The sequence below is a fragment of the Novosphingobium flavum genome, from assembly GCF_014230315.1.
GTDB lineage: Bacteria > Pseudomonadota > Alphaproteobacteria > Sphingomonadales > Sphingomonadaceae > Novosphingobium > Novosphingobium flavum.
This window is the reverse complement of record NZ_JACLAW010000018.1, coordinates 1-56,831: the sequence shown is the minus strand read 5'-3', so window position 1 is coordinate 56,831 and position 56,831 is coordinate 1. Positions and strand designations below refer to the sequence as shown.

The window sequence follows — 56,831 nt, the reverse complement described above, 5'->3', positions numbered from 1 at the left end:
TAGATCGTCGGCCGCCCGGCGGGATCGCGCTCGGCCGTGATCAGCCCCGAAGGCTTGTGAAACAGGAAGACCCGCGCCGCCTCGGGCGCGCTCACCGGAACGTCGTCCACCGTCACCCCGCGCAGCGAGGTGAGCACGGTGGCCGGGGTTTCCAGCACCGCGCCATCCAGCTTGACGCGGCCCTCGGCGATCATCCGCTCGATCTCCCGGCGGCTGGCGATGCCGGCCCGGGCAAGCAGCTTGGCAATGCGCTCACCGGCGCGCGGATTTTCGGGGGAGTCGGTCATATGCCCCGGGCCTTAGCCGGGTGGGGGGCAAGCGTCAAAAAGCGCTCTGGCCTTGATGGCCAAGTCGGCTACCTTGGCGGCACAGACGAAGGGAGAATTCATGGCCACCACCGCCGCTCCGGCACCCGCACCGGCGCCCCGGCCCAAGGGGCTCAAGCTGCTGCGCATCGCGCTGCAGTCGCGCAAGTCGGCGACCATGCTGGCCTTCGGCTTCTCCTCGGGCCTGCCCTATGCGCTGCTGATCGGCACTCTGAATGCGTGGCTGGGCGAAGTGGGGGTCAAGCTGGCGACGATCGGCGTGCTGTCGTGGATCGGCCTGTCCTATTCGTTCAAGTTCCTCTGGTCGCCCCTGGTGGACCGGCTGCCGCTGCCGGGGCTGGAGCGGCTCGGGCGGCGCAAGAGCTGGATCTTGCTGTGCCAGGTGGTGATGGTCCTCGGCTTTGCGGGCCTTGCCGTTACCGATCCCGCCACGGCCATCGGCACCTTTGCCCTGTTCGCCTTCCTGGCCGCGCTGGCCTCGGCCACGCAGGACGTCGCGGTCGATGCCTGGCGGATCGACGTGGCCGACGAGACCACTCCGGTCGAACTGCTCAGCGCGATCTACCAGTTCGGATACCGCATAGCCTCGATCGTCGGCGGGGCGCTGGCGCTGGTGCTGGCGGCGCGGATGAGCTGGTCCTCGGTCTATCTGGTGATGGGCGCCGTGATCGTGGTGATCGCGCTGATCACCCTGCGCGCGCCCGATACGCCGCGCCCGGAAAGCGCCAAGCTGCACCAGCAACTGGCCGAGCCCGGCGCGCTGTCCCCGGCGGCGCGGACGACCGCGCTGGCCGTGGTCGGCCTCGCCTGGGCCTGGGCGATCGGCACGATCGCAACCTTCATGGTCGGGATGCTGGCACCGGCCAGCCCCGATGCGCCGCTGCCCTCGGTTGCCGATTTCACCAAGCATTACGGGCCGTGGATCATCCTCGCCACGGTGGGCGTGCCCTTGGTGACCGCAGCGCTGACCAACTGGATGCGCGCTCACGGCAAGGTGGTGCTGACCGCGCCGGACGAGCATCATTCCGCGGGAAGGACCGTGGCCAATCACCTTTACGTCGCGCTGGTCTCGCCGCTGGCCGAACTGTCGGCGCGGCTGGGCTGGGGCGTGCTGATCGTGATCGGGATGATCCTCAGCTACACGCTCTGCTACAATATCTGGTCGAGCTTCGCCTTTCCGTTTTACCTCGATTTCCTGAAATACTCGAAGGACGAAGTGGCCTTCGCCTCCAAGGTGTTCGGCATTTTCATGACCATGCTGGGGATCAGCCTCGGCGGGTTCCTGTTCGCGCGGGCAGGCCGCATGCCGACGATCCTGATCGGCGCCGTGCTGCCGATCCTCGGCAATTTCGTCTATGCCGACCTTGCCGAGGGCGCCCCGCATATCGACGCGGTGGGCAGCCTGATCGGCCTCAAGGCCCTGTTCGGCGTGTTCGGGTTCGACGAGCGGATGATCCGCCTGCTGCTGGCGATCAGCTTCGAGAACGTCTCGACCGGCGTCGCGGGCGCGGCCTTCGTCGCCTATCTCTCGGGCATCGTCTCCAAGAGCTATACGGCCGTGCAATATGCCCTGCTGTCCTCGCTGACCTTCCTGATCGGATCATTGGGGCGCGGGATCGCGGGCGAGGCGTTCGATAGCTACGGCTATGCCACGGTGTTCCGCTGGACCGCCGCGGCCGGGCTGGTCGCGGTGGTCTTCGTCCTGCTCGAATGGATGCGGGTCAGTCGGGAAGTTCGGCGTTCAGCCTGAGCACTTCGCCCGCGAGATAGAGCGAACCGGCGATCAGCACGTCGCCCTGCGGCGGCAGGGCGGCGAGCGCCTCGGGCACCGTGGCAAAGGATCGCACCTGCAGGTCGCTGAACGGGGCGAAGTCTGCCGGGCGGTGCGCCTCGTGGCCGGGAGCGGGGACGACTGAAAGGCTAGCGAGCTTGCCGGCGAGCGGGCGCAGGATCGCGCCGGGGTCCTTGTTGGCCAGCATCCCGATGACGAGATGCAGCGGGGCATGGTCCGCGAAATGGCGGCCCAGCGCGAGGCCCGCGTCCGGGTTGTGCCCGCCGTCGAGCCAGACGTCGCGGCCCGGCACCAGCGCAGTCAACGGGCCTTCACCCAACAATTGCAGGCGCGCGGGCCAGCGCGCCTTGCGGATGCCCTCGGCCATGGCCTCGGGCGACACCACGACGCGCGACTGGTGCCGCAACATGGCGACGGCCAGCGCCGCATTATCCGCCTGATGCGCGCCGGGCAGGCTGGGCAGCGGCAGGGTGAGCTCGCCGGAACGGTCGCGGTAATGCAGCGCGCCGCCGCGCCGCTCGGCCCACCAGTCGCGCTCGCGCCGGATCAGCTGTGCGCCATGCGCCGCCGCCACCCGCGCCACCTCGTCGGTCGCCGATTGCGGATAGGACTGGGTGACCAGCGGCGCACCGGGCCGCGCGATGCTGGCCTTCTCGAAGGCGATGCGGGTCAGCGGGTCTTCCGGCACCCCTTCTTCGGGGCGAAGCAGGAAGGCCTCGTGATCGATGCCCAGCGTGGCCACGCCGCAGGCGGCGGGTTCAGGAATGACATTGGTGGCATCGAGCCGCCCGCCGAGGCCGACCTCGATCACGCAGGCATCGGCCGGATGGCGGGAGAAGGCGAGGAACAGAGCCGCTGTCGTGACCTCGAAGAACGAAGGTTCAAGGTCCGATCCGGCGTCGAGCACTTCCTTGAGCAGGCTTGCCAGTTCGCCGTCCGAAACCAGTTCGCCCGCGATCCGGATCCGCTCGTTGTAGCGGACCAGATGCGGCTTGGTTGCAGTGTGGATGCAGAGCCCTTGCGCCTCGAGCATGGCGCGCAGGAAAGTGCAGGTCGAGCCCTTGCCGTTGGTCCCGGCGACATGGAACACCGGGGGCAGATGGTCCTGCGGATTGCCGAGGCGCGCCAGCAGTTCGCGGATCGTCTCAAGCCCGAAGCGCCCTTCGGGCAGCGACAGGGCGGCCAGGCGGTCCAGCTCGCGCTGGACCGCCGGATCGTCGGAAGTCGCGAAATCGCGCACTTTTGCGGGTCCGGTCAGGCCGCCTTGGCGGGGTAAAGATAGTCCAGGACCTGGGCCAAAGTGGCCTTCAGGTCGCGGCGGTGGACGACCATGTCGACCATGCCATGCGCGTGAAGATACTCCGCGCGCTGGAAGCCCTCCGGCAGCTTTTCGCGGATCGTGTCCTGGATCACGCGCTGCCCGGCAAAGCCGATCAGACAGCCCGGCTCGGCGATCTGGACGTCGCCCAGCATGGCGTAGCTTGCGGTGACGCCGCCGGTGGTCGGGTCGGTCAGCACCACGATATAGGGCAGCCCGGCGCGGTTCAGGCGGCGGATTGCCACCGTGGCCTTGGGCATCTGCATCAGGCTGAGGATGCCCTCCTGCATCCGCGCGCCGCCGGCGGCGGTGCAGATCACATAGGGCACCTTGTCCTTGATCGCGGCCTCGGCTCCGGCAACGAAGGCGGCGCCCACGGCCATGCCCATCGAGCCGCCCATGAAGGCGAAGTCCTGCACGCCGAGCACGACCTTGTGGCCGGAAATCGCGCCACGCGCATTGGTCAGCGCATCGGGGTGCGGATTGGCGGCGCGGGCCGCCTTCATCCGGTCCGGGTACTTCTTCGAATCGCGGAACTTGAGCGGGTCTTCCTTGACCCTCGGCGTCGGCAGGACCTTGTAGCCGGGATCGAGCAGCTGGCCGAAGCGTGCATCGGTCCTGACCCGGCCGTGATGCTCGCAGCGCGGGCAGACGAACAGGTTGTCCTCATACTCCTTCGTGAACAGCATTTCGCTGCACGAAGGGCACTTGATCCAGAGATTGTCGGGCGTGTCGCGCTTCTTGAGGCTCGACAGCGACGAACGAACGCGGGTGATCCAGCTCATGCGGGGGCCTTACGGGATTCGCGGATGGCTTGCGAGAGGGCTGCGGTGAGTTCCTTCACCGGGCCAGCAGCTTCGGTGCCATGCTGCGCGACGAGATCGACAAGGGCTGAGCCGACAACCACGCCATCGGCATGGGCGGCAATGGCGGCGGCCTGCTCGGGCGTGCGCACGCCAAAACCGACGGCGACGGGCAGGTCGGTCCCGGCCTTGAGGCGGGCGACGGCCTGCTCGATCGAGGCGAGCGCAGCCTGCTGTTTGCCGGTGATCCCGGCAACCGAGACATAGTAGAGGAAACCGCCCGAGCCGGCGAGAACGGCGGGCAGGCGCGCGTCGTCAGTTGTCGGCGTGGCGAGGCGGATCAGGTCCACACCGGCAGCGCGCAGGGCCGGGCCAAGCTCGCCGTCTTCTTCGGAGGGGATATCGACGCAGATCACCCCGTCGACCCCGGCCCTGGCGCACTCTGCTGCGAACCATTCGGGGCCGCGCACGGTCATCGGGTTGGCATAGCCCATCAGGACCAACGGCACTTCCGCATGGCGCGCGCGGAATGCAGCGGCAATGGCGAAGATGTCGGCCGTCTTCGTACCCGCGCCGAGCGAGCGCAGGTTGGCGGCCTGGATCGCCGGGCCATCGGCCATCGGATCGGTGAAGGGCATGCCCAGCTCAATCACGTCGGCCCCGCCTTCGACGAGGGCGTCGAGAATCGCGGCCGTGGCGCCGGGCTCAGGATCACCGCCGGTGACGAAGGTGACGAGGGCTGGGCGGCCCTTGGCGAAGGCCTTGGCGATGCGGCTCACAGCTCGAACCCCAGGTGCTGTGCGACGGTGAAGATGTCCTTGTCACCCCGGCCCGAGACGTTGACGACGATGATCTTGTCCTCGTCCAGCTCGCTTGTGGCCAACGGGAGGGCGGCGAGCGCGTGGGCGCTTTCCAGCGCGGGGATGATCCCTTCGAGCTGGCAACAGAGCTGGAAGGCCTCGAGCGCCTCGCTATCTGTCACCGGAACATAGCGGACACGCTTGATCTCGTGCAGCCAGGAGTGTTCGGGGCCGATCCCCGGATAGTCCAGCCCGGCGCTGATCGAGTGGGCCTCGGTGATCTGGCCGTCCTCGTCCTGCAACAGGTAGGTCTTGTTGCCGTGGAGGATGCCGGGCTTCCCGCCGGTCAGGCTGGCCGCGTGCTGGCCGCTGTCGATCCCGTAGCCGGCTGCCTCGACCCCGATCATCGCCACTTCGGCATCGTCGAGGAAGGGGTGGAACAGGCCGATGGCATTCGAGCCGCCGCCGACCGCGGCGATCAGCAGGTCGGGCAGGCGCCCTTCGGCCTTGAGGATCTGGGCGCGGGTCTCGGTGCCGATCACCGACTGGAAATCGCGCACCAGCTCCGGATAGGGGTGCGGGCCGGCGGCCGTGCCAATGATGTAGAACGTGTCGTGGACATTGGCGACCCAGTCGCGCAGCGCGTCGTTCATCGCGTCCTTCAGCGTCCTGGCGCCCGATTCCACCGGGACGACCTCGGCCCCCAGCAGCTTCATCCGGAACACGTTGGGCTTCTGCCGCTCCACGTCGAGCGCGCCCATGTAGATCACGCAAGGCAGGCCGAAGCGCGCGCAGACCGTGGCCGTGGCAACCCCATGCTGGCCCGCGCCGGTTTCGGCGATAATCCGGGTCTTGCCCATGCGGATCGCGAGCAGGATCTGGCCGATGCAGTTGTTGATCTTGTGCGCGCCGGTGTGGTTCAGTTCCTCGCGCTTGAAGTAGATCTTCGGGCCTTTCCCGGCCGGGGCGAGGGCGCGGAAATGCTCGGTCAGCCGCGGCGCGAAGTAGAGCGGGCTCGGGCGGCCGACATAATGCTCCATCAGGTCGTCGAACTCGGCCTTGAACGCCGGGTCGGCCTTGGCCGCACGGTATTCCTTCTCGAGATCGAGGATCAGCGGCATCAGCGTTTCCGCGACATAGCGGCCGCCGAACTGACCGAAGTGGCCGCGCTCGTCAGGCTGGGTGCGGAAGCTGTTGGGGCTCGTTGCAGTCATGCCCCGGCGCTTGGCAGATGGCTCGCGGATTGTCCAGATTCGCGCGGCGTTCAGGCTCTGTGCAGAATTGTAACACGCATGTTGCATTTATATCACATTGATGTGGTTACCGCGTTAAACACCTGATTCCGTTCATCGACCTGACAGTTTTCGCGGCCTAACCCGCCCCTGTTCCCGGGCGGCCCCCCCGCCCCAATGAGGAACGCGTTTACAGGAGTGTATCATGCGCAAGTTTGTCCTTCCGCTGCTCGCCGTCGCCGCTTTCGGCGCCGCTGCGACCCCCGCTCTCGCCAATGAGACCCGCGCCGAAGCGCGCGCTGGCGTGATCTGGGGCGGCGGTGACAGCGAAGCCATCACCGGCATTGCCGGTGGTTACGACTTCGACCTCGGCCCCGCTCTGTTCAGCGGCGTGGAAGTGTCGGCCGACAAGATCCTGACGTCGAACACTAAGGTGGGTTGGGGCTTCACCGGCCGGCTCGGCACCCATCTGGCCACCACCAAGGTCTATGCTGCCGGCGGTTACACCACCGAGTTCTGCGACGTGTGCGACGGCCATTGGCACGCCGGCGTCGGTGCGGAACTCCCGCTCGGCCCGATGCTCTACGGCAAGGCCGAATACCGCCACTACTTCGCTGACCGCAACGCTGACGCGGACGCGGTGATGGCGGGCGTCGGCGTCAAGTTCTGATCGCCGATCACGAACAGGGAAAGGGGCGGTCCGGCAACGGGCCGCCCTTTTTCTATGCGCGCGCGGCGGCGCAGAAGGCGGCGATCAGGGCCTCGTCCTTCACCCCGGGCGCGCTTTCAACGCCCGACGAGGTGTCGACCAGCGGGGCGCGGGTAAGCGCCGCCGCCTCGGCCACGTTGCTGGGATTGAGGCCGCCGGCGAGGCCCCACGGCGCGCGGTCCTTCCAGGCGGAAAGCAGCGACCAGTCGAACGACAGGCCCATTCCGCCGGGCAGCGCGCCCTTCGGGGTCTTGGCATCGAACAGCACGAGGTCGACCGCGCCGCGATAACGCTCGGCACGTTCGACATCGCCAGGCGCGGCGACGGGTATCGCCTTCCACACCGGCAGGACAAAGCGGGCCCGCAGTTCGGCCGCCCGCTCGGGGCTTTCGTCGCCGTGAAGCTGCAGCGCGTCGAGCCGGGCGGCGGCGACGGCCTGTTCCAGCACGAGGTCATCGGCATCGACGAACAGGCCGACCCGGGCGATGCGGCCCTCCGCCCGGTCGGCCAGCGCGGCAACCTGCTCCAGAGAGACGTGGCGCGGGGAGCGGGGAAAGAACACGAAGCCGCAATAGTCCGCCCGCGCGGCGATGATCGCGCTGAGCGATTCGGCAGTGGATATGCCGCAGATCTTGATCCTGGGGCCGGACATGCGATCTGCCCTTAGAGTGATTTCGAGCCGGATGGAAACATCCGGCGACTCGGAAATTGCGATCGACACAGAATATCCAGGGTCATTCCGGTTCAATTTGAATCGGAATGACGCTGGCCGATTTGTCGGCTCGGTCGAGAGCGGAACCTTATTGCGGGAGCAGCTCGAACTGGACCGAGACCGTCATGTTGAGCTGTAACTCGCCTGACTGTACGGGCGCGGACGGGGCGGCGGCCTCCATTGCGGCCATGCGGTACATCACTGGCTGGGGCGGGGGCGCCCAGCCGCCGTTCTCGCTGATCGAGAGGATGCGCGCGACGCGCAGGCCCGCCGCCTTGGCGTAGAGTTCGGCGCGGGCGCGGGCCTTGGCCATGGCCGAAACGCGGGCTTCGTCGAGCGCGGCGTCCGGCTGCTCCACCTCGAAGGCGGGGCCGTTGACCTGGTTGGCGCCGGCGCTGACGAGCGTGTCGATCACCTTGCCATAGTCGGCCAGATTGCGCTGACGGACCGAAACCTGGTTATTGGTCTGGTAGCCGGTGATGCGCGGCTGGGGCGGGTCGATCGTGCCGTCGGGCAGGCTGCGCTGCGGCTGGTAGATGGGGCTGAGCGAAAGGTTGCTGGTCTGGATGTCACGGTCGGCGATCCCGGCGCGCTTGAGCGCGGCGATGACCCGGGTCATGGCGGCGGAATTGGCGGTGAGGGCCTCGGATGCGGTCTTGCCCTGGCTGACCACCCCGGCGTTGAAAGTGGCGAGGTCCGGCGCGCGGGCGGCGCGGCCCTCGGCAGAGACCGAGAGCAGGGTCCCGTTCGCGCCGAGCACCGGAGTGACCTGCTGGGCCGAAGCGGAGGCAGGCAGGGCAAGCGCGGCCAAGGCGGCGGCAAGCGGCGCCGCGAGGGGAAGGCATTTGCGGTTCATCGTATCCAGCTCCCGTTCTGTCGGCCCCCTGAATGCGCGCCGGGCCCTTGCGCCGCGCTGAACCGCACAGCCCGTGAACCGTTCAGGTCAGCGCCCGTTCCAGCACGACCATTGCGAAGTCGGCCGGCGCGGCCGGCACATAGGGGAAGGGCCGGGTCTCGCCGGTGCGGCGATAGCCGCGGCGTTCGTACCAGGCGATGAGTTCGGCGCGGCGGTCGATCACGGTCATTTCCATGACGTTTGAGCCGAAGCAGCGCACGGCCTCGCCCTCCGCCGCTGCGATCAGGGCGCGGCCGAGACCGCCGGCCTGTCGCTGCGGCGCGACAGAGAGCATGCCGAGATAGGCCTTCCCCGGCGCGGCGCGGGTGATGGTGACGGTGCCGATGACCGCGCCGTCCTGTTCGGCGACGAGCATTGCCTGGGCCGGGTTGGCGAGGACGGCGGCGAGTTCGACATCGGACGTGCGTTCGCCCGAGAGGAGATCGGCCTCGTGAGTCCAGCCGGCGCGGGCGCGCTCGCCCCGGTAAGTGCCTTCGACCAGATCGCGCAGCGCGGGCAGGTCCCGCACCGCGGCCCGGCGAAACAGCACTTGGCTCAAAGCGTGCCTTCGATGGCGCGGGCGGCGGCGACCGGGTCTTCGGCGCGGCTGATCGGGCGGCCGATCACCAGCACGCTGGCCCCGGCATCGCGCGCGGCGCGCGGGGTCATGGTGCGCTTCTGGTCACCCCCCCCAATTCCATTGGGCGAGGCTTCGGCGGGGCGCAGGCCGGGGACGACGAAGTAGCCGTTCTTCCAGCGCTTGTGGACCTGGGCCACTTCGTGGCCCGAGCAGACGATCCCGTCGAGCCCGGCTTCGGCGGCAAGGTCGGTCAGCCGGAGGACCTGATCATGAGCCGAGCTGCCGATACCGGTGGCCGACAGGTCACTGCCGTCGAGACTGGTCAGCACGGTAACCGCAACGACCTTACAGTTCTCGCCCGCCGCCGCCTTGGCATCTTCCATCATCGCCCGGCCGCCCGCGGCGTGGATCGTGACGATTGCCGGTTCGAGGACGTGGATCGACTGCATGGCTCCCGCCACGGTGTTGGGAATGTCGTGCAGCTTGAGGTCGAGGAAGATCGGCAGGCCGACCTTCGCCACTTCATGCACCCCGTGGTGGCCGTGAGCGCAGAAGAATTCGAGGCCGAGCTTGAGGCCGCCGACATGACCCTTCACCTTCTGGGCGAGGGCCACCGCAGCATCGAGGCGGGGAAGATCGAGAGCGAGATAGATCGGATTCATCGGGTCTTTTCGTTCAGTCGCTGGCAGGCTCTGACGCCGGGGCGGCATCGAGCTGGGTCGAGGTCAGTGCCGCGGAAGGCTGGCGGGACGCGGCTTCAAGCGCGTTGATCCGCCGCTGCATCCGCCAGCGGCCGGTTGCGCGCAGAACCCACATCGGCACGAGGCCGAGCAGGAACGAGATGATCACCAGTGCGGGAAGGCGGGTTTCCCAGACGAGATCCTCCCAGATCTTCACCGTCACCGTCGTCCAGTTGTTCAGCGAGAACAGCAGGAGGGCGATGAGCAACACCACCCACACGATCGTGCGGATCACAGCCATGCCTTTCCTCCTTGTGCCCCTGATGGGTCAAACGTGCGACCGGTCGCAATGCTAGGGCGGATTGCCGAGGAAGGAAACCCCGCCCGATTGGACAGGCTCAGCCGAAGGTGTTCTTGGCTTCGCGCAGGGCGGCAAAAGTGTGGACGGCATCGCCGCCGCCCCAGCGGGCGCGAATCGCCGGATCGTCGGCTCGCAGGAACGGGTTGGTCTTGATTTCCCGCGCCACGGTGGTCGGCACGGTCCACTTGCCGCGTTCGCGGCGCTGGAACACGTCGGCGGCATAGGAGGCCAGGGCGGTGTTGTCGGGATCGGCGTGCAGCGCGAACTTGGCGTTCGAGGCGGTATATTCGTGCGCGCAATAGAGCATTGTGTCGAGCGGAAGGGCCTTGATCCGGCACAGGCTGGCCCAGAACTGTTCGGCCGTGCCCTCGAACATCCGGCCGCAGCCGAGTGCGAAAATGCTGTCGCCCACGAAGGCCATGGCCGCCTCGGGCACATGATAGGCGATGTGGCCCATGGTATGGCCGCCGACGTCGATCACATCGGCTTCCCATGCCCCGAGCGCGACCGCGTCGCCGTGGCGCACGACGCGGTCGATCGCGGCGATCTTGTCAGCTTCGGCGGCCGGAGCGATCACCGTGCAGCCGGTGGCGGCCTTGATCGCCTCGTTGCCGCCGGCGTGATCATGGTGCCAGTGGGTGTTCCAGATCTGGGTGATCTGCCAGCCTTTGTGTGCTGCCTCGCGCAGGTAGGCCTCGGCGTCGGGCGTATCGATGCAGGCGGTCTCGCCGCTGACGGGATCGTGCAGCAGGTAACCGTAATTGTCTGACAGGCAAGGGAACTGGTGGACTTCGAGCATCGGTGTGCCTTCCTCTCGGGCACGTTCTAGGCCCGGTGCCGGAAAAGGAAAAGCCCGCCCGGTCGGTTGACCGGGCGGGCCTTGTCCTGCGGCCTTGGCCGAAAGGTGAAGCTTACTGCTTCGCCTTCAGTGCGGCGCCGAGGATGTCGCCCAGCGAAGCGCCGGCATCCGACGAACCGTACTGTTCCACGGCTTCCTTCTCTTCGGCCAGCTGACGAGCCTTGATCGAGAAGTTCGGCTTCTTCGAACGATCGAAGCCGGTGACCATGGCGTCGATCTTCTGGCCGACCTGGAAGCGGTCCGGACGCTGCTCGTCGCGGTCGCGGCCGAGGTCCGAACGCTTGATGAAGCCGGTCGCGCCGTCTTCGCCGGCCTGGACTTCGAGACCGCCATCGCGGACTTCGAGGACCGTGACGGTGACGGTTTCGCCGCGGCGCAGCGAGCCGGCCGAGCTGGCCGAGGTGCCGCCGGCAGCCGGGGCGCCCTTTTCAAGCTGCTTCATGCCGAGGCTGATGCGCTCCTTGTCGACGTCGACGTCGAGCACGACGGCCGAGACCTGCTCGCCCTTGCGGTGCAGGGCCAGCGCGTCCTCGCCCGAGATGCCCCAGGCGATGTCCGACATGTGGACCATGCCGTCGACGTCGCCGTCGAGGCCGATGAACAGGCCGAACTCGGTGGCGTTCTTGACTTCGCCTTCCACGACCGAACCGACCGGGTGCTTCTCGGCGAAGGCTTCCCAGGGGTTCTGCTGGGCCTGCTTGAGGCCGAGGCTGATGCGGCGCTTGTCGCTGTCGACTTCGAGCACCATCACGTCGACTTCCTGCGAGGTCGAGACGATCTTGCCCGGGTGGACGTTCTTCTTGGTCCAGCTCATTTCGCTGACGTGGACCAGGCCTTCGATGCCCGGTTCGAGTTCAACGAAGGCGCCGTATTCGGTGATGTTGGTCACGGTGCCGCGCAGCTTGGCGCCAACCGGGTACTTGGCGGCAACGCCATCCCACGGATCGCTTTCCAGCTGCTTCATGCCGAGGCTGATGCGCTGCGTGTCCTGGTTGATGCGGACGATCTGGACGCGAACGGTGTCGCCGATCGAGATCACTTCCGACGGGTGGTTGACGCGCTTGTAGCTCATGTCGGTGACATGGAGCAGGCCGTCGATGCCGCCGAGGTCCACGAACGCACCGTAGTCGGTGATGTTCTTGACGACGCCGTCGATGATCTGGCCTTCGGCGAGGTTCTGGATCAGGCCCGAGCGCTGTTCGGCGCGGGTTTCTTCCAGCACCGCGCGGCGTGAGACGACGATGTTGCCGCGGCGGCGGTCCATCTTGAGGATCTGGAACGGCTGCGGGATATCCATCAGCGGGGTCACGTCGCGGACCGGGCGGATATCGACCTGCGAGCCGGGGAGGAAGGCCACGGCGCCGTCGAGGTCGACGGTGAAGCCGCCCTTCACGCGGCCGAAGATCACGCCTTCGACGCGCTTGCCTTCGCCGAATTCGTTCTCGAGCTTGTCCCAGGCGGCTTCGCGGCGGGCGCGGTCGCGGCTGAGCATGGCTTCGCCGTCAGCGTTCTCGACGCGGTCGACGTAGACTTCGACTTCGTCGCCGACCGAGAGGCCGTGCGGCTGGCCGGCCATGGCGAATTCGCGCAGGGCAACGCGGCCCTCGCTCTTCAGGCCCACGTCGATGACGGCCTTGTCGTTTTCAATGGCGGTGACAGTGCCCTTGACGACGCGGCCTTCAAAGCCGCCGCTGGCGGCGCCGCCGAGCGATTCGTCAAGGAGAGCCGCGAAATCGTCGCGGGTCGGGTTAGCCGTAGTGGCCATGTGTGTTTCCTTACCGATGTTTCCGGCCAAGCGGTTTTGTCCGCCGGTCTTTCCTCCGCCTTGGCACCATGCCGTGGCGGGCCAAAAAGGGCCGAACCGCCGAGGGAGCCGGATGCTGCCCACGGCATCCCTCGAGCCAAAGAATCGGCTTTCGGGACCGGGGGCGCTTAGGCTCGCGAACGGGCAAATGCAAGGAAAATGGCGGGCTTTCGGCAAGTTCGCCGGGTGCGGATCGTCAACGGGCGGTGAAGATCCAGCCGTCGCCCTGCCGGGCCAGTTCGCCGTGGCTCACAGGATAGCCGAGCTGGCGCAGCCGCGCGGCGATGGTGGCGGTGTCAGGCAGGGAACCGGGCACGTGTTCGGCCCAGAACAGCGTGGGGCAGCCACTGGCCATCCGGCGCGAGGCTGGCGGCTCCAGAGCGAAACCGTGGCGTGCGGCGACGAAGTCGTAGGCAAAGGGCACGACGGCGCGGTTTTCGGCCGGGGGGAGGTCGAGCACGGCCCGATTCCAGTCTAGCGCGGCATGGACCGCCGTGGCGGGGCAGGCGCGGACATCGCTGTCGATGGCGGCGGCGCTGGTGTCCCAGCCGGGCAGGGCGAGGGTGCGCTGGAGCTGGCCCTGCAGCGAAACGAGGGCGGCAATCACCAGTGCACAGTCAAGCGCCGCGTGGACGAGGCGGCCAAGCGATTCGGCCAACGTGGCGACGCCGAGTGCGAGGATCATCAGGACCACCGGATGCAGGCAGATCAGGTAGCGCGCGATCACGAATGGGCGTTCGAGGTGGATGGCGACCAGCGCAGCGATGGCAAGCGCAAGGCCCGCGCCCAAGGTCAGCGCAAGCGAGAGCCCGGGCGACAGGCGGCGAGAGGCGAGATCACGCCAGCCGGTGAGCACGAGGCCGGCAAGGCCCGCCACGGTCAACACCGGGTTGGCCTTGACCCCGGCGATCAGTTCCATCTCGATCGTCCAGCGTGCCACGGTGAAGCCGCCGGGGATCCAGAAGCTGCGGGTGTTGCCGGAGATCGTGCCAAATTGCGCCGCCATGCACAGGGCGAAGGGCAGGGCGGCAACGAGGCCGACGAGAGCGAGGCGCGCCGTGCCGGGCCAGTCTCGCGCAAGGATAAGGCGCAGTCCGAAGGAGGCAGCCACTGCAGCGAGAATCACCGTGGCGGCAAGGTGAACCGTAAAGGACAGGGCCAGCGTAGCGGCGAGGGCGACCGTGGCCCTGCGGCTCATGCGCTCGTGCGGGACGGCAAAGGCTGCGAGCGCGGCAACGGTGACCGCCCCCAGTGCATAGGCGAGGAAGTTGGAGCGCAACTCGGCCATCCGCACGATCACTGGCGAGGCTCCGGCCAGCCCCACCGCATAGGCGAAGAGGACCGGCTTCAGCGCGGGGCGGCGCCGGCCGATCCGCCACAGGGCCAGCGCCGCGAGTGCGGCAAAGGCCAGGTTGACGAGGCGGCGCGGCGGGATCGTCTCGCCCAGCCAGGTCGCTGCCCGGGCGAGGAGGTAGTAAAGCGGCGGGTGATTGTCGCGCATCGCCGAGGCCCAGAACGCGCCGAACGGCTGGGCGGGGCGAGAGACGTAGAAGGTATAGTATTCGTCGTACCACGCGCTGCGACCAAGCGCGGCGCGGATCGAGATCACGGCGAAGACCAGCGCCAGAACGGCAAGCAGCGCGCCGCGAAAACTGGCGGAAAAGGTGGCCGTTTCGGTGCGGGGCGCCTGCATCGCCCGGCTTCTAGCCCGCCCCTTGCGCGATTTCGGTTAACGCCGGCGCCGCTCGATCAGGCGGATCGCGGCTGCGATCGAGGCTTCGGGGGATAGTTCGGAATTGTTGAGGACCATGGCGTCGCTCGCCGCGACGAGGGGCGCTGCGGCGCGGGTGCGGTCGCGTTCGTCGCGCAGCGCAAGATCGGCCTCGATCGCGTCGAGGGTGACGGGCAGACCGCGCGAGCGCATCTCGAGGAAGCGGCGGCCGGCGCGGGCGGCGACCGAGGCGGTGATGAACAGCTTGGCCTGAGCCTCGGGCGCGATGACCGTGCCGATGTCGCGCCCGTCAAGCACGGCGCCGCCGGGCTGGGTGGCGAAGGCACGCTGGCGGTCAAAGAGCACGCGGCGCACTTCGGGGTGGATCGAGACGCGGCTGGCGAGGCCGCCGGTTTCTTCCGAGCGCAGGGCGGGATCGGCGAGGAGGTCGTCGGCAAAGGCGCAGGCGGCCAGCGCGTCGCCCGGATTGTCCGGGTCTCCGCCGTTCAACTGGCACTGGCGGCCGACCGCGCGATAGAGCAGCCCGGTGTCGAGGTGAGGCAGGCCGTAATGCGCGGCGAGGCCCTTGGCGATGGTGCCCTTGCCCGAGGCGGTGGGGCCGTCGACAGCGATGATCAGGCTGCTGCCGGTCATGCCCCGGCTCCAGAGCAATGGTCCTCGGCAATATCCTCGTTCCACAGGGCCGGGCGCTCGGCGAAGAGGCGCTGCATCAGGGCGAGGCAGCGCGGGTCTTCCGCGACGATGACCTCTATCCCGCGGTCGCGCAGGAACTGCTCGTTGCCGCCGAAGCTGGTGGCGTCGGCGATCACCACGCGCGGGATGCCGAACTGGACGATCGTGCCCGCGCACATCATGCAGGGGCTGAGCGAGGTGTAGAGCGTGACGTCGGCGTAGCTTTTCTGCCGGCCGGCTGCCTGAAGCGCGTCCATCTCGCCGTGGAGGATCGGATTGCCCTGCTGGACCCGGCGGTTGTGCCCTTCTGCGAGGATCGCGCTGCCGCGGGTCAGGACCGAACCGATCGGCAGGCCGCCCTCTTCATAGGACTTGAGCGCGAGATCGTAGCAACGCGAAAGGGCCTGCCGGTCGAGGTCGGAAAGCAGGCTCATGCGGCGGCGGTGCTCGCCGTTTCAAGCAGGCTCTCGAACACCGGGAACGAGGTGGCGATCGGGCGGGTATCGTCGATCGCGACGCCGCTGCGGCTGGCAAGGCCGGCGACAGCCATCGACATGGCAATGCGGTGGTCGAGGTGAGTCGCGACTTCGGCGCCCTCCGGCGTGCCGGCGAGCGGATCGCCGCCCGTGCCGTCGATGATCAGGCCGTCCTCGGTCTCGGTGACGCGGGCACCGGCCAGTTCAAGTGCCACGCGCATGACCGTGATACGGTCGGATTCCTTGACCCGCAGTTCCTCGAGCCCGGTGGTGACCGTGCGGCCCTCGGCCAGCGCGGCGGCGACGAACAGGACCGGGAATTCGTCCACCATGGACGGCACCACAGCCGGGTCCACCGCAATGCCCTTGAGCGCCGAGTGACGGACGCGCAGGTCGGCCACCGGCTCGCCGCCGACCTCACGGCGGTCGAGCTCCTCGATCTGGCCGCCCATCTGGCGCAGCACACCGAACAGGGCGGCGCGGGTGGGGTTGAGGCCGACGTTCTCGATAATGAGCTCGGAGCCCGGCACGATCAGCGCGGCGACCACGAAGAAGGCCGCCGACGAGGGATCGCCCGGCACGACGATGGTCTGTGGGCGGAACTCGGCCTCGCCCCGCAGGCGAATCACGCGGGTGCCATCCGCTTCGATCTCGACTTCAAGTTCGGCGCCGAAGCCCTTGAGCATGCGTTCCGAATGGTCGCGCGTCGGGATCGGTTCGATCACCGTGGTGATGCCGGGGGTGTTGAGCCCGGCGAGAAGGACCGCGCTCTTCACCTGGGCCGAGGCGACCGGCAGGCGGTAGGAAATCGGCACGGCCGGGAAGGCGCCGCGCATGGTGAGGGGCAGTCGGCCGCCAGGCGACGGGGTGAACTCAGCCCCCATCAAGGAGAGCGGATCGATCACGCGGCCCATCGGCCGCTTCGAGAGCGAGGCATCGCCGACAAAGGTCGCGGTGATGGCGTGGCTGGCGACGAGGCCCATCAGCAGGCGGGTGGAAGTGCCGGAATTGCCCATGTCGAGCGCCTGCTGCGGCTGGAGCAGGCCGCCCACGCCGACGCCGTGGATCGACCATTCGCCGCTGTCCGAGCGGGTGATGGTCGCTCCCATGGCGCGCATCGCGGCGGCGGTGGAGAGCACGTCCTCGCCCTCCAGCAGGCCCGTGACCTTTGTTTCGCCCACGGCCAGCGCGCCGAGCATGATCGAGCGGTGGCTGATCGACTTGTCGCCCGGCACGCGAATCTTGCCGCTGAGCGCGCCCATCGGCCGAAAGCGGCGGGGGCGGGCGGCGGCGGGGTCGGAATGGCTCACGAAGGGGGCTCTTTGCAGCTGAAGGGCAGGGAAATCGCGCGGCTTTTGACAGCGGGCGCGGCCTATGGCAAGGCGCCCGCCCTGTTGAGAGGCTTGCGCTTGATTTCGGCGCCGGGGTTACCCATCAACGCAGACGAATTTTCACGGGCCGCTTCCACCTGCGGTCCAGTACTGAGGAATTGCAATGGTCAAGCCTGAGTGGGGCGCCAAGCACGGCTGCCCGAAGTGCGGCACCCGTTTCTACGATCTGGGCAAGGACGATCCCGTCACCTGCATCGAGTGCGGCTATGCCTGGCAGCCCGAGCCGGTGCTCAAGTCGAAGCAGCCGATTCCCTATGAGGAAATCCAGAAGAAGCCCGAGGTTGCGGACGTCGATCTGGCGGACGAGGATCTGGACATCGACGAGGATGGCGACAGCCCGGACAACGACGTCGACCTTGGCGGCGACGACGATCTGGGTGTCGGCATCGACGAGGATGGCGACACCGACGAAAATTGAAAAATAGGTATTGCCAAGCCGGAAGTGTCCTCCTAGAGGGGCGCTCCCGGCGGCAAGCCGGGGCCGAAACATCCCCCAGATGGTTCGGTTGATGAATGGAAATGGGGCCTTAGCTCAGCTGGGAGAGCGCCTGCATGGCATGCAGGAGGTCAGCGGTTCGATCCCGCTAGGCTCCACCATTCACCGGGTTTTCGCCAAAGAGCGATACGCTGGCTGACGAGGTTTCGTCCGCCGGCGTTTTTCGCTTGATGGCATTGAGTGATCGCTGGCTGACGAGGTTTCGTCTGCCGGCGTTTTTGGCGTTTTGGTCCGCACGGGCCGGATTTGGAGCAGGCGACACATGTTCGACACCTTGTCCGATCGCCTCGGCGGCGTGTTCGACAAGCTCCGTGGGCGCGGTGCGCTCAAGGAGCAGGACGTCGTCGACGCGATGCGCGAGGTGCGGATCGCGCTGCTCGAGGCCGACGTGGCCCTGCCCGTGGTGCGCCGCTTCATCGACGAAGTGACGGAAAAGGCGGTCGGCCAGTCGGTCCTGCGTTCGGTCACGCCGGGCCAGCAGGTCGTCAAGATCGTCAACGACGCGCTGGTCGATATGCTGGGCGGGGAAGAGACCGTCGGGCTTGACCTGGTTGCCGCGCCGCCGGTCGTGATCATGATGGTCGGCCTGCAGGGTTCGGGCAAGACCACGACGACCGCCAAGCTCGCCAAGTTGCTCCGCGAAAAGCACGGCAAAAAGGCGATGATGGCGTCGCTCGACGTCAACCGTCCGGCCGCACAAGACCAGCTCAAGGTGCTGGGCGAGCAGGTCGGCGTCGCCACCCTGCCGATCATCGTGGGCCAGCAGCCGGTCGAAATCGCGACTCGCGCGCTGAATGCCGCGAAGCTTCAGGCGGTCGACGTCCTGCTGCTCGATACCGCGGGCCGTCTCCACGTCGACCAGCAGCTGATGGACGAGATGAAGGCCGTGGCCGCCATCTCGAACCCCAAGGAAACCCTGCTGGTCGTCGATTCGCTGACCGGCCAGGACGCGGTCAACGTCGCCCAGTCGTTCGGCAGTCAGGTTGACCTGACCGGCGTGATCCTCACCCGGATGGACGGCGATGCCCGCGGCGGCGCGGCGCTTTCCATGCGTGCGGTCACCGGCAAGCCGATCAAGTTCGCCGGCACCGGCGAAAAGATGGACGCGATCGAGCCGTTCCATCCCGGGCGCGTCGCCGGCCGCATCCTCGGCATGGGCGACATCGTCTCGATCGTCGAGAAGGCCGCCGCGACGATTCAGGCGGAGGACGCCGAAAAGCTGGCCCAGCGCATGGCCAAGGGTCAGTTCGACATGAACGACCTGCGCATGCAGCTCAGGCAGATGCAGAACATGGGCGGGCTTGGCGCTCTGGCCGGGATGATGCCCGGCATGAAGAAGGCCAAGGCCGCGATGCAGCAATCGGGCATGGATGACCGGGTGCTGCTGCGGATGGATGCGATCATCGGTTCGATGACGCCCAAGGAACGCTCACGGCCCGAATTGCTCAACGCCAAGCGCAAGATTCGCATCGCCAATGGCTCCGGCACCCAGGTGCAGGACGTCAACAAGCTCCTGAAGATGCATCAGGAGATGGAACGGGCGATGAAGCAGATCAAGAAGATGGGCGGGCTCAAGGGCCTGGCCGCCATGTTTGGCAAGGGCGGCCTCGACGGCGCCATGCCGGGTCTTGGCGCCCAGGGGCTGGGCGGCGGTGCCGGCGGGGCGGGACTCCCCGGGATGCCGGGCATGGGCAATATGCCCTTCAATCTTGGCGACCTGCTCAAGCGTAAGTGATTTTTAGTTCAGTTTCAGAATTCTAGGAAAGGTAGTTCACATGTCGGTTTCCCTGCGTCTGTCGCGTGGCGGTTCGAAGAAGCGCCCCTATTACAAGATCGTCGTCGCCAACTCGCGCGCTCCGCGTGACGGCAAGTACCTGGAGCAGGTCGGCACCTACAACCCGCTCCTCGCCAAGGACGATGCCAACCGCGTGCGTCTGGTCGAAGACCGCGTGCGTTACTGGATCGGCGTTGGCGCCCAGCCTACCGACCGCGTTGCCCGCATGCTCGACAAGGCCGGGATCAAGGAACGCGCCGCTACCGTGAACCCGAGCAAGGGTGAGCCGGGCAAGAAGGCCAAGGACCGCGCCGAGGAGAAGGCCGAGAAGATCCGTGAGGCCGAAGAGGCCGCGCGCGAAGCCGCCGAGGCCGCTGCCGCTCCGGCTCCGGCCGCTGAGGAAGCTCCGGCTGCTGAAGAAGCTGCTGCCGAAGAGCAGGCCGAGGGCTGAGCGCCTTGGCTGCTTCCGGGTCGGACAAGCCTGTCACCCTCGCCGCCATTGCCGGCGCGCACGGGGTGACGGGCGAGGTCCGTCTCAAGCTGTTCGGTGAAGGCGTGGAGGCCCTGAAGGCCTTCCGCGCCTTCAACGATTCGCGGCTGACTGTTCTGAAGCTGCGTGAAGACGGCAAGGGCGGCGCCGTGGTCCGCTTCGCCGAGGTGACGGATCGTAATGCCGCCGAAGCCTTGCGCGGGACCCTGCTGACCGTGCCGCGCTCCTCGCTGCCGCCGCTGGCCGAGGGCGAATACTATCACGCCGACCTGATCGGGTTGGAGTGCATCAGCACTGCGGGCCATCTGCTCGGCACCTGCATCGCGGTCGAAAACTACGGCGCGGGCGACGTGCTGGAAATCCGGCGGCCGGACGTGGATGGCAAGCCGGGCAAAACCTTCATGGTGCCGATGCGGTCCGAGGCTGTGCCCGAGTGGGGCGAGACGATCCTGGTCGAAGCGGCCTACGCGGATCAATGACCTTCCATGCCACAGTCCTGACCCTCTATCCCGAGATGTTTCCCGGGCCGCTGGGCCTGTCCCTTGCAGGGCGGGCGCGGGAGGAGGGGAAGTGGGATCTGGACGCCGTTCAGATCCGCGACTTCGCGATCGACAAGCATCGGACGGTCGATGACACGCCGGCCGGCGGCGGGGCGGGGATGGTGCTCAGGGTCGACGTGCTGGCCAAGGCCATCGACCATGCCCTTGCGCTCAATCCCGAGGCGCCGGTGATTGCCATGACGCCGCGCGGCAAGCCGCTTTCCCAGGAGCGCGTTCGCGCGCTGGCCGAGGGGCCGGGGGTGATCGTGCTGTGCGGGCGGTTCGAGGGGTTTGACGAGCGGATTTTCGACGGGCGGGCCGTGGAAGAGGTGTCGGTGGGCGACATCGTGCTTTCCGGCGGCGAACCGGCGGCGATCATGCTGCTTGATGCTTGCATTCGCTTGCTTCCCGGCGTAATGGGCGCGGCTTCCAGTGGGACCGAGGAGTCGTTCGAGAACGGCTTGCTCGAATATCCCCACTATACCCGACCCGCTGAGTGGGAAGGGCGCACGATCCCTGAAGTGCTGCGATCGGGGGATCATGCGAAGATCGCGGAATGGCGCAAGCGCCAGTCCGAGGTCGATACACGGTTACGCAGGCCGGATCTTTGGGAACGCCATGAGGGCGTTCGGGTCCAGTCTGCCTCTGGCGCGCAGCGCGAAACGAAGGACTGAGGACCAGTGAACCTGATCCAGCAGATCGAGGCCGAGGAAATTGCCAAGGCCGGCAAGGACATTCCGGAATTCCGCCCGGGCGACACCATCCGCGTCGGCGTGAAGGTGATCGAAGGCGAGCGCACCCGCGTGCAGGCCTACGAAGGCGTGTGCATCGCGCGCTCGAACCGTGGCTTCAACTCCAACTTCACCGTGCGCAAGATCTCGTTCGGCGAAGGCGTGGAGCGCGTGTTCCCGCTCTACTCGCCCAACATCGACAGCATTACCGTGGTTCGCCGCGGTGTGGTGCGTCGTGCGAAGCTCTACTACCTGCGCGGCCGCACCGGCAAACGCGCTCGTATTGCCGAACGTCGCGACACCCGCGCCGAGGGCTGAGCAGGGAAGGGACAAAGTCCCCCGCCAGATACGGACCAAACACCGTAAAGGGCGCCCTGGCACAGGCCGGGGCGCCCTTTTCCTTATCCATCACGATCTGATTGAAGCGCCCGCCCGGCATCACGGGCCATGGCGCACAGGAGCAAGACAATGGGTTACCGCGTAGTAGTCGTCGGTGCGACCGGCAATGTCGGCCGCGAGATGCTCAACATCCTCGCCGAGCGCAGCTTCCCGATCGACGAGATCGCTGCCGTCGCTTCCCCCCGGTCCACGGGCACCGAGATCGAGTTCGGCGAAACCGGCAAGATGCTCAAGGTCCAGAACATCGAGCATTTCGACTTCACCGGCTGGGACATGGCCCTGTTCGCCGCCGGTTCGGGCCCGACCCAGACCTATGCTCCCAAGGCCGCTTCGCAGGGCTGCGTGGTGATCGACAACTCGTCGCTCTACCGCATGGACCCGGACGTGCCGCTGATCGTGCCGGAAGTGAACCCGGAGGCGATCGACGGCTACAAGGCGAAGAACATCATCGCCAACCCCAACTGCTCGACCGCGCAGATGGTCGTGGCGCTCAAGCCGCTCCACGACAAGGCGAAGATCAAGCGCGTGGTCGTGGCGACTTACCAGTCGGTTTCCGGCGCGGGCAAGGAAGGCATGGACGAGCTGTTCGAGCAGAGCCGCGCGATCTTCGTCGGCGATCAGGTCGAGCCCAAGAAGTTCACCAAGCAGATCGCCTTCAACGTGATCCCGCACATCGACGTCTTCCTGGATGATGGCTACACCAAGGAAGAGTGGAAGATGGTCGCCGAGACCAAGAAGATCCTCGACCCGAAGATCAAGCTGACCGCCACTTGCGTACGCGTGCCAGTTTTCGTCGGTCACTCCGAAGCGCTCAACATCGAGTTCGAGAACGAGATCACCGCGACCGAGGCGCAGGACATCCTGCGCGAGGCGCCGGGCGTGATGCTCGTCGACAAGCGCGAGAACGGCGGATACGTCACCCCGGTCGAATGCGTGGGCGACTATGCGACCTATGTTTCGCGCGTGCGCGAAGACATCACGGTCGAGAACGGCATCGCGCTGTGGTGCGTCTCGGACAACCTGCGCAAGGGCGCGGCGCTGAACGCGGTGCAGATCGCCGAACTGCTCGGGCGCCGGCACCTCAAGAAGGGCTGATCGCCTTTAACGGCGCAGGGCCGGAACAGCGGCCCGTGAAAAAGAACCCGGCCTGCGATGCAGCAGGCCGGGTTCTTTTGCTTAGGGGTGGTCGTTATTGCTGCGTGGTCACCCGGGTGGTGGTCCTGGTCACGGTCGTGGCCGGGGCTGCGCGCGTCGTGCGGCGGGTGATCGTGCGCTTGCGAACCGGCGCCTTGCGCACGGTGGCGGCGCGCGCGGTTGTGACCGTGCGAACCGGGGCCGCCTGAGCGGTCGTCACGGTGGTTTCCACCTGTGTCGGCGGCTTGGGTGCGGTAGCCGCGGCAGCGGCGGCCTGAGCGGCGGCGGCCTGCTGGGCCGAGACCTGCGCGGCCTGGCTCGCGGCATCGGCGCGGGCATTGGCCTCGGCCGCCTGCTGCTGGGCCGCGGCGGCCTGCTGCTGCGCGGCGTCGACCTGATCGCGCGCCGCAGCCCGGTTGGCGAGCGCGGCATCGTCCTTCTGGCGCTGGGCGGCGCCCATCGCGGTGTCGGCCATGGCCTGGGCGTGGATCGCCATCTGGATCGCCTCGTCCTGATGGCCGGCGTTGGAGGCTTCGCGGGCGCGCAGCAATTCGGCCTGGGCCGAGGCGAGGCCTGCCGGGACGGCCGAGCCGGCGCCGACGTTGCGGGCACTCTCGACCTTGGCCTGGGCGGCGGCGATCGCCTCGCGCGCGCGGTCCTTCTTGCTGGCGGCCATGGCCGGCGAGGAGAGGACGAGCGCGAGCGCGCCGGCGGAGAACATGATCTTCGAAATCGGATTGCGGTTCATGAGATACTCCATTGATCTCTCCCGTTTACCGGAGCCAAACGAGGCTCCGGAGGGACCGTTCCAGCCTGCGCGGCGGGGCGGGTTGGGAACGGGCCGAGCGCAATTCAATCTCAAGTCATGCGATAGAGATTCTATCTTGCGGCCGCCGCCGCCGCCCGATAAGCCGCCCGCAGACCAATAACAGGACGCGTCCGCGCGACTGCAGGAGACCTATGCTCGCACATCTCGATTTCCTGCACGGCGTGGCGGGCCTGCTGGTGGGTTTCCTCGTCGGCCTGACCGGCGTGGGCGGCGGATCGCTGATGACGCCGATTCTCGTACTGCTGTTCGGCGTAAGCCCCGGCACGGCCGTGGGCACCGACCTGTTGTTCGCCGCGACGACCAAGGTCGCCGGATCGGCCGTGCACGGCTGGAACGCCACGGTGGACTGGAAGATCGTGCGCCGGCTGGCCTCGGGCTCGGTCCCGGCGGCGATCGTGACCCTGATCGGCGTGTCCTACTTCGGCAAGCTGGGCAAGGAGACCGGCCACATCATCCTGCTCGTGCTGGGCTGCATGTTGCTGGTGACGGCCGTGGCCACCCTGTTCCAGAAGCAGCTGGCGGTCTTCGCCAAGACGCACGAGCGGCTCGATGAGAGCGAATCGCTCTGGCCGACCATTGCCCTGGGCGTGGTGCTGGGCGTGGCGGTGACCATTTCCTCGGTCGGCGCCGGGGCGATCGGGGTGACGGCCCTGCTCATGCTCTATCCGGGCCTGCGCGTTTCGCGGATCGTGGGCAGCGACATCGCCCATGCCGTGCCGCTGACGCTGGTGGCGGGCATGGGCCACTGGCTGATCGGCGGGGTGGATACGACCCTGCTGCTCAACCTGCTGATGGGCTCGATCCCCGGGGTTATCGCCGGCAGCCTGTTGTCCTCGCGCTCGCCCGATCATATCCTGCGCCCCGCGCTGGCGGCGGTGCTGCTGGTTTCGGGTTGGAAGCTGCTGAGTTGAGGCCACTTGGATATTGATGTTTCGTTCGTCCCCGGGTTCGACGGGGAGAAGCTGGCGGTGCACCGGATGGGCGCCGGGCGGCCGGTGATCCTGCTGCACGGGCTGTTTTCCAACGCCGAGATCAACTGGATCAAGTATGGCACGGCGCAGAAAGTGGCCGAGGCCGGGTTCGACGTGATCATGCCCGACCTGCGCGCCCATGGGCAGAGCGCCCGGCCGCAGACCGCCGCGGCCTATCCGCACGACGTGCTGGTGCAGGATCTCAAGGCAGTGCTCGCAGACCTTGCGATCAGCGACTATGACCTGTGCGGGTTTTCGCTCGGCGCGCGCACGGCGCTGCGCGGGGTGACCCAGGCAGGGCTGGAGCCGGGCAAGCTGATCCTGTGCGGCATGGGGCTGGGCGGGCTGCAGCGGTGGAAGCAGCGGACCGACTTCTTCCTCGACGTGATCGAGCGTTATGGCACGATCCCGCGCGACGATCCGGCCTATTTCGCGCAGAACTTCATGAAGTCGACCAAGGTCGATCTCGTTTCCAGCAAGCTGCTGCTGCAATCCTTCGCGGGGGCGCGGATCGACGATTTCTCGGATGCGACCATGCCCACCCTCCTTATCTGCGGGACCGAAGACGACGACAATGGCTCACCCGAGGAGCTGGCGGAAGTCCTGCCCAATGCGCGCTATGCGCCGATCCCTGGCACGCACATGAGTTCGGTCACCATGCGCCAGCTGGCTGAGGAGATCGTGGCCTTCCTCGACGAGTAAGGCTGCGCAGGGCGATAAGATCGCTTCCGATCGTGTTGACAATCCCGGCCCGGACTGCCGTTTTCCTGCCCGAACAAGAGGCAAGGGATCATGGATGGACAGGCGGGACTTCAACCGCGGCCTGGGCGCGGCGGCGCTGGCGGCCGTGGCCGGCGAGCCGGTGCTGGGCGCGGGGCGCAAGATGCGTGACGTGGTCTACAACTCGGTCGGCAACACGCTCACGCACTGGGAGCTTGATGTTGAGCGGGCAGCGCTGATCGAGCGCGGGTCACTCGTCCTGCCGTCGGTGGTGCAGTATGGCTGGCCGCATCCGTCGCAACCCTGCCTTTACGTGGCCACGACCGATTCCGAACGCGGGGCGAAGGGGATCACCGGATCGGGGCACTTCCTGTTCGCGCTGCGGCCAGATGGCGCGGGCGATCTCATGCGTCACGGCGAGCCGCAGCGACTGCGCCAGCGACCGATCAACGTCAGCGTTGATCGCGGCGGGCGCTTCATCCTGTGCGCCTACAATGCGCCGGGTCATGTCTCGGTCCACCGGATCGAGCCGGATGGAATGGTGGGGCCGGAAATCGTGCAGCCGGACGAGCTCGATGTGGGCGTGTTCACGCACCAGATCCTGGCCACGCCGTCCAACCGCGCGGTGATCGTGCCGAGCCGAGGCAACAATCCCTCGCCCGGCAAGCCCAAGGGTGACCCGGGGGCGATCAAGCTGTTCCACTTTGCCAACGGGCACCTGTCGAACTGGGCCAGCATCGAGGTCGGCGGCGATCACGGCTATGGCTATGGCCCGCGTCACCTTGATTTCCATCCGAACAAGCCGTGGCTCTACGTGCTGGTCGAACTGCAGAACCAGCTGCACATGCACCGGCTTTCGGGCGACATGCCCTCGGCTCAGCCGGCCTATGCCATCCCCTGCACCAAGGCGCCGATGGTGCCCGGCGTGGTGCAGGTGGCAGGGGCGATCCACGTCCATCCCAAGGGCAACGTGGTCTATGCCTCGAACCGGGTCAGCGCGACGACGAGCCCGGTCGGGGCTTTTCCCTTCACGGCGGGCGAGAACAACATCGCGGTCTTCGCTATCGACCAGACGACCGGGGAGCCGCGGCCGATCCAGTTCGCCGACCCGCATGGCTTCCACGTTCGGGCCTTCACGATCGACCCTTCGGGCAAGGTGCTGATTGCGGCCTGTCTGGCGGCGATGAGCGAGGTGAAGGACGGGGAGGAGACGGTGACCCCGGCCGGGCTCAGCCTGTTCCGCATCGCCGAGGACGGAACGCTGACCTTTGCCAATCGCTACGACATCGAGCTGGAGCCCGGGGTACAGCAGATGTGGGTAAGGGCGATGCGGGTGTGACAGGTGCCAGCGGCTTGCAAATGAATGATCGGAAATGAATTTTATTACTGATAATTCTTGATAATTTGGCGTCCGCAGGGATTGCTAATTCGGCCTCGTCCATCAACAAGTACTGAAATTGTTGCCCGGCGGCAGCTTGATGATGCGAGAGATGCGATGACTTATTCAGCCCCGCGATCGCGGCCCGGGATCATGGCATTGGCCATTTCCGGCGGACTGGCGGCATTGCTCGGCGGATGCGGCGGGGGCGGTGGCGCGGTGGCCAGCGCCCCTGCTCCCGCATCGGCGCTGCCCGCTCCGCCTTTTCCGATGACGCAGAATGCCAGCTATGCCGCGACGACGGCCCGATCGGGCTATCGCGGGCACGTGGGCGACGGGATTTTCACCTCAAGCACGGCGGTGATCGACGAGGCCGGGGCCACGGGGCGCACCAGCGCCAACACCTTTGCCTACAATGCCGTTTCGGGGACCTACACGGTTACCGACCAGAGCGGGTCGGCCTCGTTCACAGCAGCCGACAGGGTGACGGCCACGGGCTATGCCGACAAGTATGTTCTCCAATCCGCAGGGCGGACCGATACCCTTACCGCTTATGGCAACCTGCGCAGCGGGATTGCGGGAACGCCGCCGATCACCCTCACTTACAGCAGCTTCGCGCAGTGGGACACGGTTCAGACTTCTCCGGAAACGACCCGGACGGCCTATTTCACGTTCGGCGAGCCGACCGGGACCGCCATGCCGCACACCGGTACGGCGAGCTATGCGACCACCGTGCGGGCCACGGCGCTGAGTGGGACCTATGCGCCGGTGACGATGCAGGGCGTGACCGGGCTGGCGACGTTCAGCGCCGATTTTGCGGCGGGCAGCGTGGCGACCACACTGCAGCTGTCCTGGCCCAACGCCACCTACAACGGCGCGGGAACCATCAATGCCGACCATTTCGACGGGACCTTCACCTCGAACTCGCCGACATTTGGCAGCGGATCATTCTTCGGGTCGTTTTACGGGCCCAATGCGGCGGAAGTGGGCTATTCGTTCATGATCGCTCACGTGAACCCCGACCCCTATGCCGGAGCGAGCATCGCGCCGGGCCAGATCTACCTGACGGGGATCGTGGCCGGCGCGAAGAATTGACGGACTGCCGCAGCCACATCAGCGGAACGAAGGCTCGTTACCGGTGCCGCAGCCGCGTCAGCAGAACGGCGGTTCGTTACCGGCGTCGCAGCCGTGTTAGCGGAACGGCGGTTCGTTAAACGCGCGCAGTTTGCGGGAGTGGAGGCGAGGGCCTTCCGCGCGGAGCAGCTCGCAGGCGGTGGTGCCGATCGCAAGGTGGGCGCCGATCGCTTCCTCGTAGAAGCGGTTGGCTTGCCCTGGCAGCTTGATTTCGCCGTGAAGCGGCTTGTCCGACACGCAGAGCAGGGTGCCGTAAGGCACGCGGAAGCGGTAGCCCTGCGCGGCGATCGTAGCGCTTTCCATGTCGATCCCGACCGCGCGGCTGAGCGAGAGGCGGCGGGCCGACTGGGTGTAGCGCAGTTCCCAGTTGCGATCGTCGGTGGTGACGACCGTGCCGGTGCGCATCCGCTTCTTGAGGTTGGCGCCGGTATCGCCGCTGACTAGTTCGGCCGCGCGGGCGAGCGCGACCTGGACCTCGGCGATGGCCGGGACCGGAATTTCGGGCGGCAGCACATCGTCGAGCACGTGATCGTCGCGCAGGTAGGCATGGGCCAGGACATAGTCGCCGATGCGCTGCGTATCGCGCAGGCCGCCGCAGTGGCCGATCATCAACCAGGCCTCGGGGCGCAGGACGGCGAGGTGGTCGCAGATCGTCTTGGCGTTGGACGGGCCGACGCCGATGTTTACGAGGCTGATGCCGAGGCCGTCCGCGCCGACGAGGTGGTAGGCCGGCATCTGGTGGCGGCGCCAGGCGGTGTCGGACAGGCGGGCGCGGGCGTTTTCGGTCGGCGCGTCGAGATAGAGCCCGCCCGCGCCCGACAGGGCAACATAGCCGCCCGTGCCGAGCTTGCGCCCCGCCCAGTCGACGAATTCATCGACGTAGCGGTGGTAGTTGGTGAACAGGATGTAGCGCTGGAAGTGCTCGGGCGCCGTGCCGGTATAGTGGGCGAGGCGGGCGAGGCTGAAATCGGTGCGCAGCCCGTCGAACAGGGCCAGGGGGAGGGTGTCGCCATAGTCGGCCGAGGGCGGGTCGCCGTCGGCCAGTTCGTCGCCGATCATCGCCAGTTCCGTGGTCGGGAACAGGCGTGCCAGTTCGAGCGGGCTGACCCGGCCGAGGCCGCTGCTGGCGTCGATCACGTAAGGGAAGGGGATTTCCTGGGTGGAGCGGCCGACCGTGATCTCGATCATGTAATCGTCGGCCAGTAGCGAGAGCTGCTCGGCGAGATAGCCGGCGAAGAGCGCCGGGCGCGTGACCGTGCAGGCATAGGTGCCGGTCTGGCTGAGGCGGCCGAAGGCGCGGGCGAGGTCGGGCCGGGTTTCTTGGCCGGTATATGTGATGCGTAGTTCGGGATAGCACCACGCCCGCTCGGCCCGGCGCTGGGCCGGGGGCAGGGCGCCGCGTTCGACGAAGGCGGCAATGTCCGAACGCAGGGTGGAAACAGCCTCGGCATAGATGGTCTCGAGGCTGGCGACGATGGATTCGATCGATTGCATGGCCTCAGGCTATCTGAGGACGGCCCGCACTTCAAATACGGTATCTGGCTGACCTTCAGGAGGCAAAAGCGCGCCGAAGCGCCGCCAGCGTGCGATCTGTGCGGGAACCGGCGGGATTGAGGCGCAAATTAGAATATAGTAAACAGAAAAAAACGGGACGGGTCAGAACCAGTGGGATCAATTGTTTTGGGGGCACCCGGGGAGGGGGTCCATCGCAAGAACCTGACACGGCTGTGCCGTGCGGCCATCACTATTGCCGCAGCCCTTGCTGGCGGCGCGCAGGCCGTTGCCGATACGCCAATATCCGCTGGCCCCGTGGTGGCGCGGATTGCCGGGGGCGAAGTCGTTACCCGCTGGGCCATGCCGGCCATCGCCGTGCCTGAAGCCGTGCGCCCGGTGGGGCCGAACGTGTTCGGAACCGTGGCCCTGCCGGTGCGGGCCAAGCCGACCTCGACCCGCTGGGCGAAGGTCATGCGCGCCTCGCTCAACCAGCCCGGGCTTGACCGGATGATGGAGGGCGCATGGACGCTCTCGACCGAGCAGGCGATCGGCTATGTCCAAGCCTCGGTCAACCGGACGATCCGCAATGGTGCCCAGGCGACCAACTGTTCTGACGATGGCTACTGGGCCCCTGCGCAGGAAACCTTGGCGCGCGGGCTTGGCGACTGCTTCGACGTCGCGATCGCCAAGATGGAAGCGCTGCGCCGCCTCGGCATTCCCGACCGCGATCTTTACCTGACCACCGGCTGGTTCGGCGCCGGCGCCTATGCCGGCGCGCGCGGGCGGGAGTCGGTGGCTCTGCTGGTGCGGGTGGGCGAGCATTTCTGGCTGCTGCCCGAGCATTCCGACCGGGTTTACGAATCCGGCGTTGGCGCGCCGCAGTTCACGCCGGTGGTGACCTACGGCGTGGGCATGACCTGGGTTCACGGCAAGGTGTTGCAGATCGCCGCCCTGACCCCGGCGCCGGGTGCTGCGGCTGCCCCGGTGGTGGCCACGGGGATCGTGAGCGGGCCGGTTCGCTGATCCGTTCTAAAATGCACTGACCCACGAAAAAGGCCCCCTTCCGCGTGGAAGGGGGCCTTTTCGTTACCCGTTAGCGGGGAGAGCTGCTCAGGCCTCGGCTTCCGGGGCGTCTTCGAGCAGGTCGGCCGGGATTTCGCCCGGTTCCGCGTTGGGATCGTAGGCTTCGGTGAAGCCGGCGGACTCGGTGTCGAACATCGCGTCGATGACGTTGACGCCCTGCGACTGCAGTTCGGCTTCGTCGGGCGAGCGGGCGACGTTGACCTTGACGCCAACCGAGACTTCCGGGTGCAGCGCGACGCGAACGTCGAACACGCCGATGGTCTTGATCGGGCGTTCCAGCACGATCATCGCCTTGGTCACCTTGGCGCCATCGGCGTTGAGGGCGTCGGCGATGTCACGGACCGAAACCGACCCGTAAAGCTGGCCGGCGTTGGACGAGGCGCGGATCAGGACGACCTGCTTGCCTTCGACGCCCTTCGAATCGACTTCGGCGTCCGCACGGCGGGCGGCGTTGTCGGCCTCGATCTTGGCGCGGTTGGCTTCGAACACCTTGCGGTTCGCCTCGTTGGCGCGCAGGGCCTTCTTGTTGGGCAGCAGGAAGTTACGGGCGTAACCGTCCTTGACGTTGACCACGTCGCCGATCGAACCCAGCTTCTCGATGCGTTCGAGGAGGATGATTTCCATGGGGATGCCTCCTTACTTCACGAGGTAGGGCAGCAGGCCCAGGTGACGGGCGCGCTTGATGGCCTGCGACAGCTCACGCTGCTTCTTGGCCGAAACGGCGGTGATGCGCGAAGGCACGATCTTGCCACGCTCGGACATGAAGCCCTGCAGCAGGCGCACGTCCTTGTAGTCGATCTTCGGCGAGTTCTTGCCCGAGAACGGGCAGGACTTGCGGCGGCGGAAAAACGGACGAGCCATGGATCAAGCCTCCTCGCGTTCGCGGCGACGGCTGCGCTCGCGGTCGTTCTTGCGCATCTGGACGGACGGGCCGCCCTCGTGCTCGTCAACGCGGACCGACATGTAGCGGATCACGTCTTCGTTGATCTGGGTCTGGCGCTCCAGCTCGGCAATCACGTCGCCGCCGGCCTCGATGTTGAGGAGGACGAAGTGCGCCTTGCGGTTGCGCTTGATCTTGTAGGCGAGGCCCTTGAGGCCCCAGGTTTCGGTCTTCGTGACCTTGCCACCATTGGATTCGACGATTTCCGTCGCGGTGGCCGCCAGCGCATCAACCTGCGACTGGCTGAGATCCTGGCGCGCCAGGAACACGTGCTCGTAAAGAGCCACGGCAGCTTCCTTTATCTGTCTAACCGATCGCTGGCTTGTCCGCGGGATTGCGGGGCCCCTCCGGCTTTCTTCAAATTCCCGCGAATCCTGAAAAGGCGCCGCGGAAGTGGCGGCCCTTAGCGAAAGCCGGGGGGAATGCAAGCGCGAAGGGGTGGGGACGGGCGGGTTACGGGTAAGTCCGTATGGGTCAGTTGGTGCTCCGGTATGGGGCGCCGTGCCATGTTCGCCGGGCCATGAACCTGCCCGTTCCCGCCTTTTCCGAAGCCATGATCGGCCGCCGCCGTGACGCCCGGCTGCGGGTGCGGCTCGAGGCGCGGCTGATCACGCTCGACGGGACGGCCCGCGCCGTGCTGGCCGACGTCTCTTCGGGCGGGGCGCGGGTGATCGGGCGGAACTTCGCGCTGCGCGAGCGGCAGGAGGCAGTCCTGCAGTGGGGTGACCGCGAGGCCTTCGGCGTGATCATCTGGCATGACGCGCACCAGTGCGGCCTGTCCTTCTTCGACCCGCTGGACCAGCGCGCCATCATGGCCACGCGCCGGCTCGACGAGCGCAGCCGCCTGCCGGGCGACCACGAACTGCTGCGGCGTTCGGCCCAGACCTTCGTTCAGGGCGGGCGGCTCTAGAGCGCGGCGAGCAGGCCCTTGGCGAACAGGGTCAGCGTATCGTCGCGCGCGCCCATGATCACCACGCGGTCTCCGGGGCGGGCCATGGCGGCGATCACGGCAGGCACATCATCCCTTGCCGGAACGTGGAGGGCATTGCCCCCGGCGCTGTTGACCAGTTCCACGATCCGCTCGCTGCCGACCGAACGGTCGACCGTGCCGCCGAAATAGACGGGGTCGCACAGGATCAGGCGGTCGTCGGCACCAAGCTTGCGGGCGAAGACGTCCGCCAGTTCGGCGCCCATCTGGCGCAGCGGGCCATAGCCGTGGGGCTGGAAGAAGGCGATCACCCGGCCCGGGTGCGCCTTGAGCGTGGCGAGGGTGGCCGAGACCTTGTCGGGGTTGTGGCCGAAATCGTCGATCACGGTCACGCCCATTGCGCTGGTGCCGACGATCTCGAAGCGGCGCGCCAGTCCGGCGAAGCTGCTTAGCGCGGCCACGGCCTCGGCCACGGGCACCCCCGCAGCGCTGGCGGCGGCAAGCGCGGCGAGCGCATTGGCAAGGTTGTGGCGGCCTGGCACCTTGAGGGCGAGCATATGCTCGCTGTCGTCGCGCCGATCGACGATCGTGGCGGTCAGCGTGGTGGGCGCTTCCACGATGGAGCCGGGGAAGACACCGATGTCTGCGGCGGCGCTGTCGATCCCGAAGGTCACCAGATCCTGCGCGCGGCTGGCGAGCGCAGCGCTTTCGTCGTCATCGAGATTGACCGCCGCGACGCTGGCGCGGGCGAGGAAATCGCCAAACAAGGCGCGCAGTTCCTCGAGGCTCTTGTGATCGAGGCTGACATTGCCAAGCACGGCCACGCTGGGCCGGTAAAGCGCGATCGAGCCGTCGCTCTCATCGACTTCGGACACGAAGAGCCCGCCGTTTCCGATCCGTGCCGAGGCGAAGGGCGCGTCGGGACGGGCGAAGTTCTTCATCACCGCGCCGTTCATGATCGTGGGATCGCGCCCGGTCTCGGTCAAAATCCAACCGATCATGCCAGTGACTGTCGACTTGCCGCTGGTGCCGCCGACCGCGATGGAGGCGGGCGCTGCGTTGAACAGGGCGGCGAGCAGTTCGGCCCGGCTCATCCGCGCGCAGCCGAGTTGCTTGGCGCGGACCACTTCGGGCACGGTATCTTCGACCGCCGCCGAGGCGACAAGGGTCTGGCCGGTGCTGGCGATGCCGCTGCCGTCCTGCGGGAACAGGGTGAAGCCGAGCGATTCGAGCCACTCAAACTTTTCCGGCGTGCGGTTCTGGTCGCGGCTGCGGTCCGATCCGGCGACTTCGGCTCCTTGTCCGCGCAGGATCAGGGCCAGCGGCAACATGCCCGAGCCGCCGATGCCGCAGAAGAACCAGGGGTGTGAAGTGAGATCGGAGGCGGGCGCGGTCATGGCCGTGTGGCCTATTCGGGGGACGGCGCGATGGCAACCTTTTGCCCCCCCTTTTGTCGGCGCGGCGAAAGGCGCTAGAGACATGAGGCATGATCCGCGTCGCCATCTGTGCCCCGGCCACTCCGTTTACCCGCGAGGACGCGGCGCGCGTGCTGGCGCTGGCGGAAGACTATCCGGGGGTGGAGCTTCACTTTCACGAGCAGTGCTTTGCCGAGGAGGGGCATTTTGCCGGGCCGGACGCGCAGCGGCTGGCCGCGTTTCTCGAATGCGCCAATGATCCGGGTTTCGATGCGGTGTGGTTCGTGCGCGGGGGCTATGGTTCCAACCGGATCGCGCAGGAAGCGATCACCCGGCTCGATCACGCGGCGGCGGGCAAGGCCTATCTCGGCTATTCTGACGGGGGCTACCTGCTGGCGGCGCTCTACCGGGCGCGGATCGGCCGCCCGGTCCATGCCCCGATGCCGACCGACATCCGCCGCACCGGGGGGGATGAGGCCGTGCGGCGTTCGCTCGGCTGGTTGAGCGGCGATCGCTCGGGCGAGGAGCCCTCGCTGGCGGGCGAAACGCGGCCGGTGGTGGCGCTCAACCTCACCACGCTGGCCATGCTCGGCGGCACGCCGCTGATGCCGGGGCTGGCGCGGCACGTGGTCATGGTCGAGGAGGTGAGCGAATACCTCTACTCGGTCGACCGGCTGTTCTTCCACGCCACGGCGCATCTCGGCGGTATCGCCGGGCTGCGGCTGGGGCGGGTTACCGACGTGCCGGAGAATGACCGTCCGTTCGGGGCGGAGCCGGAGGAGATTGCGCGCTACTGGTGTGCGCGCCGCGAGATACCCTTTCTCGGTGCGGCGGATATCGGGCATGACGCAGCCAACAGGATCGTGCCGTTCGGGCTTGCCTCTGGCAGCCCCGGGCAATAGGGCGCCCAAACTTTTTTGAAGGAGAGGCGGCGATGCGCGCTTTCGTTTTCCCGGGGCAGGGTAGCCAGAAGGTCGGCATGGGCGTGGAACTGGCCGAGGCGAGCGCCGTGGCCCGCGCGGTGTTCGAGGAAGTCGACGACGCGCTCGGCCAGAAGCTGTTCCAGATCATGAAGGAAGGGCCGGAAGATGCCCTGACCCTGACCGAGAATGCCCAGCCCGCGATCATGGCCAATGCCATCGCCGTGCTGCGCGTGCTGGAGCAGGAAGGCGGCATCGCGCTGGCCGACAAGGCCGGCTACGTGGCTGGTCACAGCCTTGGCGAATATACCGCCCTGTGCGCGGCAGGTGCCTTTTCGCTGGCCGATACGGCGCGGCTGCTCAAGCTGCGCGGGCAATCGATGCAGGCGGCCGTGCCGGTGGGCGTGGGCGCCATGGCGGCGCTTCTGGGCGCTGACATCGAGAAGGCGAGCGCGCTGGCCGCTGCCGCTGCCGAAGGTCAGGTGTGCACCGTCGCCAATGACAACGACCCCACCCAGGTGGTGATTTCCGGTCACCGCGAGGCGATCGAGCGCGCGGTGGCGCTGGTCAAGGAGCACGGGATCAAGCGCGGCGTGCTGCTGCCGGTCTCCGCTCCATTCCACTGCCCGCTGATGCAGCCCGCCGCCGATGCCATGGCCGAGGCGCTGGGCAAGACCCCGCCGGGAACCCTGCGCGTGCCGGTTTTCGCCAATGTCACCGCCTCTGCCGTGAGCGATCCGGCCGAAGTGCGCCGCCTGCTGGTCGAGCAGGTGACCGGCCGCGTTCGCTGGCGCGAGAGCGCGATCGCCATGGCCGCGGCCGGCGTCACCCAGTTCGTTGAACTGGGTGGCAAGGTGCTCGGCCCGATGATCACCCGCAGCGCCGGGAGCGAGGTCTCGGTGACCAGCGTGGTCACCATGGCCGATATCGAGGAATTGGCGAAGAGCCTCTGAGGAGTAAGCAGGATATGTTCGATCTTCACGGCATGACCGCCCTTGTTACCGGCGCTTCGGGCGGGATCGGCTCGGCGATTGCCCGTAGCCTCGCTGCGCAGGGCGCCCGCCTCGCCATTTCCGGCTCCAACGCGACCAAGCTGCGCGCATTTCGTGACGAACTGGACGAGCATTCGCCCCAGCACGTGCAGGAAGTCGATCACGTTGCCATCACCTGCGACCTGTCGAGCGCCGAGGACGTGGAGAAGCTGGTGCCGGCGGCGCTGGATTCGCTCGGCAAGATCGACATCCTCGTCAACAACGCCGGGATCACGCGCGACAATCTCGCCATGCGGATGAAGGACGAGGAATGGGACGCGGTGATCCGCGTCAATCTCGAGGCCGCCTTCCGCCTGATGCGCGCCGCGACCAAGCCGATGATGAAGGCCCGTTTCGGCCGGATCATTACCGTGACTTCGGTGGTCGGCGCGACCGGCAATCCGGGCCAGGTCAACTATGCCGCCGCCAAGGGCGGCCTCGTCGCCATGTCGAAGAGCCTCGCCCAGGAAGTGGCGAGCCGCGGGATCACGGTGAACTGCGTGGCCCCGGGCTTCATCCGCACGGCCATGACCGAAGTCCTGCCCGATGCCCAGAAGGAAGCGCTCAACAGCCGCATCCCGATGGGGCGGATGGGCGAGGGCGAGGACATCGCCGCCGCCGTGGCCTACCTCGCCAGCAAGGAGGCCGGCTACATGACCGGCCAGACCCTGCACGTGAACGGCGGCATGGCGATGTTCAGCTAAGTAATGCATGGACCGGATCAGGCTTTTGCCTGATCCGTGCGCGGCACCGGCCCGCTCCCCCGGCCCGACCACCCACAGGGTACACTTGATGGGTGGTCGGGCCGGGGGAGCGGGCCGGTGCCGCAAGCCCTTCGCGGAGGCGAAGGGCGCACCCAGCAAAGACTCGCGGGCGGCGTATGGATCCGGCCAACGCACAAAGCTCACGCATTTATCCCCAGATTGAAGGCATTGCAGGCGCGAGATGCTTGCCGCGGGGGCTGTCGGCGTTAAGACAGGTGGTCCGAATTCTTGACGGCCCTGCCGCGATTCCGCGCCTTGGCCGACCGAGGGGACAAGAGACCACATGAAGGCCACCATCGAACGCGCGACGCTCCTGAAGTGCCTGTCGCACGTCCAGTCCGTCGTCGAGCGCCGCAACACCATTCCGATCCTCTCGAACGTGCTCATCGAGGCTTCGGGTGCCGGCGCGGTCAAGATCATGGCGACCGACCTTGACCTCCAGGTGGTCGAGACGATGAACGCCGTCTCGGTCGAAGGAGCGGGGGCGATCACCGTTTCGGCGCACCTGCTGTTCGACATCGCCCGCAAGCTGCCCGATGGTTCGCAGGTCAGCCTCGAGACGGCCGACAACCGGATGGCGGTCAAGGCCGGGCGCAGCCGCTTCTCGCTGCCGACCCTGCCGCGCGATGATTTTCCGGTGATCGTGGAAGGCGACCTGCCGACCAGCTTCGAGATCCCGGCCCGCCTGCTGGCCGAACTGATCGACCGCACCCGCTTCGCGATCAGCACTGAGGAAACCCGCTACTACCTGAACGGCATCTTCCTGCACGTGACGGATGACGAGCTGAAGGCGGCGGCCACCGATGGCCATCGCCTCGCCCGCTACACGATCGCGCGCCCCGACGGGGCTGAGGGCATGCCCGACGTCATCGTACCGCGCAAATGCGTGGCCGAGCTGCGCAAGCTGCTCGAAGAAGCGCTCGATACCAACGTGCTGATCGACCTTTCGGCCTCGAAGGTGCGCTTCACGCTCGGCGGTGAGAACGGGGTCGTGCTGACCTCCAAGCTGATCGACGGGACTTTCCCGGACTACAACCGCGTCATCCCGACCGGGAACGACAAGCTGCTCAAGCTTGATCCGCGGTCGTTCTACGAAGGCGTCGACCGCGTGGCGACCATCGCCACCGAGAAGACCCGCGCGGTCAAGATCGCGCTGGAGCCTGACCGCGTGACCCTCTCGGTGACCTCGCCCGATAACGGCACGGCCGCCGAGGAACTGCCGGCAGACTACAAGGCGAGCGGCTTCGAGATCGGCTTCAACGCCAATTACCTCAAGGACATCCTCAGCCAGATCGACGGCGACAATGTCGAGCTGCACCTCGCCGATGCCGGGGCACCGACCCTGATCCGGCAGGACGACAACAGCGCTGCACTCTACGTGCTGATGCCGATGCGCGTCTGACGGCCAGCCCTTGCGGGCAGGAATGATTAAGAGGGCCTGCCCGGAGGGGCGGGCCCTTTTCCGTCTGGGTGCTGCACTGCACCGATCAGATTGTTACTGATATGGATGGCATAATTTATTGATTTTTAGAGAATTAGTAGGCGCGCCGGGCGCCGTTATGGACTTGCTGGCGGGAGCGGCGGTAAACCGTGTGCATGGCGCCAAAGGCCTAGCCGCTGAGCGGCGGCACGATGGCCGGCCATTGACTGAATGAGTTCAGACGGGGGCGCATCACCCGTCGGGCCGGGGGTTCAGGCTCCCGGCCCAGGTATCCGGCTTACTTTTAGGCTTTTCAGCCTTTCCCGGCGGCGGCGATCATCGCCTCGATCGCCACGAATTTCTCACGCGGGGCGCCGTCGCGAGCGGCCATTGCCTCGGCCTCCTCGATCTTCTTCCAGTCGCGGAAGCGCACGACCCTGAGGGCGCGGGCCTCGATCAGGTCGTCCAGACCGTCGCAGCCGCGCTTGCAAGACTCGCGCGGCTGGTCTTCGACCATCTTCTCGACGATGGCGAAGCCGTCCGGCCGGTTGGTGCCGATCGTGCCGGAGGGGCCGCGCCGGGCCCAGCCGACGCAGTAGAGCCCGGGCAGGATCCGCCCCTCGTCGTTGGCGAAGCGGCCGGCGGCGATGTCGAACGGCACGCCCGGGATGGGCGAGGTCTGGTAGCCGATGCAGGCGACCACGAGGGCGGCGGGAACGACGTAGAATTCACCGGTGCCGATGGCGCGGCCCGCCTCGACCTTGGTGCGCTCGACCTCCACCCCGGCGACCTGGCCTTCGCCCACGAAGCCCCGCGGCTGTGCGAAGAAATCGAATTCGATCTCCACCAGCTTATCGGCCCGGTAGGATTCGGGGATCGCGGCGAAGCCGCGCAGGAGGGTGACCGATTTGCGCTGGCCGGGTTCGAGAAAGACGTCCTCCCCCTCATCCGGCAGGTCGGCCGGGTCGACCCGGGGGCAGGCCCGTTCGAGGTGCGCCAGCTCGCCCAGTTCCTTGGGCGTCATCATGATCTGGTGCGGGCCGCGCCGGCCGAGAATGATGATGCGGCGCAGGCGCGAGCCGTCGAGCTGGCCCAGCGCATGGGCGACGATGTCGCTTCCGGCGAATTCGCCGCGCGTCTTGGCGAGGATCCGCGCCACGTCGAGCGCGACATTGCCGTTGCCGATGACCACGGCCGTATCGCCGCCAAGGCCGGGGTTCAGTCCTGCATGTTGCGGGTGGCCGTTGTACCAGCCGACAAAGGCTGCGCTGCCGAATACGTTGCCCAACTGGTCGCCGGGAAGGTTGAGCAACTTGTCATGCGGCGCCCCCGTGGCGAGGATGACCGCGTCGTAAAGCTCCTGCAGTTCGGCCACGGAAACATCGCTGCCGATCGTGATATTGCCGATGAACCTGACGTTTTCCGACAGCGCCACGGCCTCGTAGCGCTTCGAGACGCCCTTGATCGACTGGTGATCCGGCGCGACCCCGGTGCGGATCAGGCCATAGGGAACGGGCAGGCGGTCAAACACATCGATCCGGACATCGTCTCCCCACTGCTTCTGTGCTGCTTCGGCCGTATAGTAACCGGCGGGGCCGGATCCGATAATCGCGATGTGACGCACGCCTTGGCTCTCCCGGCCGTGGTTACTGGCCCCCACCAAGCAAGCGCCAATCGGCTGCGAGCGCAAGTGCTATTCTTGCGCCCCGCCGCCCGGTGGCGGGGGACTGGCTTAACCGTTTCGCAAGTGCCCCGGCCCCACAGGGGAACCATGCGGTCTGCAGAAGCTGAACGACATTCCGAGGGTGCGCCCCATTCGGGCGGAGATAGCACTCTTTCCGCGGCTTTCTCCGATTCCGCCGGGCGTAGCCGCGCGTCCACGGCGCGGGTGCGGATGCGCCGCTTCGTGGCTCGTCATGCGATTCCGCCCGAATGGTGGCTGATGGGCCCGGCGATGCTGATCGCGGTTCTGGTCCACGGCTGGGCCTCATGGTCCCTCCCACCGGTGACCACCGGCCTGATCGTGATCGCCGCGGTCGTGTTGACCCTGCTTTCGCCGATCGGCGGGCGCTACGAACGGACCCGCGCGATGACCACGCCGCGGCGATGGGTAATCGTGGCGGCAGTCGTCGTCATGCCGATGTTCGCCTTCGGCACGGCCATGTCGCTGTGGATCGCCGGTGCCCGGCCGCCCGGCTGGCAGACCGGTCCGGCGGCGATGGTGGTGATCGGCACCCTGGCATCGATCCTCTGTTCCGGCCGCCTGCCAACGATGATCTCGGCCCTCTTGGCGCTGTGGTTCGCCAATGCCGTGGTCACGCTCGAGCCGGCGACCATGCTGGCGCTGGTGATCGGCGCGGGGGTCGGGGTCTACATCTCGTTCCGTCAGATCGAGCTCAACCGCATCGCCCAGGCGCGGCAGGAGCAGGTCGAGCGTGCCCAGCAGCGCGCCGAGCTGATCCTGTCCGACTATGAGCTGACCCGGCAGGGCTGGTTCTGGGAAACTGACCGGCGCGGGCTGATTACCTATGTCTCACCGACCATCGCCGAAGTCGTCGGCCGGCCTACCAGCGAACTGGTCGGGCGGCCCTTCGTCGAGCTGTTCGCAAGGGAAACGGACGCGGGCGCCAGCGAGCGGACCCTGCTGTTCCACCTCAACGCGCGGTCCTCGTTCCAGAACCTGCGGGCGCGGGCGGCGAGCAGCGAGGAAGAGCGCTGGTGGTCGATCAACGGCCTGCCGGTCTATGACGATTTCGACAATTTCCAGGGCTTTCGCGGTTCCGGTTCGGACCTGACCGAGCGCAAGCGGTCGGAAGAACATGCCACGCGGCTGGCCCACTACGATTCGCTCACCGGTCTTGCGAACCGGCTGCAGATGTCGAAATCGCTGGAGAAGGTGCTCAATGCCCGCGCCGCCGAGCACCGGGCCTGCGCCGTGTTCCTGCTCGACCTCGACCGGTTCAAGCAGGTCAACGATACCTTGGGGCACCCGGCGGGAGACTCCTTGCTCAAGCAGGTGGCGAACCGGCTCGAGCGGGTGGTCGGCACACCGGGCCGGGTTGGCCGTCTCGGCGGCGACGAGTTCCAGGTGATCATTCCGGGGCGGCTCGAGCGGGAGGAACTGGGCCGGCTGGCGCAGCGGGTCATCTCCACGCTGTCCGAACCCTACCAGATCGACGGGCACCGTGTGGTGATCGGGGTTTCGGTGGGCATCGCGCTCGCCCCTGACGATGGGGTGACGAGCGAGGCCATCATCCGCAACGCCGACCTTGCGCTCTATGCGGCCAAGGACGGCGGACGCGGGCGGCATCACTTCTATGCCCCCGACCTCCACTCCGATGCGGAGGAGCGGCGCCAGCTCGAGCAGGACCTGCGCGATGCGCTGCTGCAGGGCGGGTTGGAATTGTTCTATCAGCCGGTGGTCCATACCGCGTCCGAGACGGTTGCCGGTTTCGAGGCCCTGCTGCGCTGGAACCACCCGACGCGCGGCTGGCTGAGCCCGACCAAGTTCGTCGCCATCGCCGAGGATGCCGGGATGATCGCCCAGATCGGCGAATGGGCTCTGCGCACGGCCTGCCGTGACTTGGCGCATTGGCCGGCCCCGGTGCGGGTCGCGGTCAACGTCTCGCCGCTGCAGTTCGCCAACCCGGCCCTGCCGGCCATCGTCACCAGCGCCCTGGCCTCGGCCGGGGTCGCGGCGGAACGGCTCGAGCTGGAAATCACCGAAAGCGTCTTCCTCAACGACGACGAGGGGACGGACGCGATGTTTGCCGCGCTCAAGCGGCTGGGGGTGCGGCTGGCGCTGGACGACTTCGGCACCGGCTATTCCTCGCTCGGCTACCTGAAGAAGGCGCCGTTCGACAAGATCAAGATCGACCAGTCCTTCGTGCGCGGGGCGACCGAGAAGGGCAGCTGCAACGGGGCGATCATCGCCTCTATCGTGCGCCTGGCCGAGGCGCTGGGCATGGAGACGACGGCGGAGGGCGTGGAGACGCTTGACGAGCTGGACCTCGTCCGTTCGCTCGGCTGCAGCCATGTCCAGGGCTATATCTACGACAAGCCTCTGGCCGCGGCCGAGGCGCGGCAACGGCTGGCGCTCGGCATCACCATCGCGGCCGACGGGCCGCGCTCGACCCGTCCGACACGCCGCACCGTGCTGCGCCGCGTGGTCCTTGAACACGACGGCCATCGCTACGAGGCGACGGTACGCAACATGTCGTCGACCGGGGCGCTCGTCGAAGGGCTGTGGAACGTGCCGGTGGGTACTTTCTTCCACGTGCACCTGACCGAGAAGCTGCGGGTGCGCGCAACCACGCGCTGGTGTGAGGATGGCCGCACCGGTATCGAATTCGTCAATCCGGTCCTGCTGGAGGAGTCCGTGCGCGGCGCCGCCGCAGTGAACGATCCTAGCGAACTGCGCCAGACGGCCTGAAATGCTGGCGGGAATGGCATCCTTATCCATTCATTCATCACCTGCCGTTAAGCGCTGGAACAGGTTGCACAGGGATGTGCGAAAGATCGGCATCCCGCGGGTGGAGACACCGACGTCGTGGTGAAGCGGATTGGCGATCTGTTGCGTAACGCTGTGCCGTCCGGTTCCGTCCGGTTCGAGGCGCTGCCCGAGGAACAGCAAGCCCTACTGCTGCTGCGCGACTACGAGCAATCTGGGCAGGGCTGGTTCTGGTCGACCGATGCCCGGGGGCTGGTCACATATGTTTCCGAAAGCGTGGCGACGGCCTTCGGCTGCTCGCGGCAGGACCTGCTCGGACAATCCTTTCACGCCCTTTTCTCGATCGACCGCGAGGATGGCGAGGATTCGTCGCGCACCCTGCCGCTGATCCTGAGCGCGGCGAAGAGCTTTTCCGACCTCGCGGTGAAGCCGGCCCGCGGCGGCGCCGAGGTTTGCTGGACCATTACCGGGCGGCCGCAATTCGATGGCGGGCGCAATTTCGTCGGCTATCGGGGCAACGGCGTGGATGCCACCGAGCGGCTGCGCAATGCCCGCGATGCCAGCCGCCTCGCCATGTTCGATTCGCTGACTGGCCTCGCCAACCGCCACCGGATGGAACAGCGGCTGGTCAACATGCTGCGCGTCTTCGCCACCACCCAGCGCTCCTGCGCGGTGATCCTGATCGATCTCGACCGGTTCAAGCAGGTCAACGACACGCTGGGCCACCCGGCCGGGGACGAATTGCTCAAGCAGGTCGCCCAGCGCCTTCAGCAGGTCTGCGACAAGGGCTACGACATCGGCCGGCTCGGGGGCGACGAGTTCCAGGTGATCCTGCCCGACGTGGACGATCGCGGCAAATTGGGTGAACTGGCCAAGCGCATCATCTCCATCCTGTCGCAGCCCTATACGGTCGACGGCAGCCGCTGCGTGATCGGCGCATCGATTGGCATCGCCGTGGCCCCGTTCGACGGCGCCACCAGCGAGGCGCTGATCCGGGGCGCCGACCTTGCGCTCTATGCGGCCAAGGGCAGCGGGCGGGGCCGGTTCCGGTTCTATTCGAGCGAGCTGCACCAGTCCGCCGAGAAGCGCCGCCGGATGGAGGAGGACCTGCGCGACGCCCTGGTCCAGAACCAGATCAGCCTGCGCTACCAGCCGCTGGTCTCTGCCCGGAGCGGCACGGTGATCGGGGTCGAGGCGCTGATGCGCTGGAGCCACCCCGAGTTCGGCGACATCTCGCCCGCGATATTTATTCCAATCGCCGAGGAATCGAACCTGATCATTGCGCTGGGCGAGTGGGCCCTGCGCCAGGCCTGCAGCGAGGTCGTGGCCTGGCCGGGCGAGATCCGCGTGGCGGTCAATGTCAGCCCGGCACAGTTCGGCAGCACGAATTTCGTAGGCAACGTCGCCAATGCCCTGGCTCATTCCGGCCTTGCGCCAGACCGGCTGGAGATCGAGCTGACCGAATCGATCTTCGTCAACGACGACGAGACCACCGACCTGACCTTCGCCGCGCTGAAGAAGCTGGGGGTGCGCCTCGCGCTCGACGATTTCGGCACCGGCTATTCCTCGCTTGGCTACCTGAAGAAGGCGCCGTTCGACAAGATCAAGATCGACAAGGGCTTCATCCGCGACGTGACCGTGCCGGGCAGTCGCAATCCGGCGATCATCACTGCCATCGTCAGCCTCGCAAAGGCGCTCGACATGGTGACGACGGCCGAGGGGATCGAGGCGCGCGACGAACTGGACCTGATGCGCGAGCTTGGGGTCGACCAGATCCAGGGCTACATCTATTCCGCCGCACGCGAGGGCGCGGAAGTGGCCGAGGCGCTCGCCACCGGGGCCTGGGTGATTGCTCCCATCGGCCCGGCCAAACAGCGGGCGGAGCGGCGCACGGTGCTGCGCAAGATCGGCGTGATCCACGAAGATCACCGCTACGAGGTGACCATGCGCAACATGAGCCGCACCGGCGCTGGGATCGAAGGGCTGATCAACGTGCCGGTGGGCACCCAGTTCGTCTGCGACTTCGGCGAGGGGCAGTTGGTCGTGGCCCGAGTTCGCCGGTCGGACGGATCCGCCCAGGGGCTGGAGTTCGAGAACCCGCTGGTCGACGATGGCGCCGGTGGGCTGTGCACCCGGCACCGGGTCGCGCCATATGTGCTAGCCGCGATGGGAATGCCTTCGGGCGTGAACCACGGGGCGATCGTGGCGCTCAACAATATCGGGCACATGAGCATGCCCAGGTTCGGAGCCGTGGATACCTCGAAGGCGATAAGAGCGGCCTGAAGCGGTGCTCGTGATTCCGCGGTCGTGACAGGGCGGCAATGCGCTGCTAACGGCGCGGGATGACCGATCTGGCCCGCATTCGCAATTTTTCGATCATCGCGCACATCGACCATGGCAAGTCGACCCTGGCCGACCGCCTGATCCAGTTTACCGGCGGCCTGTCGGAGCGCGAGATGAGCGCGCAAGTCCTTGATAACATGGACATTGAGCGCGAGCGCGGGATCACGATCAAGGCGCAGACGGTGCGCCTCAACTACAAGGCCAAGGACGGGCTCGAATATGAGCTCAACCTGATGGACACGCCGGGGCACGTCGACTTCGCCTACGAGGTTAGTCGCAGCCTTGCCGCGTGCGAGGGCGCGCTGCTGGTGGTGGACGCGGCGCAGGGCGTCGAAGCGCAGACGCTGGCCAACGTCTATCAGTCGATCGAGCACGACCACGAGATCGTGCCGGTGATCAACAAGATCGACCTTCCCGCCGCCGAGCCGGAGAAGGTGAAGAACGAGATCGAGGAAATCATCGGGCTCGACGCCAGCGATGCGGTGATGACCAGCGCCAAGAGCGGGATCGGGATCGAGGACGTGCTGGAAGCGGTGGTCAAGAAGATCCCGCCGCCGCAGGGCGACCGGGCCAAGCCGCTCAAGGCCATGCTGGTCGACTCCTGGTACGATCCTTACCTCGGCGTGGTCATCCTCGTCCGCGTGATCGACGGGGTGATCAAGAAGGGCCTGAACGTGAAGTTCATGGCCGGGGGCACCGAACACCTGATCGACCGGGTGGGCTGCTTCACCCCCAAGCGGATCGACCTGCCGGAAATCGGCCCGGGCGAGATCGGCTTCATCACCGCGCAGATCAAGGAAGTGGAACAGGCCAAGGTCGGTGACACGATCACCACGGTCAAGCAGGGCGCGACCGACGCGCTGCCGGGCTACAAGGAAGTCCAGCCGGTGGTGTTCTGCGGCCTGTTCCCGGTGGACGCGGCCGACTTCGAAAAGCTGCGCGAAAGCGTGGGCAAGCTGCGGCTGAACGACGCCAGCTTCTCCTACGAAATGGAAAGCTCGGCCGCGCTCGGCTTCGGCTTCCGCTGCGGCTTTCTGGGCCTGCTGCACCTCGAGATCATCCAGGAGCGGCTGACCCGCGAATACGACCTCGACCTGATCACCACGGCGCCGTCGGTGGTCTATCGCATCCAGCTGCGCAAATCGAAGACCGAGGATGCCTGCGAGATACTGCTGCACAACCCGGTCGACTATCCCGATCCCAGCCGGATCGAGCAGATCGACGAGCCGTGGATCAGGGCGACGATCTACACGCCCGACGAATACCTCGGCTCGATCCTCAAGCTGTGCCAGGACCGGCGCGGCATCCAGACCGGCCTGACCTACGTGGGTGGGCGCGCCCAGGTGCAATACGAACTGCCGCTCAACGAAGTGGTGTTCGATTTCTATGACCGCCTCAAGTCGATCAGCCGGGGCTATGCCAGCTTCGACTACGAGCAGATCGGGCTGCGCGAGGGCGACCTCGTCAAGATGAGCATCCTCGTCAACGCCGAGCCGGTCGATGCGCTGTCGATGATCGTCCACCGCTCGGTGGCCGAAGATCGCGGCCGCCACATGTGCGAACGGCTCAAGGACCTGATCCCGCGCCACCTGTTCAAGATCCCGATCCAGGCCGCGATCGGTGGCAAGGTGATCGCCCGCGAAACCATCGCCGCGCTGCGCAAGGACGTGACCGCCAAGTGCTACGGCGGCGACATCACCCGCAAGAAGAAGCTTCTGGAAAAGCAGAAGAAGGGCAAAGCGAAGATGCGCGAATACGGGAGCGTGAGCATCCCGCAGGAAGCGTTCATTGCCGCGCTCAGGATGGGTGACGAGTGAGCGAAGGCGCCTAGCTGCGGATTGCGCAGCAAACGGTAGCCTGGGCGCCGGTGCGCCCAGGCTACCGACGGCTTGGCTGGCTGTTCGACTGGATCACGATGGCGCCAAATCGTTGAGATACGAGGTGTGGTTGGTAATCGCGCGCTGGTCACCTAACACGACGCCTCGCAAAGACAGCGTTGGTGATTCGCCGAATGAAGAAGTTGACCATTTTTCTGGCCGCCATAGCTTCATTCGAGCTGGTTCTGCTGAGCCCTCTTGCGAAGGACAAGCACCTTCGGTTCCAGTACACCCAGACGCTCGCACGCTGGTTGGCAAAGGCTCACCACCCCAACGCTGTGTTTTTGGGGGACAGCCTCACCGCCGGGGGGCTCAACTTCAACGACTGGCGGGACGTCAACCTCGGCTCGAACGGCCTCCAAACCTATCAGATTGCGGCCGGGCTGAAGATTGCCGACAAGTTCCAGCCCGTCCGGATTTCGGTGCTGGCGGGGATGAACGACGCAATCCGTGGCCCGTTGGACGAGGCGCAACTGCATTCAAGCTGGCGCGCCATCTGTGCAGACCCGCGCGTTGTGGTGACCTTGCCGCCACCAACAGGCGTCGATGAATTCAATCAACGCCTCGACATGGTTCGGGACATCATTCGTGCCGAATGCACGGCCCGTCCCCTCATCGTCATTGAAGGTCTGGCCGACGCCTCCGGCAGATTGCGCCCTGGCATTTCGGACGACGGCGTACATCCCGGCGAAGACTTCTACTCGCGTTGGCGCGATCAGCTCGCACGGGCGGGTATTTAGGGCGCCGCAATGGATTCTCTGGTCAAAGTGCCGCTCGACAAGAGGCAACACGGTGTCGGTACCAGTTATCGCCCCGACATTGATGGCCTTCGTGCTGTTGCAGTCACTGCAGTCGTACTCTTTCATGCCGGCGTCCCCTTTTTCAGTTCCGGATTTTTCGGGGTCGACATTTTTTTCGTAATTTCGGGTTATTTACTCGGACACATTATCTGGCGGGATACTCAGGCAGGACGCTTCAGTCTTACCGATTTCTATGCACGGCGCGCCCGGCGCATTCTTCCGGCGCTCGCAGTCGTGCTCGTCTTCATTTTGGTCGCTGGGGCTTTCACGCTCTCGTCGTCGGAATACGAGCGGGTCGGGGTAAGTTCGAGCTACGCCTCCCTCGCCATATCGAACATTCGATTCTGGCGCGTAATCAATTATTTCACCCCTGACGCCGGGCTCGATCCGTTGCTGATGACATGGTCCTTGGGGGTGGAAGAGCAGTATTATGTGCTTTTCCCATTGGCGCTGATGATTCTGAGCAAGTCACGAAGTAAGGCAATCGTCTTCGTTTTAGTGATCGCTGTCATCTCGCTCACCGCTGGATTGGTGGCGACACACCGGTATCCTGCCGCCGCCTTCTACCTGCTGCCTTTCCGCGCTTGGGAGCTGCTTGCCGGGGCCGCATTGGCAATCAAGCAGGATGTTTTTCGACTGCGGGCATCTGGTTTTGTGGCCAACGCACTTGGGGCGGGAGCCCTGGTTATTCTGGCCCTATCGCTGACGATGTTCTCGGAATCAGATCCGCTTCCCGGTTGGCGCGCAATTTGGCCAGTCGCAGGAACGGTCGCCGCCATTGCCGCGCGGACTTCGCAAGTGAACACGCGGTTCCTCGGCTCCAAGCCTCTAACGTGGATCGGCCTGCGCTCATATTCATGGTACCTCTGGCATTGGCCGTTGCTGGCATTTCTTCGCATCTGCACTCCCCAGGAACCGAGCGCATGGATGATTGCGGCCACCGTTGTCATTTCCTTGACCGCAGCGCATTTTTCCCTTCGCTGGATTGAGACTCCGTTCCGCCGGATCACCTTGCCCTCGGGCCACGTACTTGTCCGCTACGCAGCCTTGGTGATTTGCCTTGCCGGCTCGGGCGCAGCGGTGAGACTAGCACACGGCCTGCCTTGGCGCCTCAGTGAGAAAGCCGCACAGGTCGTTGCCGAGGATAAGGGCGGCATCTGCGTAGCTTATGCGGGTTCGGCACACCCTAATCGCAGCGCAGAATGCATTGCCCCACCCCGACCGAGCCAGAGCACAATCGCTATAGTCGGCGATAGCCACGCGGGCGCTCTGTCTCCTGGCCTTCGTGAATCGGCCCAGCGCCACGGTTGGTCGACGGACGTTCTCGCGAAGGCCGGGTGCCCCGTGATTCTTGGAGTTCAAAGCAAGGAGCCGGATGACCCGACAGCAGTTCCCGACTGCGCGTCGTTCACCCATGAGGCGCTTCAGATCGTTTCCAACGACCCTTCGGTTAAGGTGGTGATCCTGGCGGGCTATTGGGATGCCCGTGCGGGCGAAAGTTTCGAGATCGGATTGCGCCAGACTATCACTCGCCTGCAAGCCGCGGGGAAAGCCGTCATCGTGATGCAGGACTCCCCGGCCTGGAGTGCTGATCCAGCGCGGTATGTGCTTACGCGTGAAATCGGGATGCGACGCTGGCTAGCCAGCTTAGCCGGCGATCGCGGAGCCCCTATGGCCATCGCGCCTGGCCAAGGCGATCGCTCTGCTTATGGCATCGCTATGGAATTGCGCGTCCTTTTCCTGCCGCTTCGTGAGGTATTCTGCGGTGCTACCTGCAGGTTTGAGGATAGATCCGGGGTGCTGTTCACGGACAAGCATCATGTGTCCGCGTTAGGCGCTAGAATGGCGATTGCTCGGTTCGAGAATGCAATCTTCCGTTAGGGTGGTTCACGGAGCTACTTCGTGAACGGTGCTTCAGGGGCGCATGACACCGGCGAGCCAAAGCAATTGAAGGTTCGCATGAGCGTGGCCTTCGACAGGCTCAGGTTGCGCGGGTGCTGTGGCCGGGGCGGGAATGTCGGGGGTATGGGGGCTTCGGTCGCAGGTGGCGGCGTTGTCGGCAATCTGGTCGGGCTGGTTAGATGTGGCATTGCGCTGTGCAAGCGATTGAACACTGTTCGGGCGTCGCAATGCCCACCCCCGGCCCCCCGCTCCCAGCGGGAGGGGAGTTTGGGTGCGCTGTCGGGACCCGCTTGCCTTGATTTATGCTCTGCGCGTGGGGTGGGATGGATCCTGAGCCGCAAGGCTGGCGAAGCCAAACAGGTTCAGGATGACTTTGCCTGAGAGGTTAGCAGGAAGTCCGGGTGCGGCCTATCGCCGGGAGACGTTCCGGGGTGCAGGGGTTTTGACCCCTGCGTTCTTTTCCTTGCTCTGGAATTGGCCCCTCCACCACGGCCTTTGGCCGCGGTCCCCCTCCCCATTTGTGCCTTTGGCAAAAATGGGGAGGATCTGATTGCCGGTCATTCTTCGCCTAGCTTGATGCCCAGCCTTGTGCGGTCGGCTTCGTGGGCGGCCTGGTAGCGTTCGTAGAGTTCGCGGGTTTCGGGGCTCATGGATTCGCGCAGCTGGCGGGCCATGGTGTTGAGGCGGGCGGTGATCCTGGCGTGGGTGGCGGCGCTGTCGGGACTTTCGGCTTGTTGTTCGGCTTCCCATTGCTTGCGCCACTGGCGGCGGAGGCGTTCTTCGTTTTGCTGGCGGACGATACCCATGCCTTGCGCCGAGGCGGCGAAGCGGGTGGGGGCGCGGTTGCGCAGGAGGAACATGAGGAGGCGGTCGTTGTAGACGCGGCGGGAGCCGATCAGTTTGCCGTAGGAATAGACGGGGACCTCCTCGCCGTTGAGGGCGCGGTCCATGGCGAGGTCTTCGAGGCGCTGGATGCCGTGGGCGAGGGCCTGTTCCCAGGCCTTGCGGAAGGAGGCGGCCTGGGGGTGGCGGCGCAGGTGGTAGGCGCCTTCGGGGGTCATGTTGACGGCGTGAGCGGCGGCGCGGACGCTGCCGGTGGCCATCAGGGCCTCGATGAAGCCTTTCTGGCGTTCGGGCGACCAGCCGTCGTGGCGCTTGCTGTGGCGGGGGACAGGGAGGAATTCGGGCGGCTGGGCGGTGCCGAGGGCGGGGCGGGACTTGTCGATCATCGCGGGGCCTTTCGGAAAGAGGGCCGGCGATTGTGCCTGAGGGGCGGGGTTGTAGGACAGTGGTTTGTTGGCGCTCAGCGCTTCAGGAGAGTGACGAGGGCCCGGGCTGCTTCGTCCACCTCTTCCCATGTGCGCATGAAGTCTTCCGCCTCGCCCCAGTAGGGGTCGGCGACGGGCTGGCCGTAGCGGCCGGGGACATGGTCGAGCAGCAGGGCGAGGCTGGCCGTGGCGCCGGGCGGGGTGAGGCGGGTGAGATCGGCGAGGTTCTGTGTGTCGAGCGCGAGGATGTGAGTGAAGCGGGTGAAGTCCGCCTTTGCGACCTGTCGGCCGCGATAGGGGGTGATGTCGATCCCGTGGCGGGCGGCCTCGGCCACGGCGCGGGGATCGGGCGGGGAGCCGACGTGCCAGTTGCCGGTGCCGGCGCTGTCGGCCGTGCAGGCAAGGCCCGCCTCGGCGGCGCGGCGGCGGAAGGCGGCTTCGGCCAGGGGGGAGCGGCAGATGTTGCCGAGGCAGACGAAGAGGAGGGCGGGCTGGCTCACGCTCCTGCGGATAGGGGGCGGGACGGGGCCCTGTCCAGCGGGAAGGGCGGTCAGGCGGGCGGTGGTCGTCAGGCGGCTCGGGGACTGTGGGCGGGGGCGCAGCCTTCGGGTCCGCAGGCGTTTTCGGGGCCGAAGGTGCCGTTGGGGCAGGCGGCGTGGCTCAGCAGGTAGCGCGAGCATTGTGCGGCCTTGGGGCTGGGCAGGTTGACCTTGCCGCCGCGGGCGATGGCGATGCGGTTCCGGCCCTCGTGCTTGGCGTGGTAGAGCGCCTCGTCGGCGGCCTTGAGCGCGGCGCGGGGATCGTCGTAGGCGAAGACGTCGGCAATGCCGGCGGAGAAGGAGACCTTGCCGAAGGGCACTTCGGTGGCGCGGTTGACCATGCGGCGCTCGGCAAGGTCGGAGCGGGTCTCGTCGAGCAGTTCGTAGGCCTGGGCGAGATTGCGGCCGCGCAGGACCACGACGAATTCCTCGCCGCCGTGGCGGGCGACGTGGCACGTGTCGTCGGACAGGGCGGCGAGGGCGTGAGCGACGGCGCGCAGGACCCGGTCGCCCGCCTCGTGGCCGTGAGTGTCGTTGATCCGCTTGAAGCGGTCGATGTCGCAGAAGGCGACGCAGAGCGGCTCGCCCGAGGCGGTGGCGGTGACGATCTCGCGGTCGAAGCGGGTTTCGAAGGCGCGGCGGTTGGGCAGGCCGGTGAGGTGGTCAAGCTCCGCGTCGCGGCGCGATTCCTCGAGGCTGCGGTGGAGCTGGCGGGTTTCCAGCTCGGAGCGGGCGAGCTGGCGCTCGATCACGCAGGTGCGCTCGATCATGGTACGGGCGAGGGCGACCATCTCGGTCATCGCGGCGCCGGCCGTGGCGAGGCCGTGGAGATCGTCGACGTGGATCTGGAGGGCCTGGCCATATTCACTGGTGGCGGTGCGGGCATCGACCGTGGTGCGGCTGAATTCGACGATGTTGCTTTCCAGCTTGTCCATCAGCCGGGTCATGGCGCGGGCCTCGTCTTCCGGGCGGGCGGCGGCGTGGAGGCTGGCGAGCCAGTCGGGCGTGACCGGGTGGCCGGACCGGCGCCGTTCCTCGATCGCGGCGGCGAGGCGCGGGTCCTGGCCGGAGGTGCTGTCGAAAGCGGCGGCCAAGGTCTGGTGCGTGGCGGGCAGGCGGTGGAGGGCTAGGAATTCTCCGATCTCGCGGCCGGCGAGGCGGCAGGCGGCGACCAGCGCATCGCCATCGCCCGTGGCCGGATCGTCCGGCGTCGGGGCGGCGGTCAGGGCGGGGGACGGCGCGAGGCCCAGCCAGTTGCGGAACGACCAGCGCTGGCGCGGCTGGCGGGGGGCGGGGCTTGATGCGTGCGCGTCCATGCGAACATGAACGCGCGCGGCTGCCGGTTTTTAATAGGGAACGGCCCGTAGGGCGGCGTTCAGCAGACCGAGCGCTGGACGCTTTTCAACGACCAGTCGGTCTCCGACAGGAAGGTCGAGTGTTCGCGGCGCAGATATTCGACGCGGGCCGGGGTGAGGTAGTGGTAGAATTCGACGCCGGCCTTCTCCCCGTCGCACCAGCGCACCATGCCGGTCAGGGATTCGCCGGTTTCCAGCCGGATCAGCACGGCGGTCATCGGCGCGAGGTTGAGGCCGCCGGTGGTCATGCAGCAGCCCTCGGGGGTGATGTTGACGAGGGTGACGCCGCCGTCCTGCGGCCGGACGCGGGCCGGGACGGGTTCGCCGCCCTCGGAAGCCTCGCCGTCTTCGGCGGATTCGGGCGTTTCGGCGCTGTCGTTGCCCGGCGAGGTGCAGCGGGCGTGAAGGGTTACCCGCAGGCGTTCGTTTCTCCGGGGGGACCACGCACCGTCAGACACCAGACAATCTCCTTCTGTCCGATTAGGGATAAGTGCTGAGGGTAAATCTGCTGCTAACGAGCGGACGAAATTTGCCGCCCCTGCCCTCGGCTCAGCGCAAAGTCAGCACGAATAGACGGTGGCGACCGGCGAGGGATTGTAGATCTGGGTAAGGTCGCGGTCGTCGCGCACGTACATGGCGGCGGCGCGGTAGATGACCGGCGAGGCGGCGTTGCCGATGCGGAAGAAGATCGGCTGGTACTGGTAATAGACCTCGACGAACATCACCGCCGACTGGCTGTCGGCCGTGACGACGGTGGCGGCCGGGCCCATTCCGGCGAAACTGGTGCCGGTGATCCCGGTCCCCTGCGTGCCGTATTTCGAGGTGCCGGTGGTGTAGGAGCCGCGGCAGCGCTGCCAGTGAATCCACTGGCCGCCCGAGGCGTTCTGTTCGAGGCTGGAGACGATCACCCGGCCGTTGCTAAAGACCTTGAGGCCGGGATAGACGACGTCGACCTGGCTGAGCGCATCGCCCACGTCGTATTCGCGCATCATCGCGCCGCTGGTCCCGGTGGACTGCTTGGCGCGCGAGGTGTTGTCGGCCACCTGGATCGCGACCTGGCTGACGCGGGTATAGACCATGGCCATGTTGGCCAGTTCGATCGCGCCGAGGCCCATGGTGGTCAGCAGCGGGGCAAGCAGGGCGAACTCGACCGCGGAAACGGCAGCTCTGTCGCGCAGCAGATGCAGCAGATATCGCAGGGGCGTGCGGCAGCCAATCACGGGCAGGCCAATCACGGGCAAACCTGGGTCGTGGACCAGCCCGGCTGGCTGGCGAAGGGCTGGTTGCGCAGGATCGTGGTCGCCTTGATCGTGGTCGTGGGCGAGAGCTTGAGGTAGGTCGCGGCCGGGATCAGGCTGGGATAGGTGACGGTCGCGGTATATTCGACGACATCGTTGGCGCCGCCGAGCCCGCCGCGGCCGCCGTCAGCATTCCACACCCCGTCGCCATTGGCATCCTGGAAGCATTCGTTGGCATCGTGCTGGCCGTTGCCGTTGCTGTCGGTGAAGTCTTCCGGTTTGCCGACCGCCGAGAAATTCTGGTAGTTTTCGCGGGTGAAGCTGACCCCGGCCGAGGGCAGGATCGCGTGGACCCGGCTGCTGACGAAGGCGTCGATCGTGGTCTGGCCGCTCTGCGCGGTCTGCAGGCTGGAATTGCGCCCGGCCTGCTGCATCGCGCCTTCGAGCACCGAGCGCATGTAGACGTTGAGCCCGAATTCGATCGTGCCGAGCAGCAGCATCAGCAGGACCGGCATGATGATCGCGAATTCGACCAGCGCCGCCCCGGCCCGGTCGGCCGCGAGCGTGCTGCAGCCGGCGCGGAGGCGGCGAGGGATCGTGCCCACGCCGGTCAAGACTTCAGCCTGAGATCGGCCACTTGCGCGGCGATGGTGCGGAAGGTGGTCTGCAGGGTCGAGGTGTCGCTGGCGTAGTAGGCCCGGCCGGACGAGGCGCAGGAGGTCATCTCGGTGGTCAGCGACTGGCCGAAGCCGATCACCCAGACCGTGTAGCCCATGTCCTTGGCGCGCTGGCAGGCGGCGAGGTAGCGGGCATTGTGATAGGGCTTGAGATAGCTGTCGCAGGACGTGCCCGTCGACGCGGTTGCGGGTGCGACGCGGTGATCGAGATATTCGAGCCCGTAGGCCGAATAGAGCGAGCTGCAGTAGGGCGACATCTCGCCGTCGGTCAGGAAGATGATGTGGCGGCTGACCGAGGTGAGATTGCCCGAATTGACGTTGGTGGCCATGATCCCGCTGGGGTTGGCGAGGCGCGCCCCCCAGATCATCCCGATATCGTGATAGGTCCCACCCCAGGCGTAGAGCGTGCCGAGATAGGTCTCGACCCACGAGGGCACGGTGGTCTTGTTTGTGGTGTCGACCGTGGTCAGCTTCTGCGCGGCTGGCACGCAGTACTCGGTCATGCTGGCGATGTTGCTCGACGTGTCGAGCGTGGCGCTCTGCCCGCGATCGAACACGAGGTTCGAGACATAGGGCTTCCACTGGGTCGAGGCCGTGGTCGTGGGGGCACTCGTCACGTCGAGATCGGTCGCGCTGGCGGAAATCGCGGTGGGATCGATCAGCGAATTGACCGTGCTGCGCTCCTCGATGCACCCGGTCCAGGTGTAGCTCGAGCTGGTGACGTTGCTCGTGCCGGCGAGACCGGCGAGCGCGACCGGATCGTAATAGCCCGTGGTGTAGCCAAGGGCGGGAACGGTGGAGTTGGAATTGACCCCGGTTGCGAGGTTGACGGCCGAGAGCAGCTTGATCGACGAGGTGTCGACCGAGGACTGGGCGTAGCGGTAGGGCGTGTTGCTCAGCGAGTAGCTGCTCAGGGTATAGCTTGTGACCGCAGTCGAGACCTTGCGGATGCAGATGCCGATGTTGATCTTGTCCCGGCCTGTGCCCAGGGTCGCGGTCTTGGTCCAGGAACTGAGCGAATAGGTGATGGTCGTGACGTTGGACGGCGCCGTGCCGCTGGTGGCCGGGTTGCTGCCGGATGAGGGGTAGTCGTTGTTTGCATAGCTGTCGCAGTCCCCCGACGCGAGGTTGAGCAGCGTCTCGTAAACGACTGATGGTGTGCCGGTGGTGGCGGTGTAGTTCGGCTTGTCGAACTTGTAGAGCTTGGTCTGGTAATTGTTGGCGCTGGCCAGATAAGCCTGCGGGATGTCGCCCGCCGAAACCAGGTTCTTCATGTTGACCGTGCCGGCATAGGGCACGAAGCCGAAGCGCACGCGGGTGGTGCCGCCGGTGGGGACGGCCGCGGCGATCGTGTAGTAGAACGAGCGGATCGCCGACTTCAGCCCCTCGATCTTGGAGGTCGAGCCGGAATCGCACGACGTGCCATCGGGCTTGCAGGCCATCGAGCCGGTGGTGTCGAGCACCATCATCACGTCGATGTTGGAGATCTGGAACTCGGCGCTGCACGAGGCCGAGAGAGCGAAGTTGTTGGTCCCGAAGATCTTCATGATCGTGGTCGGGACCGTGGTGGTGGCCGTGGCGCTGATCACCCCGCTGCCGGTATCGGTGGGGGTGAAGGTGGTGCCGGTGGCATTGGCGCTCTGCGAGGTGCCGTTGAAGTTGAAGTTGAACATCCTCGACGCCTTGCCCTGCTCCGTGGTCCCGAAGGTTCCGGACTTGGCCGAGGCGCGGCGGCCGGCGAGAACCCCGGCGTCACAGGCGTTCTGCAGCGCGGTCTGCGCCATGTAGGCGCGGCTCATGTCGATCCCGCCGCCGACGAGGATCAGGATTGGCGGGATGCAGGCGGCGACCAGCGCGAGGACGTTGCCGGCGCGATCGGCCGCGAGCCGGGCGAGGAAAGTGCCCCGGCCGGCTCCGCTCAGTTTTCGCAACAGGTTAACCATTGGGGATGCCGCCGACCGTCAGTTCGGCGGACGGCATAGCCCCTTGGCGGTTAACAGTTCGTTTGGGCGTATTGGCGGGGTGCGCCTTCGATGTCCGTCGAAGGCTTGCGGCGAGTCTTTTGTTGGGTGCGCCTCCTGCATCCGCAGGAGGCTTGCGGCACCAGCCCGCTCGCCGGCCTGACCACCCAGATTGTACCGTGAGTGGTCGGGCCGGGGGAGCGGGCCGGTGCCGGGTGAGGTTAGAAGTTGGGCCTCTGGCCGGTCAGCGCACGCGCGGGCCGCCGAAGGGCAGCGGCGGGGGCGCACGGCGGGCGCCGCGCGGGAGCTGGGCCTGGTAGGCGCGGCCGCAATGCTCGACGCAGTATGGGAAGCCGGGGTTCACCTTGTCGCCGCAGAAGTGGAAGTCCGGCTCGCCCGGGTGGCCCATCGGCCAGCGGCAGATGCGGTCGTTGAGGTCGAGCAGGCTGGTCTTGTCGGCAATTTCCGGGCTCGGCTTGGCCGGCACGAGGCGGCGCGGCGGGGCCGGGGGAATCGGGGCCTGCTGGTCGCCCGGACCCTGGCGGAGGAAGCCGCCGGGGCCGACCGAGACGATGCGCGGCGTGTTTTCGGATGCCGGGGCGGCCGGCTGGGCCGGCGCGGCAGCGGCCGGCGCCGGGCGCGGCGGGGCGACCGGGGCGGGACGGGGCGCAGGCTCGGCCGCCTTTTCG

The 56,831-nt window shown here is 66.7% G+C and carries 55 protein-coding genes and 1 tRNA gene (1 of these 56 running past the window's edge); 25 read left to right on the top strand and 31 right to left on the bottom strand.

Going from position 1 to position 56,831, the window contains the following annotated elements:
* Positions 1–287, bottom strand: part of the annotated coding region (locus H7F51_RS17905) for a pseudouridine synthase (RefSeq protein WP_185665690.1) (this coding region is incomplete at its 3' end). The annotated region extends 598 nt beyond the left edge of the window; 287 of its 885 annotated nt are in view.
* A 100-nt stretch (positions 288–387) separates the two neighbouring features.
* Between H7F51_RS17905 and H7F51_RS17900 the strand changes: the two genes are divergently transcribed.
* The gene (locus H7F51_RS17900; RefSeq protein WP_246448684.1) at positions 388–2,076 is read left to right on the top strand and encodes an AmpG family muropeptide MFS transporter; all 1,689 of its coding nucleotides are present in this window, start codon (positions 388–390) and stop codon (positions 2,074–2,076) included.
* Here H7F51_RS17900 and H7F51_RS17895 read toward each other — a convergent pair.
* The 4 genes from H7F51_RS17895 to trpB are packed head-to-tail and all read right to left on the bottom strand — an operon-like array spanning position 2,048 to position 6,253.
* Positions 2,048–3,358 (bottom strand): folylpolyglutamate synthase/dihydrofolate synthase family protein, encoded by a 1,311-nt coding sequence (locus H7F51_RS17895; protein WP_185665689.1) that lies wholly within the window; start codon positions 3,356–3,358, stop codon positions 2,048–2,050. The genes H7F51_RS17900 and H7F51_RS17895 overlap by 29 nt on opposite strands.
* Positions 3,359–3,372: 14 nt before the next feature.
* Positions 3,373–4,221: an acetyl-CoA carboxylase, carboxyltransferase subunit beta gene (gene accD / locus H7F51_RS17890; protein WP_185665688.1), complete on the bottom strand. Its 849-nt coding sequence runs from the start codon at positions 4,219–4,221 to the stop codon at positions 3,373–3,375.
* Positions 4,218–5,018, bottom strand: a complete 801-nt coding sequence (trpA, locus tag H7F51_RS17885) for a tryptophan synthase subunit alpha (protein ID WP_185665687.1) — start codon at positions 5,016–5,018, stop codon at positions 4,218–4,220. Before trpA ends, accD begins: the two co-directional genes overlap by 4 nt.
* The gene (gene trpB, locus H7F51_RS17880; RefSeq protein WP_185665686.1) at positions 5,015–6,253 is read right to left on the bottom strand and encodes a tryptophan synthase subunit beta; all 1,239 of its coding nucleotides are present in this window, start codon (positions 6,251–6,253) and stop codon (positions 5,015–5,017) included. Before trpB ends, trpA begins: the two co-directional genes overlap by 4 nt.
* A 223-nt stretch (positions 6,254–6,476) precedes the next feature.
* Between trpB and H7F51_RS17875 the strand changes: the two genes are divergently transcribed.
* Complete coding sequence (locus tag H7F51_RS17875; protein ID WP_185665685.1) at positions 6,477–6,941, top strand: outer membrane protein; 465 nt, start codon at positions 6,477–6,479, stop codon at positions 6,939–6,941.
* Positions 6,942–6,993: 52 nt separating this feature from the next.
* On the opposite strand, the gene H7F51_RS17870 is transcribed toward H7F51_RS17875, so the two are convergent.
* The 11 genes from H7F51_RS17870 to aroA form a co-directional block, all read right to left on the bottom strand.
* On the bottom strand, positions 6,994–7,632 hold the full coding sequence (locus H7F51_RS17870; RefSeq protein ID WP_185665684.1) for a phosphoribosylanthranilate isomerase: 639 nt from the start codon (positions 7,630–7,632) through the stop codon (positions 6,994–6,996).
* A 148-nt stretch (positions 7,633–7,780) separates the two neighbouring features.
* Entirely contained in the window at positions 7,781–8,548 is a 768-nt protein-coding gene (locus H7F51_RS17865; protein ID WP_185665683.1) for an SIMPL domain-containing protein, read from the bottom strand.
* Between the two features lie 82 nt (positions 8,549–8,630).
* Positions 8,631–9,146, bottom strand: a complete 516-nt coding sequence (locus H7F51_RS17860; protein WP_185665682.1) for a GNAT family N-acetyltransferase — start codon at positions 9,144–9,146, stop codon at positions 8,631–8,633.
* A complete protein-coding gene (gene pyrF, locus H7F51_RS17855; RefSeq protein WP_185665681.1) occupies positions 9,143–9,829 on the bottom strand; it encodes an orotidine-5'-phosphate decarboxylase in 687 nt (228 codons plus the stop codon). Before pyrF ends, H7F51_RS17860 begins: the two co-directional genes overlap by 4 nt.
* 13 nt (positions 9,830–9,842) lie before the next feature.
* Entirely contained in the window at positions 9,843–10,148 is a 306-nt protein-coding gene (locus H7F51_RS17850; RefSeq protein ID WP_185665680.1) for a LapA family protein, read from the bottom strand.
* A gap of 97 nt (positions 10,149–10,245) precedes the next feature.
* The gene (gloB, locus tag H7F51_RS17845) at positions 10,246–11,007 is read right to left on the bottom strand and encodes a hydroxyacylglutathione hydrolase (protein ID WP_185665679.1); all 762 of its coding nucleotides are present in this window, start codon (positions 11,005–11,007) and stop codon (positions 10,246–10,248) included.
* Between the two features lie 112 nt (positions 11,008–11,119).
* A complete protein-coding gene (gene rpsA / locus H7F51_RS17840) occupies positions 11,120–12,832 on the bottom strand; it encodes a 30S ribosomal protein S1 (protein WP_185665678.1) in 1,713 nt (570 codons plus the stop codon).
* Between the two features lie 235 nt (positions 12,833–13,067).
* Entirely contained in the window at positions 13,068–14,564 is a 1,497-nt protein-coding gene (locus H7F51_RS17835) for a hypothetical protein (RefSeq protein WP_185665677.1), read from the bottom strand.
* 36 nt (positions 14,565–14,600) lie between these two features.
* The gene (locus H7F51_RS17830) at positions 14,601–15,221 is read right to left on the bottom strand and encodes a (d)CMP kinase (protein ID WP_185665694.1); all 621 of its coding nucleotides are present in this window, start codon (positions 15,219–15,221) and stop codon (positions 14,601–14,603) included.
* 11 nt (positions 15,222–15,232) lie between these two features.
* On the bottom strand, positions 15,233–15,709 hold the full coding sequence (locus tag H7F51_RS17825; RefSeq protein WP_185665676.1) for a nucleoside deaminase: 477 nt from the start codon (positions 15,707–15,709) through the stop codon (positions 15,233–15,235).
* Positions 15,706–17,013, bottom strand: coding sequence for a 3-phosphoshikimate 1-carboxyvinyltransferase (gene aroA, locus H7F51_RS17820; RefSeq protein WP_185665693.1), 1,308 nt, complete (start codon positions 17,011–17,013; stop codon positions 15,706–15,708). Before aroA ends, H7F51_RS17825 begins: the two co-directional genes overlap by 4 nt.
* 232 nt (positions 17,014–17,245) lie before the next feature.
* On the opposite strand from aroA, the gene H7F51_RS17815 reads away from it, so the two are divergent.
* The 8 genes from H7F51_RS17815 (at position 17,246) to H7F51_RS17780 (ending at position 22,666) form a co-directional block, all read left to right on the top strand.
* Entirely contained in the window at positions 17,246–17,560 is a 315-nt protein-coding gene (locus tag H7F51_RS17815; RefSeq protein WP_185665675.1) for an FYDLN acid domain-containing protein, read from the top strand.
* A 103-nt stretch (positions 17,561–17,663) separates the two neighbouring features.
* Positions 17,664–17,739: transfer RNA gene (locus H7F51_RS17810), tRNA-Ala, on the top strand.
* Between the two features lie 161 nt (positions 17,740–17,900).
* Positions 17,901–19,373 carry a signal recognition particle protein gene (gene ffh / locus H7F51_RS17805; RefSeq protein WP_185665674.1) on the top strand — a complete coding sequence of 491 codons (1,473 nt, stop codon included), beginning with the start codon at positions 17,901–17,903 and terminating at the stop codon, positions 19,371–19,373.
* A gap of 40 nt (positions 19,374–19,413) precedes the next feature.
* Positions 19,414–19,863, top strand: coding sequence for a 30S ribosomal protein S16 (rpsP, locus tag H7F51_RS17800; RefSeq protein WP_185665673.1), 450 nt, complete (start codon positions 19,414–19,416; stop codon positions 19,861–19,863).
* A gap of 5 nt (positions 19,864–19,868) precedes the next feature.
* Positions 19,869–20,381 carry a ribosome maturation factor RimM gene (rimM, locus tag H7F51_RS17795; protein ID WP_185665672.1) on the top strand — a complete coding sequence of 171 codons (513 nt, stop codon included), beginning with the start codon at positions 19,869–19,871 and terminating at the stop codon, positions 20,379–20,381.
* Complete coding sequence (gene trmD, locus H7F51_RS17790; RefSeq protein ID WP_185665671.1) at positions 20,378–21,115, top strand: tRNA (guanosine(37)-N1)-methyltransferase TrmD; 738 nt, start codon at positions 20,378–20,380, stop codon at positions 21,113–21,115. The genes rimM and trmD overlap by 4 nt, the downstream gene beginning before the upstream one ends.
* A 6-nt stretch (positions 21,116–21,121) precedes the next feature.
* On the top strand, positions 21,122–21,490 hold the full coding sequence (rplS, locus tag H7F51_RS17785; RefSeq protein ID WP_343061330.1) for a 50S ribosomal protein L19: 369 nt from the start codon (positions 21,122–21,124) through the stop codon (positions 21,488–21,490).
* A 150-nt stretch (positions 21,491–21,640) separates the two neighbouring features.
* Positions 21,641–22,666, top strand: coding sequence for an aspartate-semialdehyde dehydrogenase (locus H7F51_RS17780; protein WP_185665670.1), 1,026 nt, complete (start codon positions 21,641–21,643; stop codon positions 22,664–22,666).
* 94 nt (positions 22,667–22,760) lie between these two features.
* Here H7F51_RS17780 and H7F51_RS17775 read toward each other — a convergent pair whose 3' ends face one another.
* A complete protein-coding gene (locus tag H7F51_RS17775; protein ID WP_185665669.1) occupies positions 22,761–23,453 on the bottom strand; it encodes a hypothetical protein in 693 nt (230 codons plus the stop codon).
* A 212-nt stretch (positions 23,454–23,665) separates the two neighbouring features.
* Here H7F51_RS17775 and H7F51_RS17770 point away from each other — a divergent pair, with 212 nt between their 5' ends.
* The 4 genes from H7F51_RS17770 (at position 23,666) to H7F51_RS17755 (ending at position 27,698) form a co-directional block, all read left to right on the top strand.
* Positions 23,666–24,445, top strand: a complete 780-nt coding sequence (locus H7F51_RS17770) for a sulfite exporter TauE/SafE family protein (RefSeq protein WP_185665668.1) — start codon at positions 23,666–23,668, stop codon at positions 24,443–24,445.
* A 6-nt stretch (positions 24,446–24,451) separates the two neighbouring features.
* Entirely contained in the window at positions 24,452–25,207 is a 756-nt protein-coding gene (locus tag H7F51_RS17765) for an alpha/beta fold hydrolase (protein ID WP_343061329.1), read from the top strand.
* Positions 25,208–25,301: 94 nt separating this feature from the next.
* Positions 25,302–26,564, top strand: a complete 1,263-nt coding sequence (locus tag H7F51_RS17760) for a lactonase family protein (protein ID WP_185665667.1) — start codon at positions 25,302–25,304, stop codon at positions 26,562–26,564.
* 156 nt (positions 26,565–26,720) lie between these two features.
* Positions 26,721–27,698 (top strand): transferrin-binding protein-like solute binding protein, encoded by a 978-nt coding sequence (locus H7F51_RS17755; RefSeq protein ID WP_221774221.1) that lies wholly within the window; start codon positions 26,721–26,723, stop codon positions 27,696–27,698.
* Positions 27,699–27,794: 96 nt separating this feature from the next.
* On the opposite strand, the gene H7F51_RS17750 is transcribed toward H7F51_RS17755, so the two are convergent.
* Entirely contained in the window at positions 27,795–29,231 is a 1,437-nt protein-coding gene (locus H7F51_RS17750) for an AMP nucleosidase (protein ID WP_185665665.1), read from the bottom strand.
* A 186-nt stretch (positions 29,232–29,417) separates the two neighbouring features.
* Here H7F51_RS17750 and H7F51_RS17745 point away from each other — a divergent pair, with 186 nt between their 5' ends.
* The gene (locus tag H7F51_RS17745; RefSeq protein WP_185665664.1) at positions 29,418–30,254 is read left to right on the top strand and encodes a transglutaminase-like cysteine peptidase; all 837 of its coding nucleotides are present in this window, start codon (positions 29,418–29,420) and stop codon (positions 30,252–30,254) included.
* Positions 30,255–30,341: 87 nt separating this feature from the next.
* Here the strand turns inward: H7F51_RS17745 and rplI are convergent, their stop codons facing one another.
* The 3 genes from rplI to rpsF are packed head-to-tail and all read right to left on the bottom strand — an operon-like array spanning position 30,342 to position 31,541.
* Entirely contained in the window at positions 30,342–30,938 is a 597-nt protein-coding gene (rplI, locus tag H7F51_RS17740) for a 50S ribosomal protein L9 (protein WP_185665663.1), read from the bottom strand.
* Between the two features lie 12 nt (positions 30,939–30,950).
* Positions 30,951–31,175: a 30S ribosomal protein S18 gene (gene rpsR, locus H7F51_RS17735; RefSeq protein ID WP_185665662.1), complete on the bottom strand. Its 225-nt coding sequence runs from the start codon at positions 31,173–31,175 to the stop codon at positions 30,951–30,953.
* Between the two features lie 3 nt (positions 31,176–31,178).
* Positions 31,179–31,541, bottom strand: a complete 363-nt coding sequence (gene rpsF / locus H7F51_RS17730) for a 30S ribosomal protein S6 (protein ID WP_185665661.1) — start codon at positions 31,539–31,541, stop codon at positions 31,179–31,181.
* 233 nt (positions 31,542–31,774) lie between these two features.
* Between rpsF and H7F51_RS17725 the strand changes: the two genes are divergently transcribed.
* Positions 31,775–32,164: a PilZ domain-containing protein gene (locus H7F51_RS17725; RefSeq protein WP_185665660.1), complete on the top strand. Its 390-nt coding sequence runs from the start codon at positions 31,775–31,777 to the stop codon at positions 32,162–32,164.
* Here H7F51_RS17725 and H7F51_RS17720 read toward each other — a convergent pair.
* Positions 32,161–33,579 carry a glutamate ligase domain-containing protein gene (locus tag H7F51_RS17720; protein ID WP_185665659.1) on the bottom strand — a complete coding sequence of 473 codons (1,419 nt, stop codon included), beginning with the start codon at positions 33,577–33,579 and terminating at the stop codon, positions 32,161–32,163. The two genes, H7F51_RS17725 and H7F51_RS17720, sit on opposite strands and share 4 nt — an antisense overlap.
* Before the next feature lie 89 nt (positions 33,580–33,668).
* Here H7F51_RS17720 and H7F51_RS17715 point away from each other — a divergent pair, with 89 nt between their 5' ends.
* From H7F51_RS17715 to dnaN, 4 genes are all read left to right on the top strand, one after another.
* Positions 33,669–34,499: an LD-carboxypeptidase gene (locus H7F51_RS17715; protein WP_185665658.1), complete on the top strand. Its 831-nt coding sequence runs from the start codon at positions 33,669–33,671 to the stop codon at positions 34,497–34,499.
* A 32-nt stretch (positions 34,500–34,531) separates the two neighbouring features.
* Positions 34,532–35,470 carry an ACP S-malonyltransferase gene (fabD, locus tag H7F51_RS17710; protein WP_185665657.1) on the top strand — a complete coding sequence of 313 codons (939 nt, stop codon included), beginning with the start codon at positions 34,532–34,534 and terminating at the stop codon, positions 35,468–35,470.
* A gap of 14 nt (positions 35,471–35,484) precedes the next feature.
* Entirely contained in the window at positions 35,485–36,252 is a 768-nt protein-coding gene (gene fabG / locus H7F51_RS17705) for a 3-oxoacyl-[acyl-carrier-protein] reductase (protein WP_185665656.1), read from the top strand.
* Positions 36,253–36,595: 343 nt separating this feature from the next.
* A complete protein-coding gene (gene dnaN, locus H7F51_RS17700) occupies positions 36,596–37,714 on the top strand; it encodes a DNA polymerase III subunit beta (RefSeq protein ID WP_185665655.1) in 1,119 nt (372 codons plus the stop codon).
* Positions 37,715–38,045: 331 nt separating this feature from the next.
* On the opposite strand, the gene H7F51_RS17695 is transcribed toward dnaN, so the two are convergent.
* On the bottom strand, positions 38,046–39,356 hold the full coding sequence (locus H7F51_RS17695; RefSeq protein WP_185665654.1) for an FAD-dependent oxidoreductase: 1,311 nt from the start codon (positions 39,354–39,356) through the stop codon (positions 38,046–38,048).
* Between the two features lie 318 nt (positions 39,357–39,674).
* Between H7F51_RS17695 and H7F51_RS17690 the strand changes: the two genes are divergently transcribed.
* The 5 genes from H7F51_RS17690 (at position 39,675) to H7F51_RS17670 (ending at position 49,083) form a co-directional block, all read left to right on the top strand.
* Complete coding sequence (locus tag H7F51_RS17690; protein WP_425491052.1) at positions 39,675–42,164, top strand: EAL domain-containing protein; 2,490 nt, start codon at positions 39,675–39,677, stop codon at positions 42,162–42,164.
* A gap of 153 nt (positions 42,165–42,317) precedes the next feature.
* Entirely contained in the window at positions 42,318–44,465 is a 2,148-nt protein-coding gene (locus tag H7F51_RS17685) for an EAL domain-containing protein (protein ID WP_343061327.1), read from the top strand.
* Positions 44,466–44,524: 59 nt separating this feature from the next.
* The gene (gene lepA / locus H7F51_RS17680) at positions 44,525–46,342 is read left to right on the top strand and encodes a translation elongation factor 4 (protein WP_185665651.1); all 1,818 of its coding nucleotides are present in this window, start codon (positions 44,525–44,527) and stop codon (positions 46,340–46,342) included.
* A gap of 194 nt (positions 46,343–46,536) precedes the next feature.
* On the top strand, positions 46,537–47,142 hold the full coding sequence (locus tag H7F51_RS17675) for an SGNH/GDSL hydrolase family protein (protein ID WP_185665650.1): 606 nt from the start codon (positions 46,537–46,539) through the stop codon (positions 47,140–47,142).
* 9 nt (positions 47,143–47,151) lie between these two features.
* Positions 47,152–49,083: an acyltransferase family protein gene (locus H7F51_RS17670; protein ID WP_185665649.1), complete on the top strand. Its 1,932-nt coding sequence runs from the start codon at positions 47,152–47,154 to the stop codon at positions 49,081–49,083.
* 578 nt (positions 49,084–49,661) lie between these two features.
* Here H7F51_RS17670 and H7F51_RS17665 read toward each other — a convergent pair.
* From H7F51_RS17665 to H7F51_RS17630, 8 genes are all read right to left on the bottom strand, one after another.
* Positions 49,662–50,333 (bottom strand): hypothetical protein, encoded by a 672-nt coding sequence (locus tag H7F51_RS17665; protein WP_185665648.1) that lies wholly within the window; start codon positions 50,331–50,333, stop codon positions 49,662–49,664.
* Positions 50,334–50,407: 74 nt separating this feature from the next.
* Positions 50,408–50,872: a low molecular weight protein-tyrosine-phosphatase gene (locus H7F51_RS17660; protein WP_343061326.1), complete on the bottom strand. Its 465-nt coding sequence runs from the start codon at positions 50,870–50,872 to the stop codon at positions 50,408–50,410.
* Between the two features lie 68 nt (positions 50,873–50,940).
* Entirely contained in the window at positions 50,941–52,227 is a 1,287-nt protein-coding gene (locus H7F51_RS17655) for a GGDEF domain-containing protein (RefSeq protein ID WP_185665646.1), read from the bottom strand.
* A gap of 59 nt (positions 52,228–52,286) precedes the next feature.
* Positions 52,287–52,724, bottom strand: a complete 438-nt coding sequence (locus H7F51_RS17650; RefSeq protein ID WP_185665645.1) for a hypothetical protein — start codon at positions 52,722–52,724, stop codon at positions 52,287–52,289.
* A gap of 102 nt (positions 52,725–52,826) precedes the next feature.
* A complete protein-coding gene (locus H7F51_RS17645; protein ID WP_185665644.1) occupies positions 52,827–53,501 on the bottom strand; it encodes a TadE/TadG family type IV pilus assembly protein in 675 nt (224 codons plus the stop codon).
* Entirely contained in the window at positions 53,498–54,109 is a 612-nt protein-coding gene (locus tag H7F51_RS17640; protein WP_343061331.1) for a TadE/TadG family type IV pilus assembly protein, read from the bottom strand. Before H7F51_RS17640 ends, H7F51_RS17645 begins: the two co-directional genes overlap by 4 nt.
* A 5-nt stretch (positions 54,110–54,114) precedes the next feature.
* Entirely contained in the window at positions 54,115–56,124 is a 2,010-nt protein-coding gene (locus tag H7F51_RS17635; RefSeq protein ID WP_185665642.1) for a TadE/TadG family type IV pilus assembly protein, read from the bottom strand.
* 262 nt (positions 56,125–56,386) lie between these two features.
* A partial coding sequence (locus tag H7F51_RS17630) for a GcrA family cell cycle regulator (protein ID WP_221774218.1) occupies positions 56,387–56,831 on the bottom strand: 445 nt, incomplete at its 5' end.

Bases quoted from the DNA above. Each gene is read 5' to 3' on its own strand.
- H7F51_RS17665 (WP_185665648.1), bottom strand. From the start codon at position 50,333: ATGATCGACAAGTCCCGCCCCGCCCTCGGCACCGCCCAGCCGCCCGAA.
- H7F51_RS17770 (WP_185665668.1), top strand. From the start codon at position 23,666: ATGCTCGCACATCTCGATTTCCTGCACGGCGTGGCGGGCCTGCTGGTG.
- H7F51_RS17750 (WP_185665665.1), bottom strand. From the start codon at position 29,231: ATGCAATCGATCGAATCCATCGTCGCCAGCCTCGAGACCATCTATGCC.
- lepA (WP_185665651.1), top strand. From the start codon at position 44,525: ATGACCGATCTGGCCCGCATTCGCAATTTTTCGATCATCGCGCACATC.
- fabD (WP_185665657.1), top strand. From the start codon at position 34,532: ATGCGCGCTTTCGTTTTCCCGGGGCAGGGTAGCCAGAAGGTCGGCATG.
- rpsP (WP_185665673.1), top strand. From the start codon at position 19,414: ATGTCGGTTTCCCTGCGTCTGTCGCGTGGCGGTTCGAAGAAGCGCCCC.
- ffh (WP_185665674.1), top strand. From the start codon at position 17,901: ATGTTCGACACCTTGTCCGATCGCCTCGGCGGCGTGTTCGACAAGCTC.
- H7F51_RS17690 (WP_425491052.1), top strand. From the start codon at position 39,675: ATGGGCCCGGCGATGCTGATCGCGGTTCTGGTCCACGGCTGGGCCTCA.
- H7F51_RS17835 (WP_185665677.1), bottom strand. From the start codon at position 14,564: ATGCAGGCGCCCCGCACCGAAACGGCCACCTTTTCCGCCAGTTTTCGC.
- trmD (WP_185665671.1), top strand. From the start codon at position 20,378: ATGACCTTCCATGCCACAGTCCTGACCCTCTATCCCGAGATGTTTCCC.
- H7F51_RS17670 (WP_185665649.1), top strand. From the start codon at position 47,152: ATGGATTCTCTGGTCAAAGTGCCGCTCGACAAGAGGCAACACGGTGTC.
- gloB (WP_185665679.1), bottom strand. From the start codon at position 11,007: ATGCTCGAAGTCCACCAGTTCCCTTGCCTGTCAGACAATTACGGTTAC.
- fabG (WP_185665656.1), top strand. From the start codon at position 35,485: ATGTTCGATCTTCACGGCATGACCGCCCTTGTTACCGGCGCTTCGGGC.
- H7F51_RS17865 (WP_185665683.1), bottom strand. From the start codon at position 8,548: ATGAACCGCAAATGCCTTCCCCTCGCGGCGCCGCTTGCCGCCGCCTTG.
- H7F51_RS17775 (WP_185665669.1), bottom strand. From the start codon at position 23,453: ATGAACCGCAATCCGATTTCGAAGATCATGTTCTCCGCCGGCGCGCTC.
- H7F51_RS17720 (WP_185665659.1), bottom strand. From the start codon at position 33,579: ATGACCGCGCCCGCCTCCGATCTCACTTCACACCCCTGGTTCTTCTGC.
- H7F51_RS17675 (WP_185665650.1), top strand. From the start codon at position 46,537: ATGAAGAAGTTGACCATTTTTCTGGCCGCCATAGCTTCATTCGAGCTG.
- H7F51_RS17900 (WP_246448684.1), top strand. From the start codon at position 388: ATGGCCACCACCGCCGCTCCGGCACCCGCACCGGCGCCCCGGCCCAAG.
- H7F51_RS17655 (WP_185665646.1), bottom strand. From the start codon at position 52,227: ATGGACGCGCACGCATCAAGCCCCGCCCCCCGCCAGCCGCGCCAGCGC.
- H7F51_RS17825 (WP_185665676.1), bottom strand. From the start codon at position 15,709: ATGAGCCTGCTTTCCGACCTCGACCGGCAGGCCCTTTCGCGTTGCTAC.
- H7F51_RS17875 (WP_185665685.1), top strand. From the start codon at position 6,477: ATGCGCAAGTTTGTCCTTCCGCTGCTCGCCGTCGCCGCTTTCGGCGCC.
- H7F51_RS17760 (WP_185665667.1), top strand. From the start codon at position 25,302: ATGGACAGGCGGGACTTCAACCGCGGCCTGGGCGCGGCGGCGCTGGCG.
- trpB (WP_185665686.1), bottom strand. From the start codon at position 6,253: ATGACTGCAACGAGCCCCAACAGCTTCCGCACCCAGCCTGACGAGCGC.
- rpsR (WP_185665662.1), bottom strand. From the start codon at position 31,175: ATGGCTCGTCCGTTTTTCCGCCGCCGCAAGTCCTGCCCGTTCTCGGGC.
- aroA (WP_185665693.1), bottom strand. From the start codon at position 17,013: ATGGGCGCGCTCAGCGGCAAGATTCGCGTGCCGGGCGACAAGTCGATC.
- rplI (WP_185665663.1), bottom strand. From the start codon at position 30,938: ATGGAAATCATCCTCCTCGAACGCATCGAGAAGCTGGGTTCGATCGGC.
- H7F51_RS17815 (WP_185665675.1), top strand. From the start codon at position 17,246: ATGGTCAAGCCTGAGTGGGGCGCCAAGCACGGCTGCCCGAAGTGCGGC.
- H7F51_RS17725 (WP_185665660.1), top strand. From the start codon at position 31,775: ATGAACCTGCCCGTTCCCGCCTTTTCCGAAGCCATGATCGGCCGCCGC.
- H7F51_RS17635 (WP_185665642.1), bottom strand. From the start codon at position 56,124: ATGGTTAACCTGTTGCGAAAACTGAGCGGAGCCGGCCGGGGCACTTTC.
- H7F51_RS17870 (WP_185665684.1), bottom strand. From the start codon at position 7,632: ATGTCCGGCCCCAGGATCAAGATCTGCGGCATATCCACTGCCGAATCG.
- accD (WP_185665688.1), bottom strand. From the start codon at position 4,221: ATGAGCTGGATCACCCGCGTTCGTTCGTCGCTGTCGAGCCTCAAGAAG.
- H7F51_RS17715 (WP_185665658.1), top strand. From the start codon at position 33,669: ATGATCCGCGTCGCCATCTGTGCCCCGGCCACTCCGTTTACCCGCGAG.
- pyrF (WP_185665681.1), bottom strand. From the start codon at position 9,829: ATGAATCCGATCTATCTCGCTCTCGATCTTCCCCGCCTCGATGCTGCG.
- H7F51_RS17755 (WP_221774221.1), top strand. From the start codon at position 26,721: ATGACTTATTCAGCCCCGCGATCGCGGCCCGGGATCATGGCATTGGCC.
- dnaN (WP_185665655.1), top strand. From the start codon at position 36,596: ATGAAGGCCACCATCGAACGCGCGACGCTCCTGAAGTGCCTGTCGCAC.
- rpsA (WP_185665678.1), bottom strand. From the start codon at position 12,832: ATGGCCACTACGGCTAACCCGACCCGCGACGATTTCGCGGCTCTCCTT.
- H7F51_RS17850 (WP_185665680.1), bottom strand. From the start codon at position 10,148: ATGGCTGTGATCCGCACGATCGTGTGGGTGGTGTTGCTCATCGCCCTC.
- H7F51_RS17780 (WP_185665670.1), top strand. From the start codon at position 21,641: ATGGGTTACCGCGTAGTAGTCGTCGGTGCGACCGGCAATGTCGGCCGC.